Here is a 56,534-nt window from a genome sequence, read left to right as displayed (position 1 = left end):
GGTCATCAAGCTCGGCCAGAAGCTCACCGACGATGCAGTGTCGATGTTTATCAAGCTGATGGGTCGGCTGTTCTCGCAAGCCAATAACCGCAAGAAGCAGCGACACATGGACTGCAGGCCGGATACCGCAAAGGCACTGTTCCTCGACACGATCACAGCCCTGCAGTCCGCGGACGACCATGGAAGGAATGCGTTGGAGGTTCTCGACCAGAGAGTCGGCTGGCACAGGCTGCTGCGCATGAAGCCTGAACTCGAATCGATGGTCGAGGGCAACGAGGCATCGCCATTGACGGTGGGCAGCCGAGCAATATGCGACCGTCAACAAATATGCCGGTGCGTTCCTGCAGGCGTTCTCGTTCCAATCCGCGCGGCGTCACGATCCGCTTCTTGCGGCAATTTCGCTGCTGAAACGGCTCTGTGCCGAGAGCCGTCGGGCACTCCCCGAGCGCGTCCCGGTCACCCACCTCAGCCAGGCTGATCGTCGGCTCATCTTCGAACAGGGGCCTGATCGCCGTACCTACGAGATTGCGACGCTCGCGGCTTTGCGAGACCGGCTTCGCTCTGCCGACATTTGGGTCGACGGCAGCCGATCGTTCCGGCCGCTCGACGAGCATCTGATGCCGCGGTCGACATTCACCACAATGAAGGAGGAGGACCGCCTTGGACTGGGCGTTCAAGGTGACGGCGCGCAGTGGCTTGCTGAAGCGCGTCAGATGCTCGACTTCAACCTGAAGCGCCTCGCGCACAGAGCACGGTCCGTAAAACTCGAAGGCGTTCGTCTGGAAGCGGGCACGTTGATCGTGACGCCAACGGCTGGCGAGGTTCCGGCGGCGGCCGAGGAACTGAATGCTGAGATCAGCGATATGTATCCAATGGTTGAGGTGCCAGACCTATTAAGGGAAGTGCACGATTGGACTGGCTTCGCCGATCGCTTCACGCATGTTCGCACCGGAGACGTCCCAAGAAATGTCTCGGCCATGCTGGCCGGCGTGCTGGCCGATGCGACCAATCTCGGTCCGAAGCGAATGGCGAGCGCGTCGAAAGGCATCAGCGCTCACCAGATCGGGTGGATGCGGACATTCCACGCCCGATCAGAGACCTATCGCGCCGCGCAAGCATGTATCACCGATGCGCACACTCGGCATCCGCATTCGCGCCTCTGGGGCAACGGAACCACCTCTTCATCGGATGGCCAATTCTTCCGCGCAAGCGACCGAGCCGCTAAGCGCGGCGACGTCAATCTGCACTACGGCAGCGAGCCGGGTTCGAAGTTCTACAGCCATCTGTCGGATCAGTACGGCTACTTCAGCATTCTGCCCATCAGTCCGACCGAAAGCGAGGCGGCCTACGTGCTCGATGGGCTGTTCGATCAGGACACAATCCTCGACATCCAGGAACACTTCACCGATACGGGCGGTGCGAGTGATCACGTCTTCGGGCTGTTCGCCTTGATCGGCAAACGCTTTGCACCTCGGCTGCGCAACCTCAAGGACCGGAAGTTCCACACGTTCGAGAAAGGCGATGCATATCCGGCATTATCCAACCACATTGGCGCCCCGATCAACACTACCCTGATCCTCGAGCACTGGGATGATCTGCTCCATCTGGCAGCGTCCATCACGACGCGATCTGTGGTGCCGTCCACGATCCTGAAGAAGCTGTCCGCATCACCGAAGGAAAGCCAGCTCGCAAGGGCGCTGCGCGAACTCGGCCGGATCGAGCGATCGTTGTTCATGATCGAATGGTATTCAAGTTCGGCGCTGCGCCGGCGATGCCAGGCCGGCCTCAACAAGGGTGAGGCAGCGCATAAGCTGAAGCGCGCCGTCTTCTTCCACGAGCGCGGAGAGATCCGGGACCGATCGTTCGAAAGCCAGGCCTTCCGCGCCTCCGGCCTCAACCTCGTCGTCAGCGCGATCGTACACTGGAACACGGTCTACATCGAACGGGCCGCCACCCACTTGCGCAACATGCGTCGCGAGATTCCGGATCATCTGCTCAGGCACATCTCGCCGCTGAGCTGGGAGCACGTCAATCTGACCGGCATCTATACCTGGGACAGCGAGCAGCATCTGCCGGAAGGTTTCCGGTCGCTTCGCCTTCCAGTTGGGCTGCGACGGGCCGCATGAGTTCTTGATCCGTTCGACCTTAGCGTGTCGCTGGGAACAGTTCTTGTTCTGCCCCCGATAGGAGCGAAACGACCTGATCCTGCGCATGTAGACCAGCGCCGCGCCAGGGCTCAGGCTGCGGTCGGCGCGCCAGACGCGGTAGATATCCTCGATGGTGGGCGTGGGTTCGGTCTGCATGGGGATCCTATCACCTTGGCCGAACCAGCGTAGCTGGCCGCGATAATGCGGTCAGGCCCCACTTCGTGTTGGCGACAGCCACCTCGTGATGCCGCCCGAGAATCCGCGTCCCACATCACTCCGGGCACCCGGCGCATGGACCAGGCGTCACCGAGCGGTACCCGACCAAAACCCAGGGGAGCGGGAATACAGTTCAGCGCCGATAATGGCAGGGCGCGGCGCAGCTTGGGCAGGATCGGTGTGTCATCTCCGATCGCGGCAGCGCGCTCCAGTACGTCCGGCGCTAACGATGGTGTCACCCATTTGACGGCCGTCATCGACCGGCGCACCGCTATGACCCGCCGCCGAAGCCAGCGCATCGCTCCCGGCAGGTCGACCTCCGGTCCGCGGAGCACATCCGCGGCTACTTCCATGCTTCTTGTCGATGCCGTCACCGCGACGGCGCGCTCGATCGTTGCAAGCAGCCCAGGGAGGCGGGCAGCGAGGAAATCCGGCAATAGGCTGAACGTCATCCGCCCTTGCGGGCAATACCAGCGAGCGACGCGCACGCCGGGGCTGGTCAGCCGCGTATAGCTGCCGTGACGTCGAAGCGAACAGCCGCCGTGCGGGTGAAGCGGGCAGCACGGCAGACACGCGCGGCGCCACTCCTTGGCGGCGATATAATCCTCCATCGTCGACGATGTACGTAGCGGTATCTGCAAGCCCATCCCCTCGCTCGCCAGCAACGATCTTGCAGCTTTTATCCGGATACTGGCACCCCTGAACCTCTTTCAAATGCAGCATGCACCGCCAAAAACTCCAGATAAAACTTCGCCCTGGATAATGGCTCCAGCAGAGCGCCTCCGTCACCGGTCCGGGCTTCCGGCCCGGGAGGTAAAGCCGGTTGTAGCCGGCATAGGCATCGGCCTGCAGGATGCCGGCGAACTGCTTCAGGTGCCGCTCAGGATGATCGCCTGACCGGTCGCGGGATGCGTAGAACAGGGCTGCCGGTGGTGATGTCCCGCCGAAGGGCCGGTCGTCGCGGACATAGACCCAGGCTCGGCCGATGTCGGTCTTGCCTTTTGCCAGGATCGGCACCGTGGTGTCGTCGCCGTGAAGCCGCTCTGCTTTCAGCACATGGTCCTCGATCAGTGCATGCAGCGGCCGCAGCACCGCCGCGCACGCACCGACCTGATCGGCCAGCGTCGACAGGCTCAGCTCGACGCCTTCGCGGGCATAACGCTCACTCTGTCGGTTCAGCGGCTGGTGCTGGCCGAACTTCTCGAACAGCACCATGGCAAGCAGGTTCGGGCCGGCAAAGCCGCGCGGCGTGACGTGGAACGGCGCCGGTGGCTGCGTGATCGCCTCGCACTGCCGGCACGAGAACTTCTCTCGCACTGTCTGGATCACCTTCCACTGGCGCGGGATCACCTCCAGCGTCTCGATGACGTCCTCGCCCAGCTTCCACAGCCTCATCGAACCGCAGCAGGGACAGCTCTCGGGCACGACGATCACGACGCGCTCACGCGGCAGATGCTCAGGAAAGGGCTTGCGCGACGGGCGCCGGCGCTCGAACGAGCGAACCGTCTGTGTCTGGGAGCCCGCCTTATCGGCAGCGATCTCGTCCTCCGATGCGTCCGCCTCCAGATCCTCGAGCTGAAGCTCCATCTGCTCGAGCAGTCTGGCCTTGCGCTCCGATCGGCTACCGTAGAGCTCCGCCTGAGCTTCTCGATCTCCAGCTTTAGTCGTGCAATCAACGCCTCCGTCCCGGAACTGACCGCCGCCGCGCGGGCGGCAAGCGCTTCGGCCTCGACGCGCGCGGCTCGCTCCGCGAGGATCATCGCGTGGGCGGCGGCAAGATCGGAAGGGAGCGATTCAGCAGCAGACACCAAGCAATGGAATCATATCCACCACCATGTGCAAGGCCAAAATCGTCAGCCGGTCGCCGTCGGCCGCCAGGTCCTCTGCGGCATGCGCCAATCAATGCCTTCGAGCAGATAGCCGAGTTGGGCCGGCGTGATCGTTACTACGCCGTCGGCCGGCGATGGCCAGATGAAGCGGCCGCGCTCGAGCTTCTTCGAGAACAGGCAGGCGCCCTGGCCATCGTGCCACAGAACCTTGATCAGATCGCCGCGACGCCCGCGGAAGACGAACAGATGACCATTGTGCGGATCACGCTTTAGCGTCTCCTGCACCACCAGCGCCAGGCCCGGAAAGCCCTTCCTCATGTCAGTGTGGCCGGTCGCCAGCCACACCCGCACGCCGCTCGGAACCGGGATCATCGGGACCTAAGCGCGTCCAGAACGCGCCGCAGCGCCTCGGCATCTACGTCGCGATCGACGCGGACGCGGCGCCCGCCGCCAAGCTCGATCTCGATGATACCGCTCTTGCCGCGACGTCGGCCGGGAGATGCTGATGGCGCCTCAACGGCGGGCGGCATGGCAACCGCAGGAACAATCTCGACCGGGACCAATTGCGATGAACCCGCATCCACCCGATCACACAGGTCCTTGCGCCATCGAAAGAGCTGGCTGACGTGAATGCCCGCCGATCGCGCCACTTCCGACACTGACACGCCAGGCTCAAGCGAGGCCGCGACCAGGCGCTCCTTCTCCTCACGCGACCACCGCCGGCGTCTCTCCACCGACGTGATCACCTCCACCCGCGGCATCGTCATAGGGCTACTCCTAGGATTATCCCTAGGACTTCCGACGTTCGCCCTTAGCCCGCAAGGCGGCCGCCACCGGAGGGATACGAAGAAGATTACCACAGTCGGGCTCGATCTTGCCAAATCCGGTTTTCAGGTTCATGGCATAGCCGAAGAGGGAGACGTGATCGTACGTCGCGCACTGCGTCGATCGCAGGTGCTGGACTTCTTTCGCACACTGCAGCCTTGCCTCGTAGGGATGCAAGCCTGTGGCAGCGCGCATTATTGGGCTCGGGAAATTCAGGCTCTGGGGCATACGGTTCGGATGACGCCACCCGCATACGTGAAGGCCTACGTGAAGCGCAACAAAACTGACGCCGCAGACGCCGAAGCTATTTGCGAGGCAGTCACCCGGCCGACCATGCGCTACGTGCCGGCAAAAACGCAGGATGAGCAGGCTGCCGGAATGGTGCTCAAAACACGAGATTTGCTCATCCGTCAGCGCACTCAAGCAATCAATGCCCTGAGAGCTCACCTCACCGCCGCGTGAGGCTCGGTCGTTCCCCGAATTCTATTGCCAGACGACAATTTTGCTACGGAACCCTTTGACGAGAACGGTCACCAGAGCCTATAGGCTTTTAAGCCGCCCTGCCTGATCCAGTACCGACTGTTCGGATTGTTCACGTCATTGCGCTCGATGGCGGTGTGAGCAAACATGCCTGCGTCGATGTCACGCTTTGCGGCTCTATGTTTGATGACGTCCTGCGTGCCCGGATCGGTCACGTCATTGCGCTGGATGGCGGTAGGGGCAACCATTCCTGCGTCGACGTCGCGCTTAGCGGCAAGCTCTTTAATCTGGTTCTGCTTGTGCGGATTGGTCAAGCTATTGCGCTCGATAACAGTATGAGCAACCATGCCTGCGTCGATGTCGCGCTTAGCGGCAAGCTCTTTGATCTGGTTCTGCTTGTGCGGATTGGTCACGCTATTGCGCTCGATGGCGGTATGAGCAACCATGCCTGCGCCGATGTCGCGCTCCGCAGCTCGCAATTTGATATAGTCCTGCAAGTCCAGATCGTCCACGTTGTTTCGCTCGATGACGGTAAGAGCAACCATGTCGGGATTAGCCTTAAGGTCGCGCTCCGCAATCAACTGTTTGATCTTGTTCCGCAGCCCCGGATTGTCGACGTCATTGCGCTCGATGGCGGTACGAGCAACCATGCCTGCGTTGATGTCGCGATTAGCGGCCAGCTGTTTGATCTGGTTCTGCGTGCCCGGGTCGGTCACGCCATTGCGCTCGATGGCGGTACGGGCAACCATGTCGGGATTGGCCCTGATGTCGCGCTTCGCGGCTTGCCCTTTGATGATGTCCTGCGTGTACGGATTGGTCAGGCCATGATAGGTGATGATGTCATTTGCTGTTCTAGTCGCAGCTCGATTACCCGCGTCGGTCTTGGCATTTGCGAAACGAGCGGGTAGTGTTTCCCGCTCAAGCTTTGTGAATTCAGACTGAATTGCCGGATCGCTCTCAATAACTGCTCGGAACCCTAGATTGGTGCTGAGCAACGCGTTGATTTCATAAAAAGCTGCGGCCCGGTCGGCATAATCGGCTACCCGCGTGAATGCCTCTGTCAGCTTGATGATGTCCTGGGTGACCGGATTGGTCAGGCCATGAAAGATGATGATGTCATCTGCAGTTCTAGTCGCAGCTGGATTACCCGCCTCGATCCTGGCATTTTCGGCACGAGCGACTCGTGTTTCCTGCTCAAGCGCTCTGAATTCAGACCGAATTGTCGGATCGCTCTCGATAACTGCTCGGAACGTCCGATTGGTGCTGCGCACTGCATTGATGTCATAGAAACCTGCGACCGGGTCGTCATGATTGGCAACCCGCCTGAATACCTCTGTCAGCATGGCATTTGGCAGATTGTCGATCATCGAAGTCTCCTTATGTGGCTCGATCAGCGGTCATCTGTTTAAAGAAGTTAATGCACTAGCCGATAGAATAAACATCTGGTGGCCTGTCGCAAAACTATGTTCATTCGGCATTATCATATCTCGACTTGTGACTGCCCCCACAGCACAATGAATACTCGTACAGAAGCTTACATTCTTGCAGTTTCTGGTTGACTTAGTGACCCACTGCTGCGCTGCGCAGGCAGCCCACGTCGAAAAGGATTTCGCCGACCGACTTGGCACGCAGTGAACCATCGTGTTCTCACTGCCAATGTTGTTCAATAGAGTTTCGAGCGCAAATACAAAAGTGATATGCGTCCATACTTTCTGAATATGCGCACTGAACGTGAGTGCATATTCGCCCTCCGCATCTCAGATGATCCAATCCCATCATGCAGGCCGATGTATATCATCCAAATAATATTGGTCGTTCTGTTCCATTTTGGTATTGGGTCAGCGGCGCGGACGGTGCGGTCATATGTCCGGCCTGTTTTCTGGCCTTTCAGCCATGGCCACGATGAGATCCGCGGAGCAAATCGCCTAATCAGCTTCTCGCGCTGTAACGCGCTTGCGATTTTGCGGTCTGATTTGCTTCGGGATGTCGTCCCGTTGGGTCATCACAAGCGTCGCTCCAGCGACAAGCAGCGTTCGCAGTTGCTGGTTTCCGCGCTTTGAGATCGAACCTATCCGTTCTTTTCCTCCGCTGGAATGCGCGCGTGGAGTCAACCCAATCCAGGCAGCGAAATCTCGACCGGTTCGGAAGCCAGCGGGATCCGGTACAACTGCTCGAACGGTCGCGGCAATGATCGGCCCCACGCCGGGAATCGCCGTCAGGCGTCGAGCGCTGTCGTCTTTTCTCACCGCTTCAAGGATTATTCGATCGAGCCTTTCAATGCGTGCCCACGGTCTCGATTTGCTCGACGAGCTCTTCCAAAGCCATTCGTGCTGCACCCGGCAATCTCAGGTCACTGTCGTCGCGCACTATGGCGGCAAGACTGACGATTCCGACCAGACCGGTCGCCCTGACAATGCCCAGTTCGGCAATGATCTCGAATTGCTCGGCGATGGGCGGATTTGGATTGGAGGCGTACTCGCCTGTCGTTTCGCATCATGTGGATCGATCTCGCCCAGCGTGGCGATAGCGCTTGATTAGAAACCGAGTACAGGCCGCACACGACACTTGACGCGCCGGTGATACTCCTCGCTGCGGTTGTTGAGATACTGGCTCTTCGGATGCGGATCGGCTTGATCTGCCGCCGCGACCGATCCCGCAGCGGCTTTCCGCGTCACAGGAAAGGATCGCCTCGGATTTGTCTGGCTACTGTCGATGACGATGCGCTCGGGACGGCGGTGACGCTGCAATGCCTTGCACTGGAAGCGTTTGGCCGGCCGATGACGATGCTCGCTAAGCCAGAACTCGATGGTGTCGCCGACGCTGTCGATGGCCGCGATAGAGATACATACAGCGACCGCGAACTTTGCTATAGGTTTCCTCGATATGCCCATCTCGCCGACGGCACGCTTGCGCCGATAAAGCGTACAGCAGCAAGGGCGAGAAGTGAAGGACCTAGCGGTGGAGCGTCGAATGATCGATACTGATGCCGCGCTCGGCCATCATTTTTCTTCAAATCTCGAAGGCTCAAGCCATAGGCCAGATACCAGCGAACGCAAAGCAGAATGTCGAAATGGCGGCCCTTGAACATCTGAACTCTCCGGCGAAACACCAGAGGCCATGCCATGCGCCTGGTAACCGAAGACTTTGTAACACACCCGGCAATTACGGTCCGGCAGCGGAAACAACGAAACAACGCAACTGTGATCATCCGTGAGCGCGATACCCAGAATTCTGGCCCTGGGTTGGGCGACCGTTTCGATTTCGTTCGCATGCCCGCCCATAGCGATAGCGTCGCGAACAGCAGATGAACCACACAAATTGAGGAAGCGCTAAATTAAGTGCCAAATGACACACGGTCCGCACCGCTCGTCGGCGGCAGGACCCAATTTCTATCCATTGCGCGCTTCCTCGCGGCGTTCAACTCGGCTGTGCGCTTCTTCGCGGCGTCCAACTCGGCTGTGCTGTTCAGCGCGGGGTCCAACTCGTCGGCGGTTGGGTACCGGGGCATTTGCGCCTCGTTGATCCAGCCGAAGCCGAGATATCGGAAGTGGTCCGCCGGCATCGTGACTCGGCTTTTGTCCAATTCCCGAACGAAGTCCGCCGACCAATCATGGATCGTATATGCTTCAATTTTATCCATCATTGGCCGCCAGCGTTGGATGCGCTCTTCGCGCGACATGTTGGCCGCTCTTGAAATCGCGGTCGCGATCTCATCGGGGCGGTTCGGATCCACCAGCAGCGCTTCGTTGTGATTGAAGTCTTCGGCCGCACCCGCAAACTTCGACAGCACCAAAACGCCGGGATTTCCCGGATCTTGCGCAGCGACATATTCTTTCGCTACCAGATTCATGCCGTCACGCAGGGGCGTTACCACGCAAATATGCGCGGCGCGATAGAGACCTGCCAACTGAGCCTGGCTGAAAGCATCATTCTCGTAGAGGATCGGCCGCCACTCGTCCGTGCCATGCTCGTCATTGACGCGTTTGACCAGGCTCTCAACGTTGTGCTTATAACTTTTATACGCTTCGATTTCCGTGCGGGAGGGGTTGGCGATCTGCAGGAGCACGATGCTGCGCGGCTCGGTTGCCAAGACCTGATCGAAGGCTTCGACCCGGGCTTCGATACCCTTCGTGTAGTCGAGCCGGTCGACCCCGATTGCAAGCTTCGCGCCGTTGAGTTTCTTCTGCAAGGACGAGATATAGGGGTCCTGTTTCGTAAGTGACTCGGAAGCATGCTGTGCGAACTGCTTCGGATCGATACCGATCGGAAATTTTTGACATCGCGTTCGGCCGCGCTCTGAGGTCACAACGCCATCCTTGCTTTCCAGCCCCAGATGGGAACGCAGATACGCAAGGAAATTATCCAAGTCCCAGTTGGTCTGAAACCCGAGTAGATCGTACCCGAGCATCGATTTCACGAGTTCGCGATGATTAGGCACCCGCTCCATAATGTCAGGCGTCGGCCATGGCGTATGTAGGAAGAAGCCGATCGGCCAGTCGATGCCGAGCTTATGCACATCAACGCCGAGCAGGAGGAAATGATAATCATGAACCCAGACCGCGTCCGAATCCCTCAAGTCGAATAGCGCGCGCGCGTCGAATAGCGCGCGCGCCATGAAGGCGTTGATCTCGCGATAGCTTTCAAAATGCTCTTCCGAGCCCTGGATCCGGTCGGGCTGCGAGTGCAACGCCGGCCACAGCGTCGAGTTCGCAAAACCCTGGTAGTAACCAGGATAGTGCGCGGCCGGCAGATCGAGCTTCGCCACATGGCCTTCGCCATGCTGCGCGAGGTCCAAGGAGCGCTCATTATTATCGCCTAAGTTGCCCGAGGACCCCATCCAGACGGCGCCGGAACGTTCCACGAGGGGCTCGAGAGCCGCGGCTAGCCCGCCCGTCTTGGGTTGATCGGGGTCAAAAGTCGAAACGCGGTTCGAAATGACGACAAGCTTTGGTCGCTGGGTTGCCTCACCGATATGGTTCTCTTGCTGGGCAGAGCCAGGGCTATGGAAAGGATCTGCATGGGATTCTCGCGCACAATGCTGTGCTGCCTCGCGCAGATGCTGGTCAAAGGCTGCGTGTTGCGTGGCTGAGGCTGCCGCGTGAACAGTGTTATTTATTCTAAGCATCTTCCATGTCCGTCGTAAGCGCCTTGCCGATCTCTTGTGCGTCTTGGCTCTTGACCCCGCCCGCCCTGCATAGTTCAGCGCAATCCGCGCCGGTCTGGAAGGGCCTCAACAAAAGTACTGCTTGCAAGCGCCAGGCGAGAGAAGTTGGGAAGCGTCAAGATCCTCCGATCTAGCCGGATGTTTAGTTGATTTTCTGGGAAACTCCCTTCAGGGCATCGTAAAGTAATTTGATGATATCCGATTCTAAACTTACACGCAGGTTCCATTGCTGTGCGAGGGATTGAAGTCGAACAAGATCGGCCGGGTTGTCCGCATCCATGGATGCCATGAAACTGTTCAGACTTCGTTCTGCTTCAGCGGTTTCATTACCGAGGGCAAAATTGATGCTTTTAACGGAAAGGTTATTGGCAGAAATAGGCGACATGATTATCTCCAAGATAGTGGTATCTCTTTATCGTGATACATCATCCATATTGCATTGATCACTTCTGTAGCTGCGCCTATCGCATCAGTTATGGCAGCCAAAACTTCGAATTCCTGCCTCGAAACGCCAGCATCCATTTCACGTTTGACCGATTGCCGGCAGGTGTCGAATTCCCTTTCCAGGGCGGATTTCTTCGCACCGTCAAAATCCCTTAGCAGCTGTCTCTGTAACTCAAACATGGCTATGACTTCGCTCACCCTCTTTCCTCCTCCACCATCCAACTCGGCCTGCTCTTATAAGGAACATGCATCTCATCTCCGCCGATGCGCACTGAAATTCCGCCTCGGTCTATAGCAACGATCTGGCCCAAGCTCTCGAGCTTGTCGCCTATCTTCAGGCGCGTTCCATTCTCAACGACGATGAACGGCGTTCGGCCTAGGTGTACACCTCTAAGCGCCGGCAATATGATCGGCGTGAACTGCGTCTCGAGCCGGATGTAGGGTGCGAACTTCTCCCGAAAGCGAGAAGCGACCTTCTGCCACTCTTCAAAAGCAAGCGGAGTCAGAGCCCCCGAAACGAGCACACCGTCTGCCTTCGTCAAGATGTCGATGGAGCGCCGCAGTTGGGCCGTCATCGCGGTCTCTAAAAAAACGCGAGCGCCGTCGAGTGTCACGATCGCGTTTTCAACTTCCGTTAGCCCCGGGATGTCCTGCCGCAGCCGATGAAGCGCTGCTTCGACCTTCGCATCGCTTGGTCCATATCCTGTTATCGCTATCTCCCCGCCGCCGATTAAGCGGACGCTACCCTCGATCCCGAAGCCGCCTATGACTGTCGATACGAGATCGATGAGCTGCGAATCCGATGGAGTGGTCGGTGGTTTGGATATCGCTTCCGCCTCAAGGCCGGCGTTGTTCAGGGCGACGTGTAGTTCAGCATCGTCTCCAGGTCGGAAATTTCCTTCGATGACCAGCTTGTCATCAACCCGGGCAATCTTGACGTTTTGAGCGACATTTAATTCGCGAATGATTTGTCGCACGATCCTCATAGGGTCAATGGCTGGAGACACTTGTGAGGCGGACGGGGAAACTCGCCATATGGCGGCCCAAAACACGGCGACGGGCATGATCAGGAGAGTGCAAGCTAGTGCCCCGAGCCGTAGTCGACGAGGCGTCGAGCCTACTATGACATGTATCAGTCGGCCGATCATGGCCGCCGCCGGTTCGGGAGGGGCTAGCGGCCCGAAAGTGTCCGACTCCCGGTCTATGGAGTCCGCCTCGGGGAAGCTGCTCCCGGCCGGCCCGATCTCGAAGATCGTCCGCCCCACCTTTACCGGTGTTAGCGGATCGAGCACCGTCAAGCTACCTACCGGGAGGTCTTTGGTCCCGATGCGAACCCCCGGTGCGAGGGCAATGATATGGATGTGTCCCGCCTCGACGGTAATGCGAAGATGTGTGGCAGCCAGTTCCGGATCAGCGAAGGTGAGGTCGTCGGTATCGCTAGCACCGATCAGCCACATTCCTTCTTCGAGCGGGGTCTCTGCACCCCGGTTGGGACCGGACAGCACGCGCAGGCTCAGCTTGGCATCATCGCTAGCCAGACCAACATATTCCATGTAGGCACCTCTCACGACAGCGATATCCTTGCCAGTGGCTGTACGGAGATATCCGGGGTAAGTTCCTGATAGGAGAGCACGGGTAGCCCGTAGAAATCGACTTCGATGATCTTGCGCAAGTATCGGCGGACGTCGATAGAGGTGAGTAGCACAGGCTTGTGCGTTTGCTGGCCGACATTGCCGATCGTATCGCGCACCTTATTGATGATTTGCCGCGTGATGCCAGGGTCGAGGGCTAGATAACTGCCGGCGGAAGTCTGCCGAATGGCATTACGCAGCGTGTCTTCCACTTCCGGCGTAAGAATGTAGGCAGGCAACAGGGTCCTGCCGACAGAATGCCGGAAACAGATTTGCCTTTTCAATGCACAGCGCACATGCTCAGTGAGTAGAACTGTGTCTTTCTCCTTGGGTCCCCATTCGACCAGCGCGGTGAGGATAGCGCGCATGTTGCGCAGCGAGACCTCCTCGGAAACCAATCGCTTCAAGATCTCAGAAATCGTCTGCAGAGGAACGGTCCGCAACACCTCTTTTACGAGTTCGGGAAAAGATCCTTCCACTTGATTCAGCAGATTTTTTGTTTCCTGGATTCCAATAAACTCAGCTGCTTGCCGGCGCAGGACATGACCAATGTGGTAGCTGAGGATCTGAACCGGTTCAAAAAATGGGATATTGGCGGCTTGCAACGACTCGCGATAAGTGATGCCCACCCAGGTGGTCTCGATCTGAGGCAGGAATGGCTTGTCGAGAATATACGGAATGCCCACAAGCTCGAGGTTCTCGGGGATATCACGAGCCAGAAGGTGCTGCGCCCGTAATGATCCTTCCCCACATGGAACTTCATTTACCATGATTGTGTACGCGCCATCCGTATTGCTGTCGCTGACACGCAGATTAATGCCTGGAAAGGGAACGCCGAGATCGAGAAGGAGCGCCTGCCGCACAGCGTCCAACTCCTTGTTCAGCCAGTCTGGCCGGACGATGCTCTGAAAGTCTCGACCAATGTCGAGCATCAGAGGAACCGTGAGCGTGAGGGCATGGCCGACTTCGCCGCTCCTTTCAGCCGGCCCGTCCGAAGCCCTCACGGGCGCCATGACGCCCGAGACGGAGTAAGGACTCGACTGGACTGAAAGCGGCCGCCTGCGCTGCAACAACCAGCCACCGCCTCCAGCGAATGCTGCCAAGATCACGAAAATCGCCGAAGGAAAGCCAGGCACCAAAGAGAACAGAATTAGGATGAAGGATCCTGCGATCAGGGCACGTGGCTGGGCTGTGACTTCGTCTCCAATCTCACTGCCGAGATCTGAGCCCTTATCCTTATCGCTTATCCTCGTGACGATGAAGCCTGCCGTGATTGAGGTGAAGAGAGCCGGGATCTGACCGACGAGCCCGTCGCCGATGGTCAGGATGGTGTAAATCTCGAGCGCTTTGTACAAGTCCATGCCCTTTTGGAGGGCACCAATCGCAATGCCGCCTGTGATGTTGACGAAAATGCTGATCAAGCCTGCGATTGCGTCACCTTTGATGAACTTCATTGCGCCGTCCATCGCGGCATACAATTGGCTCTCACGCTCGATGGCCATGCGGCGCCGACGGGCTTCCTGAATATCGATGCCGCCGGCACGCAGGTCGCCGTCAATACTGATTTGCTTGCCCGGCATCGCATCCAGCGAGAAGCGTGCGGCGACTTCAGCCACGCGCTCGGACCCCTTCGTGATGACCACGAACTGCACGATTGTGATAATCAAGAAAGTAACCGCGCCCACAACGAGATTCCCAGCTACCACGAAATCGCCGAAAGTTTTTATGATCTGGCCGGCGTCTGCGTGCAGTAAGATCATGCGTGTCGCGGCGATGCCGAGGGACAACCGAAAGAGCGTCATCAGCAAAAGCACAGACGGAAAGGAGACGAACGCGAGGGGTGACTTAATATAGACTGCCACCATCAGCAGGAGCGCGGAAATCCCAAGATTGATGGCCTGCAGAACATCCATAAGGACCGCCGGCAGCGGAAGGATCATCATAAAGATGATCGCAACCAATAGACCCGCCAAAATAATGTCGTTCCGGCCGGTCGCGATTGCCAGGACCTTGTTGAGAAAATTCACGCTGTACTTCCCCGCGGTGCACCCGGCACGGCCGCCTGTGTCAGAAGTATTGTGACCATTCGCTGACAGGCTCTCGCCTCGGAACTGAGACCGAGTTTCCAATAAGCCTTGACCCGCACCTGCAATATCCGGAATCGCTCCTCATCATTCAGCGCGTGCAGAAGAAGCCGACCAGCCTCGGCAGCGGCCTCTTCGCAGTCGCCCGCTCGCAGCAATGCCAGGCAGCGTGCATGTCGTGCCCAACCCCATGCGGAGTCGAGATGCTCGAGGGCGAGCAGGAGCTTGGCTGCATCGTGAAGAAAGCCAAACTTAAGGTAGAGATAGGCTAGCACCGATAGCGCATCGCGCTTGTCGGGACTGATAAACGGTTTCGTCATCAGGTTTATCCTCGCATCAAAGCACGGCAGGCGTTTTCAAAAAAGAAACGGTCGCATTGCGCCCGATCGAGCACCGAGAGCGCGTCGCACAGCACCGCACGATCTGGGTCTCCCGTTTGGGCAGCCAGATGGGCCAGCGATGTGTGTGCGGCCTTAAGCGTCGCGGCGTACGTCGGAGCCTTGAGGACTGCAGGATTTGCGATCGGAGGCGCGAAGGCGGCCATCATAAGGTCATCGACGGTGGGAGCGTCGTATAGCACATCGAATTGCAAAGCCGACCGAGCATGGGCAACGAGGCGTGTTCGCCGCAGTTCCGTCGATCCAGAGACGGTTGGAGCAGAACAATTCAAGCTGCCGGAATCGATGCGAATCATAGGTCACCGCGCTGCGGCATCAATTTCGCCGATGAGGCGTACGAGAACCTGCGCCGCGGTTTCTAGCGTTGGAAGATCAACGCTGTTTTCGGCTATGCTGATAAGCAGGACCAGCAGCGCCTCGCCGTAAAAGGCGACGTTCACCATGTGCGGCAGCGTACGATCCGGGTGTACCGCTTTGAGAGCTGCCGCGGCGATTCCCTTGCGGTAAAGCGGCATGGCGCGCGTTAAGTACATTGCGACAGAGCCATCGCGGCACTCCATGTGGAGATCACCCGATCGTTCAAAACGCAGCGTCAATGGGGGCGCCTGCGGTGGAAGTCCCATCGCCGAACAAAAAGCCCGAATAGAAGCATGGGCGCTCATGCACTCTCTTCCTGTTCAATGCGGATGTCCATCGCTTCCTCTATCGCCCGCAACGTCGATGCTCTTGCCTCCAAGTCGCGGTAGACTCCGACCGGAATCATCGCGAGAAGATCTCGAGAGTCACGCAGTACGGCAATCTGCATATCAAGGTGAATGAGAGGGATTCCTAGCCGTTCGGGAATGGGAATGATCTTCGACGGACCAGGAACGGTATCCTCCACCAGCGGCAATAATTGCCGCATCACGCCGGTAGCGGTGATGTCGATGATATTTCGCCGCCGTATCCGTTCGACCATTTTTTGGCAGCACTCATGCACGGTGTCCAGCACTCGCAGCGCCGATAATCCGCTGAGGATCTCCCATAGCCGAGCCGGCTCGACCGACGGGCCAGCCGAGGCGATGTCCGCGCCGAGCGCGCGCGTAAGAAACGCGACATGGCGAGCAAAGCCCTCGACTCCAAACTTGCTCAGAATCTCCCTATAAAGCCGGAGCGGTCCTGGATCGCTTGAGACCGTGGCCCGATAGAAATCACGCAGCTCTGCAGCGAGCCTCTGATCACCCCCCGCTACTTCAGACGCTACCACCGAAATATTGAGGCCGGCACGAACAGCCACCCCCTGCCTGGCCATGAGTTGGGCCTTGGCACCATCCGTCCGTACGGCAAGCTGGTCGAGGCCCTCGCGTCGCAACTCTCGCGCCGCCAGATCGAGTGCCGCATAGGCATAAGAGGGGTCAGCGAACCGCCGGCGAACCTTTCGGAGTATGTCCTGCAAGGCAGAATCGTCGCTGCGGATATCGCGCAACAGCCCCGGCAACTCGGTACGGTCGAAATACGGGAGACGTTCGAAATAAGCGTCAATCTCATGGACCGCGCTGAGCGACGGCGCTAAGCTCTCCTCCGAGATTTTGCGCTCAGCTATCGCCTTTGACTCGATCGCCTCGGAAAAACCGAAAGTGCGCTCTTCTCTTGCCTGTTCCAAGAGGGTCGCGTGTGTAGGCCCCGCCAGGCGAACAACTTCGCCGCGCCATGAGCCCACCTCCACCGGGATTGGCTCGATCGCCATCCGATCACAGCAAAGGCGCAAAGGGGCCATTTCGAATACTGTCCCATCAGGCATTGCTTCGGCCCCGTGCGGTCTTACAGCGGTCGCCTGGGGCGTCCCGCCAACGTCTATGGGCAGTGCACTGCAGATTGCGGCGCACCGGCTTCCTTGCGGGCGACTTGTTCCGCGGCTTGGTGGATCCGTATTTTTCCCACCATTTAACGCTTCGTGCTTGCTCCTTTCGAAGCGACTTCTGGGCAGCGCCCATCGAGACGAACTGTGTCATTGGGCTATGCCCTTTCGGGGACCCAAATGGAATATCGGTCCATGTCTATTATAACATCGTGTCATGCCTAACAAATATCAAACCGATATGAGTACCTACAAAAACCAGATGGGTCCCAGCAGACAAATCAGCCCGCAAGAAATCTTGGACCGGAGGCCAGCTGACACATCGAATAGCGCGACCGAAGTCGGTGATCCTTATTGCCCGCCACCACTGGCAGCTCGGATCAAGACGCCGAAAATGAGCCAGAGAACGAGCTTTCCGCCGAAGGGCATTGGAAATGATCTTTAGCCTGCGCCGCTCCTCCATGAACAGACGTTCCAGAAGCTTCGTGGTCCTGATGGCGCGGCGGTGAATGATCGGCAGTCTCAGATCCAAGATGCTTCGAGGTCGTCCGTGAAGCATGGCGACCGCGCTCAGACCGGCGGCGAGTATCGCGGGCGATGGCGCGCTAAGTGTGAGCTTTCGGGAGGTTGTCCATTCGGACCGGACCGAGGAGACTGGAGTTACCAGGCTTCAGCATCCAAGTCCGAATGAACATCCACAAGAATGCCCGTCTCACGCCGCTGCGTCGAGAGGAGATGGCGCTGTCGGTGATAGAAGGCACCTTTTCCAAAGCCCATGCGGCGCGCGTCTATCGCGTGTCGGCGAAGATCGTGGCGCGCTGGGTCGAGCGCTATAAGGCCGAAGGGCGGGCCGGCATGGTCGACCGCTCGTCTCGGCCCATCGTCATGCCGAGCCTGACCGAACAGGCCGTGGCCGAGCGCATCGTCGCCTTGCGCCGCCAGCGGCTGACCGGCAAGCATATCGCCATGGAGGTCGGCGTCTCGCCCGCCACCGTCAGCCGGGTCCTCAATCGTGCCGGGCTGTCGCGGCTCAGGGATATTGAGCCGGCCGAACCGGTCCGGCGCTACGAACGAGAGCATCCCGGCGAAATGATCCATATCGACATCAAGAAGCTCGGACGCTTCAGCCAAGTCGGCCATCGCATCACCGGCGATCCGCAAAAGGGCAAGTCGCGCGGCGCTGGCTGGGAGTTCGTCCATGTCTGCATCGACGATGCTTCCCGCATCGCCTTCTCGCAAATCCTGCCCGTCGAGAAAAAGGAGAGCGCCATCGCCTTCCTCAAGGCGGCGGTGGCCTACTATGCCAGCCTCGGCGTCGCGATAGCGCGCGTCATGAGCGACAACGGTTCCTGTTACAGATCGAAGGCTTTCGCCAAGGCCTGCCGCGATCTCGGCCTCAAGCACGTCACGACAAGGCCCTATACGCCCAAGACCAACGGCAAGGCTGAGCGCTTCATCCAGACGGCGCTGCGCGAATGGGCCTACGCCATTGCCTATCCGACATCCGATCATCGTGCCGCAGAACTGCCGGTCTGGCTGCACCGATACAATTGGCATCGCCCACACGGCAGCCTAAAGTCAAAACCACCTATCAGCCGCCTCGCCCTGATCGAGGACAACCTATTGAGGCTCCACAGCTGGGGCGCTGATAGGCGGCGCTGGCGCGGGCCTTGAACTCGCGCCAGCGGTCTTCCAGCACCTTGCCGGCGAAATTGCGCATCACGCACCATGGGCGGGCTCGGCGCGCCCGACCGCATTCCGGCTTTCCTCTCCAGTGCTTCCTCCACGATTAAGCGGGCCGCAAGCTTCATCAGATCCGAGCGACCCGCCGGTGTGGAAGGGCGCCCTTCAATGACGTCGGAAAGGGATTGGCGCATGCGCATCGATGCCGGTGTTCTCGTCCTTAGCGCGTGCGGAGCGGATTCTTTCGCCTCAATGGCATAGTGTAGCCAACACCGCCGATCATGCTGCGCCGGATCGGTACCGATGGTACGATCGCGGGGGAAGGGCGTCCGCTTCCGATCGTAATAGTCGCCACGCAACATACATCGGGTTGGTGATCACGACGGCCCCCTATGCGACCGATTGGTCATGCCTTTGGCGAGCAACTCCATATGTAGTTCTTTGCGTTTTGCCTTGACTAGGGGGGCACCATAGCTCTCCTTGTATTCTCGCATTGCCTCATCCTTCGACGTCATGTTCTTCTTCATGAATTGCCGACGCTGCAACGCAAAGTCCGCAATCGCCACCGTGAGAAAACTCAATCCGGCACAGATGGCGATACCGAGCAGCAGGTTACCTGTCACGCCCCTTAGGCAGGTCATCCCGCAACTCGGCATCCAGACGAGCGCATACATCCCTTGGCGCAGCACGAGCAGCAGAACCGAGACGAGCACCAAAATCTTACCGATCGATTTGCCCCATTCAATGAAATTCGTCAGCGAAACGATTATCTTGGCGTTCTCACTGGGACTGAGGTTTCTCAGCGCTGGCGAGACCGCCTCGGGCGTGAACATCGGGCCATTCTGTAAAATGTTGGCGCCGACGCCGATTACCAGAACGATTCCGATGAAAGGCGCTAGCATGCGTTGCAGTTCGGCAACATAGGACTGCAGGAGCTTTTGAGCGACGCACAGGAGATCACCTTGGAGAAGAGGTACAGGTAGCAGGATCATCGCCTCGAGCCGCTCTATCATGCCGGATAAGGAGACGTAGAACAGAGAGAAGAATGCGATGGTCAATGCCGCGGAAACGACTTCACTGCTATGCGCCACCTGCCCCTTCCTGCGCAGATCGCGCAGCCTTTTGGGTGTGGGCTTTTCAGTCTTTGCGGCGCTCATGACAACCATGTGGCGATGAGGTTGAATATCGCGACCGGTGATGGCACGCGTTTATCGGCCTCGGCCAGAATGATCGCGAGCGAGAGGACTAAAACCAGGAGGGCCACCGCGCTCTTGACAGGCATGGCTATAAAAAAGACCTGCAGTTGCGGTGCAATGCGGGCGATCAGCGCCAGACCGATTTCGCTAAGGAACATAACAACGATAGCTGGACCGGCGAGGAGCAAAGTCATTAGCATGACGACATCTGCGAGATGCAGAACCCCCGTGGCGAATGCCGGGCCGAATGCAGGATGCAAGCTCCACAAAGGCCAGACCTCATGCGAGCGATAGAGCGCTTCGAGCAGTGCGGAAAAGCCCCCGGTGGCAAATAGCCATGTGACGAAGAGTTGGGCGAACAGCGTTCCAAGCGGCGAGACCTGATTGCCGCTCGCCGGATTCAAGAGGCTCGCCATCGCGGCGCCCCTCTGGTTGTCAATGAAGGTGCCCGCCGCCTCAACACCCCAGATGGTCGCGGCAATTGGCATGCCGAGTACGAGGCCGAGTAAGAGTTCCTTCAGCCCCAGGCCTAAGATCAGCTTCAGATCCCAAGCATCGAGGTTCGCAGGCCTGGTTGCCCAAGCGTGCGCCATCACCGGGAAGCTCAATGCCGTGATTGCACCGTTCCGCGCCAGTCCGGTCACAATGCCGCGCCCCAGAATGGGTATGATCAGCATCATGCCCGTCGTACGCGTCGTCGCGAGCGCAAAGACGACAAGGGCAGTATGCAAAAGAGACAAATCAAGTAGCGGCATGAGGCGGATGTTACATTACTCCGATATTGTTGAAGACGTTCAGCGTATACTGGTACAGCTCCCGACCAATCCAGCTCCCAGTTGTCATCAAAGCCAGGCTCACGCATATCAGTTTCACCGCGAATGGAAGTGTCTGCTCTTGAATATGGGTCAGAGCTTGCACCAAGCTAACAACCAGCCCGACCCCCGTCGCGATGACGACCGTGGGCATCGACAGAACCAGAGTTAGTTTCAGGGCTTCGATGGCGATGTTGGCCAGAGTGGCGGTGCTCATCATGATGTTCCCGCATAGGACAAGACCAGACCGTGGATCAGGCGCTGCCATCCGTTCACTGCGACGAACAAGAACAGCTTGAAGGGCAGGGAGATCGTCACCGGCGAAACCATCATCATACCCATCGCCAGAAGGATGTTCGAAATGACGAGGTCGATAACGAGGAAAGGCAGGAACAGCAGAAAGCCTATCTTGAACGCGTCCGCCAACTCGGATGTTATGAATGCCGGGACCAAGATCATAAAATCGCTGTCGGTTACCGCATCGGCGTCCCGTTCGTTCCATAGTTCACGGGTCGCATTGGCGAAGAATTGTCGTTCCTGTTGCGACGTGTTCTTTAGGAGAAAATCGCGAAAGGGCTCTATAACTACCGGCATCGTTTCAACGAGCCCACGGAGAGCTTCGAACGAGATCTCCTTGTGGCGCACGGCTTCATATGCCTTGTTGGTCGCTGGCTGCATGATGTACACGGAGAGCAGGATGGCGATCGCATTTATTGCCATGTTTGGCGGAATGTTCTGAACGCCGAGGGCATTTCGGACAAGCCCGAACACGACCACGAGCTTGACGTACGACGTGGCTGTGATCGCAAGGAAAGGGATAACCGCGATCGCGCCGATCAAGGCGATCATCGTAGCGGGATCGGGGAACCCGGTGTTCATGACTCGGCGCGTGGTAGGCGCATATTTAGGACACGCACACCTGTCCGATCGGCGATACGCACCAACTCGCCCGCAGCGACCACTTGGCCATTGACTCGCAAGGTGATATTGGTCGTTGCGTCGAAACCAAGATCCAATACCTGGCCCACAGCGAGTTCACGAAGCTGCTTGAGCGACATGGTCAGGTGTCCGACCTCCACATCGACCGGTAGGTCGATGCTGTCGAAGGTTTCCGGGGGGGGAGAGTCTGATTTATCCATAAGGTAGTCCACTGCTGAAAGAACTGCAAGGCGGGCATCCATTATCGAGGCGCGGAATCGTGTATTGCCACAGAGGCACATCAGAACGGTCATCGCTCCGTCACGAGCGACCGGTGAGGCGTCGAGCAAAATGACGTCGCCCGGTGCGATTGACCGTAGTTCCGCCCAGGTAAGGTTCAAACGAGCGACTCTCAGATCGAGAGAGAGGGCCAGATCGTCGAGAATTGTGGACACGACCGGCAGCGCATCGCAGCAGCACCGCGTGATCCATTCGAGTCCGCCGGCATCGAATTCTACTAGGCCAAGGAATTTTTCTGGACCGTCCAAGCGAACAAGCCCAATGGCGTAGGGCGGCGGCACTTCGGTGATCTCGGAAGAAGACCAGATGGGCCGCTGACCGCACCATCGTTCCACCTGAATCGCTACATCGCGAAGCACCATGTCGAACAGAATTTCCCGCAAACCGTGGTCCAATGGCAGCGCCGTGATGTCCGGCCAGTGTGTCACCGCCATGGACGGCAGGAGAATCGGGTCGATCGCGATGCGTAGATCGTCGCCGTGTAGGCGTACCATCAACCGGCGCCAATTCGCCGGCACACGCGATGGTGTCGAATCGGGAATGACGGCTGCGACGTCGATGCCAGCGAGGCTGAATGGAGCCGGCAAGCGGGCGGCAAGACGCGACATGATGGCGGCCTCTCGTGAACTATAGCAAGGCAGATCGATCACGTGCCTCTCCATAGGGAAGAACTCGCTCGAGCCCGCGAGACGGTCAGTTGTGCCGCCCAGGAAATGGAGCTTTGTTGACGGGTTTGACGCCTGGCTGCTGCGTCCGTGCGATTCAAGCTCGTGACTGCCGAGACCCTCGCGGGGTGCGCCGTCGAGTGACTCACACTCTTTGAAATTCCGATGGTTGAACGCTTGCGAGAACCGCTCATCGTCCCCAAGGTGAGGACCCGCGGCGCGGTAGCGCGCCCCCCGGGTGGGGTGGAACAGACACTGTTTGTGACGGCCGCCAACGCAGAATTCCTACTGGCGAGTACCCGCGCATCGGATCGGCGAACAGCGATGCGGACGATAGTCGCAATGGAACAGCTCAGCCCAAAGGACATGCGTCAAATATCTCTGAAATCGGCAAGCTGCCTCGTGACTCGAGCTTTTCGGACAAGCTGTTGATGCAAGCCTTTCGGGTTCCCCATGAAATTGATCCTGTCATGGCGACGGATATCCCGAAATCACTCCACTCGCCGGGAAGGGCTCCGCTCAATGGTCGAATTGTCTGTTACATCCAATCTACTCAACGTGGGTCAGTAGCAAATATTATGTCGATATTGGATCATCTCCAATTCTTATGAATGAGGTCTGACTTACATCCACCCTAAATGGCCTTTGATAGGCAGTAGCGCCCCAGGAGTCGTGCTGAGGTGTTCAAGGCGACGCCAGAAGCGTTGGCCAGCATGGACCGGCGCCGTGTCTTCGCGACCGCGTCGCCCAGGAGACCTCCAGATGCGCGCCTATTAGCTTCATTTGGTCGGACCTCTGGGGCGTGGTGAACCAGACCGATTCCGCCTTGCGTTTCTTGAGGTGACCGCTGGGCGATCTGATCTGCCTGAGCGGATCGATACGCCCGGCGCCAGTGCAAGTTGCTGGTCGCCCCGAGCAGCTAATCTAAGAGGTGGTCGGCTTTTTCAAGGCAGTGAACGCGACGAGGAACCGGGTCGCTCTGATGCCACTTACGCGGTGGGCATACGTGTCGCGGGGGCCGAGAGAAATCGATAGCAGCCAGATATTGATCTGCATTGAGCCGCGCAAGGTGGCAAGGACCGCCATGAGTGGCGTCGCCGCAGTTGCTGGGCCGCCTCTCTTGGCGCTTGACCGAGGCGGGGCAATGGCTCTTTGCCCGGCGCAACGCGCCCGACATGAAGACGCATACGTCGACAAAGGGCAGAAGCTTGCATGACGGGCGGTGACCTTGCCCCTCTGACCTAATCCGGTTTGAAGTTCGTTCTGGCCCATCGAGAGGACCAGGACATGAAACGTAGCCGCTTCTCTGAAGAGCAGATTATCGGAATTTTCAAGGAACACGAGGCCGGGGTATCGGTTGCCGATCTGTGCCGCAAGCACGGGGTCAGCGACGCCTCGATCTACAACTGGAAGGCCCGCTTCGGCGGGATGGATGTCTCCGAGGCTCGGCGACTGAAGGCGCTGGAGGACGAGAACACGCGGCTGAAGCGGCTTCTGGCCGACGCCATGCTCGACAATGCCGCGTTGAAGGATCTTGTGGGAAAGAAATGGTGACGCCCGCGGCCAAGCGGAAAGCTGTCGCTCGCCTGAAGGAAGGCTTCGGGATGAGCGAACGGCGGGCGTGTAAAGCCATCGGCTGTTGCCGCATGACGGTTCGCTACGAGACCAGCAGGTCGGACGACCGCGAGGTTCGCGAGCGGATGAAGGCGATCGCGCAGGAGCGTCGCCGGTTCGGCTACCGGCGTCTTCTCGTGATGCTGAGGCGGGAGGGCCTGGTCGTGAACCACAAGAAGCTGTTCCGGCTCTATCGGGAGGAGAAGCTCGCCGTTCGCCGCCGTGGCGGCCGCAAGCGGGCGATCGGGACCAGGGCGCCGATGCTGGTGCCGCTGAGGCCCGACGAGCGCTGGTCGCTCGACTTCGTATCGGACCAGCTCACCGACGGGCACCGCTTCCGCATCCTGGCCGTCGTCGACGACTGCGCGAGAGAGTGCCTGGCACTCATCGTTGATACGTCTCTCTCGGGAATGCGGGTTGCCCGCGAATTGGACCGGCTCATCACCGAGCGGGGCCGGCCCAGGATGATCGTCAGCGACAACGTCCTAAGAGCGGAAGAAAATGGAGGAGACAGTCAAAGTCTCTCTGTTCGTCAGCATGCTCTCGCCGCATGACGCTCGTCAAGTTGGGTGGTCGAACCAGGCGACTTCCACCGGCAAGGGAAAAGGTCTCGTCCATAGCAAACACAGGGTACGCTGATAGCGGCCCTCACCGTCCTCAACACGAGCTTCTGATCCAGGTGGAAGACCCAAACATTATCTACAGGGTCATCGCAACGATGCCCTCACGGCCCTAGCTGACAGAGGTTCTTCCTCCTGGCACCCGCCCCTCAACGAAGGGCCGGTAATCGGAACCGCCTTTGACGACGGCGTGTACGACGCGCGCCATCTTGGCGGTAATAGCGGTCATCGCCTTGCGGCGCAGATCTGGATTGTCGCGATCTCTTGCGATGTAGCGTTCGAACTTGTGTCGAAAGCCGTTCTCACGCTGACGGATGGCGACTTGCCCGGCGATCCACAGAGTGCGGCGCAGCCGCGCATTGCCGAACTTGGAAAGGCGGGTCTGGCCGCGATATTGACCGGACTGCTGTGTCGAGAGATCCAGTCCGCAGAACTTGAGAAACTGGCGATGAAGTGGAAGCGGCGAAGATCTCCGGCTTCAGCGATGATCGTCAGTGCATTGATCGGTCCGATGCCTGGGATTTGTCGCAAGAGCTGATAATCCTGGCTGTGCCGCAGCAGTTCGTCGGCCTGTGCTTCGATCTCGCTGCGTTGACGGATCAGGCTGCGTGCTTCGGCAATGACCATACGAAACATGCGAATGGCAGGAGCATCAAGCGGCAGCGGCAGTCCGATCGACGTGCGCGCCGTCTCGTAAATATCGATGAGAATCTGTGTCTTGCTGACCTTGCGGCCGACGATATCCCAGGCTGCTGCCACAAACTCCTCCTTCGTCAGCGCCGTGATGCTTGCCGGCGTCGGAAAAGCATCGAGGAAGGCGAAGAACCAATCACTGCGGCTGTTTCCCCGGAAGCGATCAATCTCGGGGAAATACAGCGGCAGGTAATGCGTCAGGATGCGGTGCTGGATCTCGGTCTTGGCTCTGGCGATCGCCTCATGCGTCTTCGACAGTTCCTGTACGTCGTTTATTCCGGCGCGCAGCGGATCGTGATAGCGCTGCGTCGCCTGGATCCTGAGCATGTGCAGGATCACCTGCGCATCCTTGGGATCGTTCTTGTCCCAACTGTTGTGCAAGGCCTCCCGGGTTCGGGCGAGCGCCAGTGACGACACCAGCCGCACCTCGAAGCCTGCCTCAGCCAAACGCCATGCGATAGGGCGATGATAATTGCCCGTCGCTTCGAAGCCGCAGACCACCGGTTGGCCATACGCCTGCAGAATCTCGATCAGCCGGTCATGCTCTGCGCGGGTGTTGAGAACCGGCAGCCGGCGGCGGCGCTTGTGGCCGGAGGCTTCAATCAAGACTTCATTGCGGACCTTGGCGATATCGATCGCTACCAACACCGCATCGGCGGGTATAACATTTGGGCTGGTCATGGTCAGTCTCTCCGGAATGGGTTGTGAACATTCACATTCTAGAGATCCTTCGACTGGCCATGGCCACCTCGATCGGTGCGCGCCTGCAGCGAAAAAGCTGCGCGCACCGATGTCTCGGTTGCCTCTCATCATTCCTTCCGTAGGTGCTATGGCAGCGAGTTCACCTCGAACGCCATCCTCTCGTGGGCGGATCAGAGCCGCGTCGAATGGCATTACATTGCGCCCGGCAAGCCGATGCAGAATGGCTTGATCGAGAGCTTCAACGGCCGACTGCGCGATGAACTGCTCAACGAGACGTTGTTTACCTCGCTGGCTCAGGCGCGCGTAGCCATCGCCCTGTGGCGCGTCGACTACAACACCGCGCGGCCGCACTCCCAAATCGCCTGGCAGACACCGGCCGAGTTCGGCAGCACCTTCAATCCGCGACGGTCGCTCGCGCTGCGCTATGCCAAAGGCTCCGCGCCAGCGCCCGTCGCTTCACCCGCCCAGCAGGGCACAACCCACGCCGGAAACGAACTCAAAACTGGATAGAAACTGGGGGCGACGTCAGCGGCAACCACGTAAGGCTCCACAATAGAACAACGCTCGCGGCCATAGCTGTAACCAGCTCCGTGGGGTGTGCGAAATCGCTCGGTCGCTTTAAAAACGTCGCCCAAAGACATACCGCTTGGATTACTCGCCTCTCGACAACTTCTAAATCGGGACGCGCTCCCATTCGGTGGGCAGCGCTTCACTAAAGCGCTTTTCTATCTGCGCGGTGAGCAGGGCACTTGCCGCCTCAGCGGCGGAGGTGAGCGGCACGTGGGCGGATGACGTGAGGCATGCCGTCAGATAAATTGGCGGATCGATGACGACAGGCCGCAGACCTTCGTAGCCTGGAATGTCCGAGAAATCCCTCTTGGGAACGATCCCGCTTGCTACGCCGGCTTTGACCAAGGAGAGCACGCTGCAGAACGTGTCGACCTCTGCCACGCAGTTCGGTATCACTCCGGCCGCTCTAAATGCCCGGTCCAGTGCGTCGCGCATCGTATGCGGCTGCCCTGGCAGCACAAGGGGAATTGCCGCTAGCGTCTTGAGGGACACGGATGTTGCGGCATTTTCTGCCTTGGCAGGCCGGATCAGATAGAGGCGCTGGCGGAACAGCGGTTTGCGCGAAACACCAAGGGTGGGTGTGTCCTCGAAGACCATGCAAACATCAAGCGCGTGAGATTCCATGAGCGGCCTGATGCGGAGAAAATCACCAGTAACCAAGCTCAGGATTACTTTGGGGAGTGCCGTCCTGCAGGCGGCCATCAAGGGGGCGGCGAGGGAGACGGCGAGCGTCGAAGACATGCCGAGCCCGACTGGACCTTCTGGCTCTCCCTCCGTGGAGCGAACGATGCCGGGCAGTCGCTCTAGCCGCTGCAAGATGAAGACAGCCTCCCGATAGAAGGCCTTTCCCACTTGAGTGGGACAAACACCGCGTGCGCTGCGGTGCAACAGGGTGGCGCCAAGCCTGGCTTCGAGGCCAGCGATCTGTTGGCTGAGGGCTGGCTGGGCCACATGGATGGTGGCCGCTGCCCGGCAGAAGCTCCCAGCATCGACGATGCTCACGAAATAGCGGAGGTGGCGTAGTTGCATGGACAGCCTTGACAAATTTGAAGAGACGTAGTTTGCGCCTGATGGCGCTTGTGGCAGCGGGGGGCATCATCTGTGTTTTGAAAGAGGCCGAAAGTGACGCCATTTTGCCTCGGCTAATCCCCGTCGGGCTTCTTTGCGATCCGCGGCAACGTACTTCGCGACAAGATTTTATAGGCGCGCTCCAGGCGCGCGAAAAATAAGTGACATTCAATGCACTTGGACATCATGTTGCCAGATTGTGTACTGGGACACTAAAACCACTCGTTTCGTGCAAAGCACGCCGCAAGATCCGGGCCAAGTTGCGCAGCCGAAAATAGGTGCTCGTTTTGGGCGAGCGTTGGTTGCCTTCCCAACAGATTGGCGGACTATTGACATTCGGCATGTCTGCTTTGGAGCAAACGAATAGACCAGCAGTCGCCTAGACTAGCGCCCGCCACTTACAGTGAGCACGCCACGATGCCGGCCTTGACTTTGCGCCGTACACGTCGAGAAGGCAAAATGGCCAAGATCGCGGTGGGTCCAGGATCGGAAATTTTCCATTCACGCAAGAGGCTTTGACGCCTGTTCGTCGCGACGTTCCGCGGATCGATCACCGCTGCGATCTGGAGCGGCCTAGCGGCGATAGAAAGTTTTGCCGCAGGCTTGCCGCGCATACCGGATCGAGCGGGCATGGAGCGATAGGACAGGTCTTCCCCGGGGAAATCGTAAGCCAGAGCCGACATCACGCACCGCGGACGAGCAGGCAAATTCCATCTCCCTCGGCACGGAAGGACTTAGATCAATATCGGTCGTTCAGACGGCACGTCGTTTGCTGGGAATCATCTTGATGACGAAGGAGCCGACAAATCAGGCTGATGCAAAATGCAGGTTGTTTCCAGCGGTCTGAATTTCGCCACAATATTGCACAGCCAACAGATCGCCGCTGCGCGACAATTACGGATGGCTTGTCGCCAAGGGAGCTGAATTGAGGAGCATTGACGAACTTGGCAAGGCGCCCATCTCGATGGTTAGGCCCATCGAACGTAATATCACGGACGATTCTACTGACGGACCGGCTGTTGGGGTCGAAGGATCCGGACAATCGTCCTGTTCTATGGTGAAGCAGGCGCGCTCTGATCCTCAAGCGTCAAGCGTTTCCTCCTCTCTCAGCATGCAGCACACCAGTATCCTTCATCTGCAGCCGGAGCTGCTCGGTGATATTGCTGAGCGGCTGAGCCCGATCGATCTGCTAAGTATGTCGCAGACAAATCACCAACTGCGTAACGCCGCCCACCTATTGCCCGCGTCTCGAGAAAGGCGTCAGAGGGCTATCCGGGTTCAGGCCATCTGGGCGAGGTTAACCCGTCACGAGCCCGGCGCGGATCGCTTCGCCGCGCTCATGCAGCCCAGCGTGATCCAATCACTCGCGCCCCACTTTAATTGTCTCACCAAGGCGCAGCAGGAGGGCCTCGTCGTGCTGGTCCAGAGGCTTGATGACCCCGATGAGCGCAACTCGGTCCTGATGGATATCGGACCGGGCTTGGCAGGACTCGAGCCCGATCTCCAGGAGGCTCTCGTCCACCTCGCCGAGAGACTTGACCCGCCTTGGGAGCGCACTTCCGCCGTGCGAGCCCTCGGAAAAGGCGTAGGAGGGCTTGCGCTCCCCCTGCAGCGGCGTCTCGTCGACCTCGCCGACCTGCTCGACCAGTCCGCACATCGCGCCTCGGCCCTGGAGGGCCTCGGAGCGGGTGTGGCAGGGCTTGACCGCGTTCTCCAAGCGCGTCTCGTCACCCTTGCCGAGGAGCTCGACGAGCCCGCAGATTGCGCCTTGGCACTATGGGGCTTCGGAGAGGGCCTGGCTGGGCTTGATGGCGTTCTCCAGGAGCGTCTCGTCGACCTCGCCGCAGGGCTTGGGGACCAAGAGCATTGCGCCGCGGCCGTGCAGGGTTTGGCAACAGGCGTGGCGGGGCTTGATCGCTATCTCCAGGAGCGTCTTGTCAAGCTTGCCGCAGGGCTTGGGGACCACGAGCATCGCGCCGCGGCCGTGCAGGGTCTAGCAGCAGGCGTGGCGGGGCTTGATGGCGATCTCCACGAGCGTCTCGTCGACCTCGCCGCAGGGCTCGGGGACCAAGAGAATTGCGCCGCGGCCGTGCAGGGGCTGGCAAAAGGCGTGGCGTGGCTTGATCGCTATCTCCAGGAGCGCCTTGTCAAGCTTGCCGAAGGGCTTGACCAAGTGCATGGCGCATTCGCCCTCCAAGGCTTCGGCACAGGACTGGGAGGGCTAGATCGCGGTCTCCAGGTGCGTCTTGTCAAGCTCGCCGTGGGGCTTGACCAAGTGCATGGCGCCTTCGCCCTCCGAGGCCTCGGCACAGGCGTGGGAGGGCTTGATCGCGGTCTCCAGGAGCGTCTTGTCGAGCTCGCCGTGGGGCTTGAGGACCAAGAGAATCGCGCCGCGGCTTTAGTTGGCCTTGGAGCCGGCGTGGCGGGGCTTGCCTGGGATCTCCAGCGCCGTCTCGTCCGCCTCGCGGGGGAACTCGACCAGCCCGCAGATCGCGTTGCGGCGCTACAGGGCTTCGGAGAGGGGCTGGCAGGGCTTTATAGCGATCTCCAGGCACTTCTCGTCGACCTCGCCGCGGGGCTTGGGGACCAAGAGCATCGCGCCGCGGCCGTGGAAGGCCTGGGAGCAGGCGTGGCAGAGCTTACGCGCGAGCAACAAGGGCGCATCGCTGCCCTTGCCGACGGCCTCGCCCACCCGGACCATCGGGCTCGCGCCTTGGCAGCATTGTTGCCTAGGCGATAAGCAAGATTACGGCTTACTGACCGCTTTCAACGGTGTTGGAATGAGTTGGAGCCGATCTACGCAGCTGGATCAGACCTACGGGCGAGCTTTGCGAGCGATGCCGACGCCAGGACAGCGCAACCGAGACCGACCACAGAATCGCTGTCCGGGATTTCGCGGAATCGCGATCCGCCAGTTCCTGATAACGAATGGCCGCTGCACATACGAAGCAGGTTCACCCAGAGATTATCGTTTTGCTTCCCACCCAAACTGTTCCGTCTCTGGGTGAAATCATCCAATTCCAAATCCGCTGCGTGATTCTCCTCCAGTGTGGCGTTGGTACGCAGAGCCCGAAGGAGATCCTCGATTTTGCTGACCTCGCGCCAGGCCTTATGGCCCGCGCTGTATGTCTCCTCAAGTGCCTGCCGGGCCAGGCCGGCTTTTGCGCTAGCCTCTTCTAGCACCTTTTGAAGCAGCTGCTCGTGTTCGCGCAGCGAGATCATCTTGGCCTTCACTTCTTCGAGATCGATCAAAGCGGCGGCTTCCCCGATTAACGGATCGTATAGCGCGGCTTCGCGACGGGTGAGGTCTTCGCGCCATCCGTGAAGATCGGTCAAGGCGGTTCCGACGGCCGCGACAGCACTGTCGAGAGCCGCGTGGCGCAGGCGCAGCGCATCCTCAGCGTTGCGGCGCCGCATTTCTTTCAATGCGAAAAGGCGATCTACAGCTTTGGGTATCATGCCAGACACGCGGCAAGCCCATCGAGCATTGCGTCGAAGCCGATCTGCTCCTTTGTCGACTGCCGCAAGAAGGTTCGTATGCGGTCTATCCTTGCAATCGCTTCATCGGTGAGCGGATCGGCTCCTGCCCGGTACTCGCCGACGCGTACCAACAGTTCCACCTCCTGATATTCAGCCATCAGCTGCCGCAGCTTGCCGGCCAACCGCGCATGGTCCGAGGACACGATAGCGCTCATGACGCGGCTGATACTAGCCAGAATGTCGATGGCGGGATAGTGGTTCGACATCGCCAGGGCGCGTGAGAGCACGATATGACCATCAAGGATGGACCGGGTTTCATCGGCCACCGGTTCGGCCATATCATCGCCCTCCACGAGCACGGTGTAGAAGGCCGTTATGGATCCCCGATCGTTGTTCCCGGCGCGTTCCATAAGCCGCGGCAGTGAAGCGAAAACCGATGGCGGGAAACCACGCCGCGTCGGCGGCTCGCCGGCCGCGAGACCAATCTCCCTCAGCGCACGCGCGAAACGGGTCACTGAATCCATGAGCAGCAGCACACGCTGTCCTTGGTCGCGGTACCATTCGGCGATCGCCGTGGCGACATAGGCCGCCTTGGCCCGCTCCGTTGCGGAGCGGTCGGAACTGGCAACGACCAAAACCACTCGCGATCGCGCCTTTGCACTGACACCGTGTTGGATCAATTCTTGCACCTCCCGGCCACGCTCGCCGATCAAAGCTATCACGATCACGTCGACCGCCGCGCCTCGCAACAGCATCGAGATCAGGGTACTCTTGCCCCCGCCTGCTGCGGCAAAAATGCCGATGCGCTGTCCCTCGCCGCACGTGAGAAGACCATCGATCGCCCGTATGCCGACAGCAAGAACCTTGTCGATGATCGGACGGGTCAAGGGATCCGGTGCGTCCCTATAGACAGGCACGCGGACTTCCGGAAGCAAGGGTCCCTTGGTGGATGCGTCCAAAGGTCGGCCGAAACCGTCGAGTACGCGCCCGAGCAGGTTCCAGCCGGACGGTACCATGAGGGGCTTTCCCGTTGGGATCACTTCCGTCAGCGTGGAGAGGCCCTGCATTTCGCCGAGCGGTGTCAGAATGGCGACATCGCACTTCACGCCGACGACTTCAGCCGACAATTCGAAGTCGCTCTCCGGACTGCGGAGAGTGCAAAGGTCGCCAATGCGGGCACCCGGCGCCATGGCATGGATTACAGTTCCAACGATGTAGAGCACACGGCCGCGGACGCGCATCGTCGACGCCTGTGCAACGGTCCTTTTTGCGCGCTGGAAGAAACGATCGATGTTTTCCTGCTCGGGGGGAAAACCACGTTCGTTGGCTCGGCCGGCTCGGACATCACTCATGCTTTTGGAACTTGACAATTGTTTGGCTTTGCAGCGACTGATAGGCCGTTTCGCAGGCCACTTTCGATCGCGGCAAGCTGGCTCTCGATCGTGGCGTCTACCAGCCCGGCATCGGTCTCAAGAATGCATCCGGCATCAGTGACGCGCGCGTCGCCAATCAGGTCGACGACGGCGCGCGATGTCGCCGTCGGGAGGATATCGTCTAACCGGTTGCGGACTGCTTCGAGCAGCGACGGTGCCACGCGTAGCCGGACGAGCGAGCTGTGGCCCGCGAATTTCATACCGCGCAAAGCGATCTGCACCGCCGCCTCCACCGGCTCGACAGTGTCGATGATCCGGCGCGCGATCTGTAGACCCACATCGATGATCTGCTCCTCATTTTGCGCCATAATCCGTAGAGACTCCGTAGCGATCGCGGTCAAACGGGCTTCGATTGCCGGTTGTGCTGCAGCCAGGCCAGCTTCTTTGGCCCTCACCTCGATCGCTCGGGCGGATGCGCGCGCGGCGTCGATGAGCGCACAGGCTTCGCGCCGTGCCTGAATAAGCACTTGCTCGGCGTCCACCAGTGCCTGTGCGGTCCCAGCCGGCAAGATTCGCCCAGGGCCGAGGATATCGGCCGATGCAGGGGTCAGCTGAACCAGTGCGACCATATCGGCATCCTCTTACGGACCAGGCGCCGCATCGCATGAAATGCGTCCTCGCCAGCATTGTCGTCACGACAGTTCTCAACCGCCGTCGCCCAGATTGGCGCGGGGCGGCGCAAGCCTAGCCGAGTTCGCAGCATTTGCGGAATGCCACCAATTGCCAGACCGAACATCGCTGCGCCGCATTGAAGCAAAGCGCTGGGCGCGGACGGAATGTCGGAAGCACCAAGCGCCGACATCAGTTTGGGAGTCGGTCGCGGTAAAAGTGTGGCTTGCGAAGCGAATGCGACGGCTTCTTCGCCGAGAGCCGCGCGAACCGCTGTGATATCGGTCGTCCGAAGAAGTCCTGTAAGGCCGGGTGCACCCACCCAGGCGCCGGCCAGGCTCATAAGGCGCACGGCGTCCGGGGCGGGGAGGAACGAGAGCCGGTTTCGTGGCACGGCAGCGGCGGAAATGATGGCGGACGGTTCATCAGTTTGGCCACGAAGGAGCCAGCGTCCAAGCTTAAGACGCGTGAACGGGTCTATCAGAACGTTATCCAGCGGCATCCATTCGGGCCAACCATGCGCCATTGTAAAATCGAGATCAGCGGCAGGATCGGCAATGCAGCACATCACGGCTCTCGCCCACGGTGCTTCAAGCCATACATCCGACACTGCTGCTGTCCCGGCGATCACTGCTGATTCGTTCAATTCGGCTAGTCTCATTGAGCCGCTAAGGCGGATATCTGACGGAGGCGACGCCATAGCAGGAACCCGAGGACGCCATTGCCGAACAGCGACACCGCTATTACGCATACAAGCCCGATCACCAGATGGGCTGCGCCACCCTCCGTCGTGACGACGGCTGTTCTATCGACGGAACGCAATAAAGGCTTATCCTGACTTGCTTCTACGAGCACGACGGAGACCCTTTCATAGGATAGGGCTTCCAGGCTGTTTGCGACGAGCTCCTTGATTTTCGGTACCATCTGATTGACGGTAGTGCCGGATGCGTAACGGACAAGCACGGCAGCGCTCGACGGGACGGCGGGGTGTCGATCGTCACTCGTCTCGTCGGGTGACAACACCACATGGACCCGGGCATTGAGCACACCATCGAAGATAGACAGTGTCCGCGACAGCTCCTGTGTGATGCCATAAATGTAGCGCACGCGTTCTTCTGTTGGCGATGAGATCATACCTTCTTTCTTGAAAAGACTGCCCATATCGGCGTAGAGGTCGTGTGGCAGTCCGGCGCCGTTCAACAGTTGCATGGCTGTGGGAACATCCTTAATATCTACTGACAACGTGGCAGTGCCGCTGTTGTCCGTCGTTTTTTCGGCATAGATGCCTTGACTCATGAGCAGTGCGAGCATTTCGTTCGCTTCCTGCGCTGGAAGGTTGCGGTACAGCTCGAGCTTCGATTCGCAGCTCCCCAGCGTCAACAACAAGAGAATTGCCGACAGCCACTTCGATACGAAGGTCACACCCGTCCACCAGCTCAGATCATTCAGTTTTTCAGGAAAGTATCCAGGCTTTGTGTGGCTTTGCCGACCACCTTGGCTGTTAAGTCGCACTGTATGGACAAAACTGAAATCTCAAGCTGTGCGTTCAGCCAATCGCCTGAGTGGATTTCTTCCATACCCGCTGTGCTACGAGTGGCTTCGATGGCGTGGGTAAAGCGGGCGCTTAGCTTCTCCATGCTGCTGAGGATGACGTCTCCCGGCGTGCGGGCGACGCCAGATCCACGCGCCACTTGGGTCGACTGGTCGATCGCAGACCTTTCATGTTTTGGCGGCAATTCGGGCCGATTGAATTCGGCGCGAAATGGGTCCAGGGGTTCAGTCGATATTTCCGATACGAATGCAGTGTCCGTTGGCAAAACGGATGTCAACGCCGCTGGGCTGATGCTGTTCACGGTCACCAGAAGTCCCTCTTCACATGTCCAATCGAATTCTTGCCAATAGCGGCGACGAGTCCATCCACATCGGGTTCTCCACCCGGAACCAGCCTGAGTACGGCATCGCGCTCGCTGAGCCGTCTGGCCAGATGGAGAGCCAGCGCGCTGAACGCCAACCCATATGCGTCGTTGGTTTCCGAAAGCGGACGGAGTTGCTCCAGCGCTGCCTCGATATCTCCTACCGTCAGATCCGCAACGGCGTAAGCGATAACGGACTCCCTGCTGCCCGGCGCAAGAGCGTCAAGTCCTTTCGCAATTCGCCTGGCCCGCACTACGTCGTTCGAAATGCAAGCCAAGAATGCCGCTTCGGCAAGATTGCGCCGTAAGCCGCCCCCCATTTCAGTGCGACTCTCGGAGGGCACAGATGTACACGAACGAGACATCGTATATCGAATTTCCCTTCTCTGGCTGAGACGCGCGTCATCTTCCGATGACCATGCCATCTGCTACGGACCGATTTGAACGCGACCACAGCTTCTTCAAATCGCTCCCGCAATGACCGGCATTCCGCTTTCATCCTCAATTTGCACCCGGGCGCTATCCAGACGCGACAGCCCACGTCAACAAAGGATTTTGCCGACCGACTTGGCACGCTGGAAGACATGGTGTTTCTCATGCCAATGTTGTTCAATAGAGTCTCAAGCGCAAATAGAAAGGCGATATGTGTCCATACCTTTTGGATATACGAGAGCGTGTTCGTCCTATTCATATCAGTTGATGCTCCAATGCCATCATGCCTGCTGATATATACATATCCAAATAATATTGGTCGTTCTATTTTATTTTGGGTATTTGGTCAGAGATACCGGTGGCCTCTGGCGTTTCAAGGGCTTTGGGAACCGGGGACGCAGACGCCATCAAGCCGTATGGGCAAGGCTCCCGGCTTGAGGAAGAAGGGAAAGCGAGGGTGGCACCAGCATTGGCAGACGATGTCCTGGCAGTGGCTTTGGGGTCTCTGTTGATGAATTCAGATCTTCCTTGCGCCTTGTCCGTGGCTGTGAAGCGCATTGAGCTCACGGTCGACGGTGTCGGGATCGTCATGGAGGCGACAGGCGAAAGATCAGTGCGATTAACCAGCAGGATTGCAAAGACAGTGCCGGATAATGAACTGGAGATCCGTGACTTGCTCGGAGAGAACCTGCTCTACTGTGTTTCTGTCCCGGTGGCGCTCTGTGCCGATCGAGGCGGTGCTCTGCTGCTTTGGGCTGACATTGATCACGTCGATTGCGATCGGGCGGTTGTAAGCAAACAAATGGCGTCATTTTGCGACGCAGCGATTTATTGGAATGGAATTTGCCACCGCCATCGCAAAATCAACGAGTCGCTGCTCTCCAAGGATCAAAACTGCGCGCGCGGACCCGATGTCAGTTGCCACAACGCTTGCGAGTCCACGCGTGGACGTATGGATGGCAAAGATCTGGACGGGACGATGATGAGTGCGCGGCAAACGATCGCGCAGGTGGAGAGCTTCTTGAGAAAAGGGCGGGAACAACTCGACCGCCAAGCTGAGCTCTTGGGCGACTATGCCATGACCGGCGATGCCCTTTCCGCATTTGTTAAGGCTCAAGACGAGAGTTTTCAGCAAGCGTACACATGTGAGCGGCAGGCGGTTCTGAGCCATAGCATGACTCTCACGTCCAATCTGCAGCCAGTACGTGCGCCGCGCGTCAAACCAGTACGGCAGTGGGTCTAAGGCGGCGATGCAGAAGGTAGAGAGGCTAGTAAGGGGCAGTGGCGAAGTGGACATTACTGAGGCCGGCCGGCTAGCGCGGCTTACCGAAGAAATCATCGCAGGGCGTACCGATTTGGCCGCTGTCATTGGGATGACGGATGACGAACTCGAGGCAGTCTACGCGCTCGGCCATCGGTTCTATTCCTCTGGTAGATATGGCGATGCCCTGATCTTCTTTCGTTTTCTCTGTATGCACCGGTACATGGACTCGAGATTTTGGTTCGGATTGGGTGCTGCCAGTCAAATGTCCGGCGAAGCGGCAAATGCCGTGCGTGCATATGGGCTGGCTGCGCTGCTGAATGGGGAGGATCCGCAGATTCCGCTTCGCGCTGCGAAATGCCTCATCAAGCTCGGCCAGCGGGCGGCCGCTGTGAGCGCGCTTGAGAGTGTATTGGAGCTTAGCGGTGGAAAGCCGCAGCATAAGGCTTTGGCTCAGCGCGCGTCGCTGATGCTGCGCCAGCTCAGGTCCGAAGCAGCGTGTAAAGGAGCCTGCGATGCATAAGGTGAGCATAACGGAACCGATCGCTGGAATGCGACTTAAACCCACGGTGTCAACTAAGATCGACGCACCCAACCGCAATTTTTCGGTCGGTTCCAGCAAATCGGGCGCAGAACATGCGCTGCCGCCAGTGTATGTCGGTGCTCCGGTGATGGATGCGGCGCCAATGTTGCCCCCACCACGGGCCTTTGACGCGATGGAACTGGCCACGAAGTTTCTAGCCCTCAAGATAAAGATGGCCGACGCCCAGGCTGCCGCGGGTATGGAGGATGTGCGGCTCCGGGGTGAACTGCAGAAGCAGGAGAACGAGAAAATCGCCCGAAAAATTGTCGATGCGGCGGAGAAGTTGAGGGAAGCGAAGAAGAGTTCGGCCGCCATGAGGATATTTGGATGGATTGCGGTCGCGCTGTCGGTGGTAGCGGCAGCGTTCACCGGCGGGGGTTTCGCCTTTGCGGCCGCAGCAGTGGCAGTGACCGTGGGGATCCTGACCGAGACAGGGGTCGTCGAAAAGATGACGCAGGCCATTGCGAAGAGCCTGATCGAAGACCTGGGGATGGCGCAGGGTCAGGCCGAGTCTTGGGCCACTGTCATTACGGCTTTCATCTTCCTTGCTTCTGCGCTGGCAAGCTTGGGTGCCGGTGCCGTGTCTGGTGGGTGGAATGCGGTGACCAGCATTGCCACGAAGATCACAAGCCAGGGCGATAAGGTGGCGAAGATCGCTATGGCAAGTCAGCGCGTTGCGACAGCGGCTTGGGCGGGCGAAGGTACTGCTTCAGTAGCCGAGTTCTTAGCAGGGGCTGCAAGCGGAATAATCAAGAAGCAGGCGACGGACGTCAAGGCGGAGACGCTGGATATGAGGAAATTCCTCGCTAAGCTGGCCCGGCTTCAAGAGGACGAAATGGCCCACATCCAGGAATTGGTCCTCGGCGTCAAGACCATGACGCAAAGAGTTGTCGAAGTCATCGAGGAGCAGAGTCGATCCGCGTCAACCGTCATACGGCACATCGGCTGACGAGCGATAATAGCTGTCCAAATCTACCAAAGCGCTAGGAGAGTATGCATGCTACACACCGCCGTACAAGCAACCGACAGTCGCGGCCCTCGTCTGCCGGACGGCGATTTGGATGAACATCGGCCCATTTTGCCTATGCCCGTGACGTCTAGTGGCATGGGAGTTAGCTACGGCGAACTGACAACAACACCAGCCGATCTTTCCAAGCTGACATTGAGCGGTTCGCCAATGCTGGCAGACAGCGTCGCCCAAAACATTGGTGCCGAAACCGCTCTGGGAGCACGGCTCGCCTCGGTCGATACATATCTAGTTTTTCAGTTGCTGCACAGCCTCAATTTGAAGTTCCGGGAATCTGCAAGACTGGACCGGCAGGCCGCGCGTGACTGCGATATTGCCGCACAGGAAGCTGCTGCCAAGGCGCTCCGCGCTGCTGGAGAATTTGATCTGCTCAGCACGCTCACAATCTCTGCCTTCGGGATAGTCGGTGCGAGCCTGGGTATTATGGGCGCGAGCAAAGCACAGACTCGCTTCGATGAGCTCAGCCACGAAACGGGTTTTCGGGCTGATACTAAGCTGGCCGTAGAACAATCTCCGGAGGTTAGCCAGCCGCCCTCCTTTGACCTGACTGGGATCCACATAGCCCAGCAGGTCGCCCAACAGACCACCATGACCTGGAGCGGCCTCGCCACGGGCATGACCGAGTTCGGTAAGATCCCAGGTGCCATCTTCAAAATGGGGGCAACCAGTGAGCAGGAGAAAAAGGCAAATCTGGAAGCGGAGGGTACCAAGATGCGCTCTCGCGCCGAGGACGAAACTGAATTCAAATTGGTATATGGAAAGATGATCCAGGATATTCAGGAAAAGTTTTCCGACATGAGACGCGCGGACGCTGAAACGAGGAGCAGGATCGCCAATATGGGATGAGAGCAGGACAAGTTAGATCTACAAAGGAAAAGGTCAGTGACAATCTCATACGTGAGCCTCTCAACTCAGCTTTATCGCGACGTGTCCGATAATTTCGGGAGTGGGGGCAGCTTGGACGGGTTGGCACTGCTACTCCAGATCGAGCGATATTATTGTCTCGAGAATCAAGTTAGAGACGAATTCGACGAGATGCGGAAGCGAACCGATTGGCTGACAACTGCTAACTCCGCTCTCGCCGCGCTACGCGCCAACCGGCCGCCTGACGACAAGGCACTCACAAATTATGGCACATTTGTCGACGGGCAGGGCAAGACCCAAGAGGTCCATCAGTGGATGCTCGAAAACGGCATCCCAATCGAGCAGTTCGGAAACGATGCCGCCGGCATTCAGTCGGAGTTCGATGCTGCCGTCTCGAATCTCAAAGCGCGCATCGATTCGGTAAATAGCGAGTCGCAGCTGGATTTGATCCGCCTGCAGTCCTTGATGGACAAGGTAAAGCATTGTCTTGAGTTGGCGACCAATTTGTTGGGCAAGTCTGGCAAAGCCAAAGAGAACATAATCGCCAATATCAGGTAAAGAGCGGATGCAAGGCTGAGGCTCCTGGCCTGGGAATCTAGCGGCATTGTAGTTTGTCACCTAAAAGGATGAGCATCTGGCTATTGCAGGCAGAACTACTGTATTTCTTTGCCTCTTCTGGTTGCTGTCACCTTTAGGGGGGTGCAACGGCAGTGGTGCGACTGCCGAGCGCGGGGTTTTGCTGAATAGGCCGCTTTTCGTCCCGCCTGACTTCGCCTCTTTGCGAAAACGTCGGGAACCGCAGACTAACGGCTTTGAAGTGCTTGGGCAGAGGCAAGCCCAGCCAGTGGCAATCACAGGGGAGCGGAAGCTGCCGGTGGTGTCGGATAGCAGGCGGGTGAGCCTTGACTATGCGAATGCCGACATTCGCCAGGTGGTGCAGGATATCGTAGGTGATATCATGAGCATGGCCGTTGTGATCGATCCTGGCGTTGGAGGGAGAATGACCCTTCATACAGCTCGCCAGGTGCCCGCGAGTGAGGTGCCGCGGCTTCTGGACAAAGCCCTTGCACCGCACGGCTATGGACTGGCTGCGGATGATCAAGGAGTGCGGGTGGGGCGCTTGGCTGACCTCGCGGGCGGCATCCAGAGCAGCGTACAAGTTATTCCGGTGCGGTATGTTGACCCGGCTGAGGTCATCGGGGTAGTCCGACCGAACTTGCAGGAGGGTGTGCGTCTCACGCTAGCGCCCGGAGGGAGAGGCATTGTTGTCAGTGGCCCTCCCGGATCGCTGAGTTCTGTGCGGGAACTGGTCGACCTCTTTGATACCGACGCCATGCTTCACAAGTCATTCGCGCTGTATACGCTGTTTCAAGCGAGCCCGGCCGAAATTGAGCGAGAACTCAGTCTGTTGTTTACGCAAAATGGCCAAGAGAGAGAGCTTATCCAATTTGCGGCGCTAGAGCGACTGAATGGTATCCTCGTTGTGGCAGAAAATCCTGCAGCTCTCAAGCAAGTCCGCCAGGCGATCGCTAAACTGGATAGTGCGTCGGAGGCGACTGCAAACATTCACGTGCGTCCACTGCTCTACCGGCGGGCTACGGAAACGGCGCATGTGCTGGCGCAAACTTTCGTCGCTGAGGCGCCCAGTGCTGTCCCGCCTGCACAGCCCGCGGGAATGTTCGGCAACTTATCGCTGGGAAGTGGCGTATCCAATCAAGCCAGCCTGCCGGTCAATGCGCCAGGTCTGCCGGCCGAAATGCCAGATGCGACCCCCTCGAGAACGCATTCAGTGGAGGAACCGGTGATGTCAGCGAACCGTCTTGGCCTCTCGGCGCCGGTGCAGATCCAGGCGGACCCCGGACGGAACGCACTCGTAGTACTCGCAGCACCGCACGACTACAAGATCGTTGAGGCCGCGATCCGTCAACTCGACGTGAGGCCTCGGCAGGTTCTCATCCAAGCCATCATCGCCGAGGTGCGGCTGAATGACAGTCTGCGCTACGGCGTGGACTATCTTCTCTCCACTAGGGGCCTGGGCGCAGTTCCAAGCGGTCTATCCTATGTGTTTCCCGGGACGGACCTCAACATTGTGTTACATGGGCTAAGCGCGCTTGGAGAGGTCAAGGTTGTCTCCGCGCCGCGCATTCTTGCGGTCGACAATCAAACCGCCACGATCCAGGTGGGCGATCAGGTCCCGATCCTCGTCCGATCATCGCAATCCACCGTAAGCGAGAACTCACCGATCGTGAGCGACGTCGAGATGCGCGACACAGGGGTGATCTTGGCTGTTACGCCCAGAATCGGTGCCGGTGGTAGTATAACACTCGACACGTTTCAGGAGGTCAGCACCGGCAACAGGAACACGCTTACCAATGTTCAATCCCCAGTAATCTCGGTGCGCCGCCTCCAGAGTACCGTATTGACCCGAAACGGCGACACGATCGCAATCGGCGGATTGATGCAAGATAGCACTAACCAAGCCAATTCTGGGGTTCCTGTGCTGAAGGACATTCCGCTTTTGGGCGGACTGTTCGGCAGCACCGAATTCGCCAAGGAACGAACTGAGCTTTTGATATTGCTTAACCCGCGGGTGGTTGACAGTGACGCAGAAGCAAGGGCGCTGACGGAGGAGCTGCGCGAAAAGTTCGAGTCGCTAGCCCCCGATATGGGCCGCCGGCTAACGCCGTCAGCTCAGCCGCAACCGTCGGGCAGACAGCGAAATGGGAGCGGCTGACGTGGGCCGGCGGTGGTTTTTTCATTGGCTCGGGTGCTGGATTGTGGGGCGAAGCCGTGTTGCCGCAGCTGATTTAGAAACTGTGTAGTCGTCCGTGAAGAAAGCCGTTTTCGCGTCAACCGTGAAAGTGATCTGCGTTGAAGCGCTTTGTCCCCACTGAGGGAGGGAATTCAGGCTGATAGCGGCCAGAGTGGTGGCGTTAGGAGGGTTGTGAGCATTCCCAGGAACCAGGCGCACAATAGCCTCAGCCAATTGAGCAGGAGGCTGAAGTTGTAGTCGACGGCGGCAAGCACCGGCGTTGTTGGCATCGCCCTGTGACAAGGCCCAAAAGTTGCGGCCCAAGCAGTGGTCGTTCTTGAGATGACGGGTTCGACGGCGGCCTGGCGTTGTAGCGCCCGTTTAACGGCCTTGGTGAGGCCGCGCTTGTAGCCGGCGACATCGACCTTATCCTTCGGGGCGTTGTGGCCGCGATCGCCGCATCGGCGGCCATTTTGGCGAGGTTGGCGCCGATCGAGTTCTCGATGCGGGAAAGAATGGTGGCCAGCGAGTGGCCGTCACAGGGAGTGCCCGCAGCACCGTGATATGGGCGACGAACTGGCCGTCGCGGCTGCGATACAGCGGCGGGGCGACCGAGACCTTGACGTCGAATTCATAGGGCTTGTGGGCCTCGCCACCTGCCGATGCAGTCGACCTCGGGAGCATGCAGGGAGTAGACCTTCCTGCCGCGTTCACGCTGGCGCTGGTCCCTAACGCGGCGGGCCAGCGACAGCGGCAGAGAGATGATCGCCTTCTCCTGCACGCCGGTGTCGGACGATCACCGCGCGGAAGTCGGCCGGCTTGGCCAGCCGAGTCGGCGGATTATCTGGAAATACGAAAGCTAAGCGCTCCCGTCTGTTTCACTCTCCTCATCGATTTTCGCGCACCGGTAGTTTCCGGCGCTGCAGGCGCTTAGCAGCGTTGAGGAAAGCCCCGCGCGACACACCCAATGGCTTGCTCAGCTTCCTCGATCGAAAACGCTGCACGCCCCCGGCAGAAAGGAGGCTGGCCAAATATATTGATAGGGCGTAGCGTTAATCGTGAACCATGTGCGATTCTGCTTTTCGTGCAGAATATTCGACATGATTTATGGAGCCGCGATAAACGTTGCTACAAATCCGTTGGCATTCGGCTGTCCGCTTTCGGACGGAGAAAAGATGCCACCGACATTCCGCGAGGTAACCGGATGTCTTCGGCACAGGTTCATCAGCAGCGGCCTTGCACACAATAAAGTCGTTCAAGTGGCGCATTATTTGCACATCAGGATGTGAGCACAAATCATGCACCCGCTGGCCGTGGTTCCCGCTGGGCATAATAGTCGTTGATCCGTTGGAGGTGAATCATGAGGAACATTGACGTCCGTGGCAAGGCCCCCATGCGGTTGTTTAGTGCCATCGACCTTGATACAACGGACGATCCTCCCACCGGGCCGCTTGTTCGGTTTGAAGAAGCCGGCGGAGCATCCAGTTCTGTGGTGCCGCAGACGCGCTCTGAGTTTCAAGGCCCACGCACCAGGGAGGGGCAACCCAGCAGTATCCTTTCTCTACTGTTTGAACAAGGTGACACAGCTGAGAGGCTTGATCCGATCGATCTGCTGAGCTTGGCGCAATTAGGTCCTGAGCTGCGTGATGTCGTCCAGCCACTTCCGGCATATCAAGAAAGTCGTCAACGGGCTGCCCGAGTCCAGGGCATCTGGGGAAGGTTACAGCAACCGGCAGCAAGTCCCTTGGCTGGGGTGATGTATTCCGGCGTGATCCAACCACTGGCGCGCAATTTCAATTGCCTCCTAAATAAGCAGAAGGATGCTCTCGTCGAACTAGTCGAGAAGCATGACGACCCTAATATGCGCAACTCGGCCCTGGAGGAGATCGGAGCGGACTTGGTTAGCCTCCCGCCTGAGCTGCAGAAGCGTCTCGTCATTGTCGCCGAGAAATTTGACGCGCCAGAGGATCGCGGCTCGGCACTATGGGGCCTTGGCGCCGGAATAGCAGAGCTTTCGCCCGAGCTGCGGCAGCGTCTTGTGGTGGTCGCCGAGAAACTTGAAAATGCAAATCGCGCTACAGCCGTATGGGGCCTCGCAGCCGGCGTGGCAAGGCTTGCGCCTGAGTTGAAGGAGCGTCTCGTCGTCTTCGCCGAGGAACATGAAGATCCCGAAGATTGCGTCCTAATCCTACGCGGCTTCGGAACAGGCGTGGCAAGGCTTGCGCCAGAGCAACAGCAGCGTCTCCTGGCCGTCGCCCACCGCATTGACGAACCAGAGTATCGCGCCTTGGCCCTCAGCGCGCTCGGAACAGGTATCACTGGTTTTGAGCCCGAGTTGCAGCAGGTCCTCGTCGGTCACGTCGAGAGGTTCGACGACCCGCATCGCGCCGGGTTCATCGAGGGCCTTGGAGCCGGCGTGGCAAGGCTTTCGGGCGATTTGCCGGATGCTGTCATTGACCTTGCCGAGAGACTTGACCCCTTAAATCGCTCCCGAGCTCTAGAAGCCCTTGCAGTGGGTGTCGCAGAGCTTCCGTTCGCTCTCCAGAAGCGCCTCGTCGGCCTCGCTGAGAGTCTCGAGCACCCGGAGCATTGCGCCTCGGCCCTACGCGGCTTCGGAACAGGCGTGGCAAGGCTTGCGCGAGAGCTACAGCAGCGTCTCCTGAACGTCGCCAACCGCATTGACGAACCATACCATCGCGCCTTGGCCCTCAGCGCGCTCGTAACGGGTATCACTGATTTTGCGCGCGAGTTGCAGCAGAGTCTCGTCAGCCAGGTCGAGAGGCTCGATCCGGAGGATTGCGCCTCGGTCCTCGAGGTCTTTGGAGCCGGCGTGGCGAGGCTTTCGCCCGATCTGCAGAAGCGACTAATCTTCCGTGCCGAGCGACTTGACGACGCCAATCGCGCCTCGGCCTTACGGGGCCTCGGAGCCGGCCTACCAAGGCTTGCGCCCGAAGTGCAGCATGGCATCGTTACATTGGCCAAGAGCATCGCCCCCGAGTATCTCGCAAGAGGTCTTGAAGGCCTTCGGCAAAGCTTGGCAGAGGTTACCCCCGATCTACAACGGCGCTTCGCTGCCCTTGCCGACCGAATTGACGAGCCGGAGTATCGGGCTCGCGCCCTGGCAGCATTATTGCCCTAGTTGGTTAGGGCTCACGGATGACCTTCAAGGCTTATTGAACGGCGTGGTGAAGGGGCGTCCAGATCTGCCCGTCGCGTGTTCGCCCCGCCACCTTGCCCCAGGTGATGCGCAGCGAGCCATTCGCGTCAGGTACATCGCCCGGCCGATTGCCGGCAGGCACCCTGGCGCGAGCCGCCGGGTCGCCTTCCTAAATTCCACCACGGCGGATAGCCTGCGCGTCGATCCTCGACATGATCTGCGCGATGGATCTTTGGTCAGGCATGAGTCCCGTTCCATTTTATGGGGCGGGCCATTCTGGCAGTACACTATTCCCCTCAAGATGAACGTCCGCCATTCTCTTTTTTGACGCCAGAGGCTGTCATTCCGCTATACGGCCTCGACTGTCGTTGCCGCGCGAGCAACTATAGCGCCGCAAGTCAATACAGGAACGACACAAGCGGCCTACCCCCGCAACCATCGGATCGGAGGTGCCGATCACTCCGTGGCAACCGCCGGGGCTGCGCAGCGTCAATCGATGGCCAGGCTCCCCGCACAGACGACCCGTACGACAGCCTTTTGACTATTCCACCGATAGCCGGTCGACGCCTGCACGTCATGCGAAGCAACGTGTCTCCGTAAGATGGCACAAAACAGCGCGAACAACGCTCCCGAGGGCTACTTATGCAACGACAATGATCGGTGCGGGATCAATCAGGTTTGGTGCTTATTCGCTCCGTCTGCCGCCCGGTCGAGCGCAACCATTTTCTTGACCAGGGCCAGCAGGTCGCGCTTGGTGCCGTGCGGCAGAGACACGACCTGCTCCGCGAGCCTCCACGGTGTCGCGCGCTTCCTCCGCGGTGCTACTGCGGTCGCGCGACAGCTCGCCGACGGGCTGAGAAAGAACTCGTCGAAGGTATCCCGCCCGATCGGCTTACATTATTGAACAGGCTATTGGAGGTTGACCCGGTTATCGGCTTGCGAGAACAGCCCACCCATCGGCTTGATATACATCGACACTGCATCGTCGGTGAGCTTCTGGCCGAGCTAATGACCTGCGCCACGATCAAAGCGTGCCGACGGCTGGCACTGAAATCGATGGCCAGCCAGGCCGGCGTGGCGTTCCCTCCACGGATCATCTGGTCCCACCGACCCGAGGAAACCGCATCTGCTATTTCGGATCGATCTCCAGCGTGCGCAGGAAAGCGATCCGTTCTGTCAGCCAACCAGGTTTGACGCACCTGGCGCGTCTGGCGCTGATCGCAGTTAATGGAAGCGGGTCTGGCCGATCACCGGATCAACCTCCAATAGCCTGTTCAATAATGTAAGCCGATCCAGCGAGATACCCGAAACGATCGCGTTCTCTGCCCGTCGTCGAGCCCAGAGACAGTCTATAACTCAGGACCAAGACGACTGGTCGTGCGGCAGGCGGTATTGGAGGTTGTGTACCGCGACCTGATCGCCGTCGACAATATTCGCCGGAAGATCGCCAGATTGGGGTCGGTTCCGGGACGAGGCGAAATGACACTCCAAGCATACACAGGGACTTTGACCTCAGTCGGATGGGCCTTCGCCGTCGGGAAGCGAATGTGTTCCCACTCGCTCTTTGGGATTTCCGCGCCCAGCGAGTAATCGAAGGCAACCACTTTTTCTAAGTCCGGGGTCACCTCGCATTTGAACTTGGTGTCGTACCAATGCCCTTTGCTTCGAAGCGCCGCGCCGTCCGCCTGGAGTGTAAAACCGGAAAGCTTTGTGTCGGCCATAGCGACGACGAAATCCGGCTGGAAGTCGAACTCCCATACATGGACCTGTTCCATAGCCTCGATGTTGCAGAGTTGCATGATACGATCATTCGGGTCCAGTTGTCGCAGCGCAACCAAAGCTTCCTTGCGTCGCGGATCTGCCAGCACTTTTGCTGAAAACAGCTCTTTGGCCGAACCATGCCGTCTCCTTGAGGGGACGGCTCGTTGGTTATTGCTGGTTTTTTATCTTGCTCAGGTGCTTGGGCAATTGGTGCGACCAATGCGATGGGCTTGCTTTCGTTTTGAGCAACAGTGGGCTGTGCAGATACTGCAGCCTGGGGGTTCATTTTAGGATTCCCTAGTCGGAAAGATCCAACGGCTAAGATGGCGATCAGGTACAGCGTCACCGAAATCGCAAGGCTCGGTGCTATTGCGTTAGGAACATGCTGACCATTTTTCCCCTGCATCGGCAAAGCTATCGATTTTCAAGTCGCGGCAGGCTCTTCGGAAGGCGGTTTCGGCTGATCTCCCGTTGTCGAGGCGTTGTAAGGGAAGACATACCCTTGCACCTCAGTCGCCGGACGCTGCTCCTCCGGAATCGAGCGTGCGTCGTAGCCGCTGATGCTGAGCATCGGGATACGCATGTGATTCCTCTTTTTTGTGGCGGATCTTTGCGGCCTCGGAGGAACCCGCCTGACCGTAGCGACATGTAGAGCGAGATTATTCATGGGCCACCGTCTAGCCGCGGGCCAACGCCCATAATGGCGGGCTCGGCAGAAAGCAGCTTCTTCGCCGCTGCCCTGACCTGGTCGAGCGTTACCTGCTCGATGAGGGCCGGGCGGCGCTGGATGTAGTCTATGCCGAGCTTGTCGAGCTGCAACCCGACAAGCGTCGCTGAAATCGACCTGGAGGAACCCAGATTGTCGGTAGCATAGGCGCCGATCAGATACTTCTTGCTCGCTTCGAGCTCGGCCGCTGTTGGCCCGGTGTCCACCAGTTCCTTGATTACTCGTCTTATAAGGTCGAGCGTCTCTGCCGCCCTGTCGGCGCGCGTCGAGGTGGTCACCACAAGCGAGTTGGAATGCTCGTACGTGTCCAAGCTAGAGGAGACATGGTAGGCCAGGCCACGCTTTTCCCGCACTTCCTGGAACAGACGTGAGGTGAATGGCGAGCCTCCGAGTATATCGTTTATCAGTTGCGCGGCATAGAATTCCGGGTCGCTGCGTCCGACGCCGAGAAAAGCCAGCTGGAGCGAAGTCTGGGGCAGGGCGTATGCGACCAACGTCCGCTGGCCGAGCTTCGGGGTGACATCAGGTACCTGGGCGAGCGCCTGCTTCTGAGGCAAATCGCCGAACAACTGGTCGAGCCTTGCACTCAGGGCTTTGGCATCGATGTCGCCGACAACCGCCACGTGCAGCCCCTCGCGGGCGAAAGCGGCCTTGTGGAAGGCGCTTAGATCGGCGGGCGTTATGCGGGCCAGGCTTTTCTTGGTGCCCTCGGGTGGCCTCGAATACGGGTGCGTGCCGTAGAGTTGGCGCCGCCATGCAAGCTCGGCTATCGCGTGAGGTTCGCGCTCGTTGGAGATGATGCCGGAGAGAAGCTGGGCGCGGATGCGGTCGACCGGCTCCTGATCGAAGCGAGGCCTGTTCACTGCTAGCCCGACCAGATCGAAAGCGGCGTCCTGGCGCTTGGAAAGCAGGCGTATCGAGCCATGGATGCCGTCGCGCCACGCGTCCAAGCTCATTTCGGCGCCGGCGTCGTCCAGCTTTATCTGGAAGTTCTCGCTGTCGAGATTGCCGGCGCCCTCGTCGAACAAGCCGGTCATCAACTTGGCAAGCCCCTCTTTACCGGCCGGGTCCTGGCTGGTGCCGCCGTCGAAGACAAAGTGGAGCGTGACGATCGGCAGCGTGTGGTCTTCCACCAGCCAGGCAGTGATCCCCTTTTCAGATTCCACCTCCTGGATGTTCACCTCAGCACGGGCGGTGAGCGCCGGCAGGATGAGGAAGAAAATAGCAAGGACGGCCAGCAAGGTGACGAGGCGCGCGGCCCTTTCTTCTCCAACGGGAGAAGGCAATGCTTGTGCAAAGGCGCTGCGGAGTTGGTTTGTCATCGGTCAATTGTCCTTGGGCAAGAGATAGCCAGTGGTCGAATGGTCGGACACGAGATAGCGGGCGGCAACGGACTTAACCTGACCGGCGGTGACCTTGCGGATGCGGTCCGGCCATTCCTCGACGTCCCTGACGCTGCCGCCGGTGGCGAGCGTCTTGCCGTAGATGTAGGCCATCGAACGCTGCTCGTCGCGGGCGAAGATCATCGAGCGGACGAAACGATCCTTGGCCTTCTCCAGCTCGCCTGATGTGACGCCGTCCTTGGCGATGCGGGCGACCTCGGCCTCGACCGCCGCCTGGACAACGGCCAGCTTGGCGTCGCCGCGCGGCGCGCCATAGACGGTGAAGTTGGTGGCATCGAGCATGGTGCCCCGGAAATAGGCGCCGACCGCGGCGGCGATGCCCTGCTTGACGACAAGCTGCTGGTGGAGCCGGCTGCGGCTACCGCCGCCGAGGATCTCCGCCAGGAGGTCCAGCGCTTCCGCTTCGCCCGGCTTCGCAGTGCGATAGGAGGGAACCACCCATTGCGTCGAAAAGTTCGGCACGCTGACACGCGCGTCAGTGAGCGTCACCGTGCGCCTGGTGTTCTGCTCCGGCTCGACCGGACGGATGCGCGGCGGCAGATCTGGACCACGTGCGATCTTGCCATAGGTCTTTTCGGCCAGCGCCTTGACCACCTCCGGCTCGACATCGCCGGCCACCACCAGCACGGCGTTGTTGGGTATGTAATATTTGTCGTAGAAAGCCTTGGCGTCGGCGCGGTTCAGCTTCTCCATCTCCTGCATCCAGCCAATCACCGGAATGCGATAGGGCTGATTCTGCCACAGCGTGGCGTCGAGCTCCTCGCCGAGCACTGCCTGCGGATTGTTGTCGATGCGCGAGCGGCGTTCCTCGAGGATGACGTCGCGCTCGGTGGCGATGACGTCGTCGTTGAGGATGAGGTTGCGCATGCGATCGGCCTCGAAATCCATCATCTGCTCGAGCGCCTGCGGCACCACCGTCTCGTAAAAGGCGGTGTAGTCATAGGAGGTGAAAGCGTTGTTCGAACCGCCGATGGCGGAGACGGCGCGGTCGAACGCGCCGGCCGCATGATTGGTCGTCGCCTTGAACATCAGATGCTCGAAGAAATGCGCGATGCCGGACTTGCCCGGCGGCTCATCGGCGCTGCCGATCTTGTGCCACACCATATGAGTGATGATCGGCGCGCGGTGATCGGGGATGACAACAACCTCCATGCCGTTATCGAGCAGGAAATTCGTCACCTTGATGTCATTGGTGGCCGCCAGAACTGGAGCGGCGGTGGTCACAAACGACAGCGCGGTCGCAAAAAGTGTCCCGCGCAGCCAGCCAGACCGAAGATTTATCGATGGCTTCGGTTGTGGTGACCGGGCAATGGGCAAGGTTCGAGGCGAAGTGAGTTGTCCTTCATTTTGAAGGTGCTGCGTTCTCGTCGCCCTCACTGGGAGAAAGTGGATAGGTGGGCAGCGCCGGGCCAGATGAGCCCTCAGCATGCTGCCAGGCCCGACTCGAGCATTATCTTTGAATGCGTCGTGGAAAGGTGGGGCGGCATTTTTTGGTGGGGGATCATGCAACGACTCTCCTGGCTTCGTATGTGTTTGCGATGACCACGCACGCACCGTGCCAAATGAGAAAACCGTTTCGGCAATGTGATTAATCGGACTCTGTGTGTTGCGTATCCGACATTGTCGGACATCTGACACTGAACCGCTCCGGGTTTGCCGGAGGCCGTTTCGTTTGAGTCACGCTGCCATGGCCGGCTCTTCGAGCATGGCGTAGTAGCGTTCCTCGGCTTCGGCCGGCGGGATGTTGCCGATGGGCTCCAGTACCCGGCGATTGTTGAACCAGTTGACCCATTCCAGCGTCGCGAACTCGACGGCCTCGAACGAGCGCCATGGTCCGCGTCGATGGATCACCTCGGCCTCGTAAAGGCGTTGATCGTCTCGGCGAGAGCATTGTCGTAGCTGTCGCCGACACTGCCCACCGAAGGTTCGACGCCAGCCTCCGCCAAGCGCTCGGTGTATCTGATAGAGACGTATTGAGCGGATTCAATCGGTCGTCGCAACAGTCTCGATCTTACCATTTGCCAGGACTTGGTCGAACGCTTCTGCGGGAGTTTTCCATCCGAGCGTCTTGCGGGGTCTGGTGTTGAGCGCATGCGCGACCGCATCGAGTTCGTCGGCACCGTGCTGGCTGAGATCGGTGCCCTTAGGGAAGTACTGTCGCAGCAAGCCGTTCGTGTTCTCATTCGTGCCGCGCTGCCAAGGGCTTTGAGGATTATAAAAATAAATCTGCAGGCCCGTTTCGATCTTTAGCCGGGCATGCTGGGCCATTTCCGCGCCCTGATCCCATGTGAGCGACTGGCGTAGATAGTCGGGAAGACGTGGTAATCGATCGTGTGATGGCGTCCCGCACCGCTTCTGCTCCGTGTCCTGCCAAGGCCGGTCCGTTCCTTATGGTCTTACCCTGTCCATGGCCTTCCATTCGCGGCAGGTACAGCAACAGAGTGAAGCGCGTCGTACGTTCGACAAGCGTGCCGATCGCGGAACTGCCGAGGCGAGGATTAGATCGCCCTCCCAGTGCCCGGGCACGGCGCGGTCGCTTGGCCGCCCGATCGGCATGCCACTGCGCGGTGCTGGCACGGTAGTCCAGGTTGCCGCTCCGCGTCGCCGCGTTACGTCGCAGTTCACGGGAGATGATCGACGCGGATCGGCCAAGTCGGCGTCCGATCTCGCGTCTCGAAAGACCCTGAACGCGAAGAAGTGCGATCTCCTCGCGTTCGGCAAATGAGAGGTACCGCTCTGATGGCGGCTTGGTTGAAGATCTGAACATCACTGGTGCCATGCCGCCCGCCCGTCGGAACAATCTGGTTCCGACAGGCTGCGACATACCAGCCGCCAATGCAGCATCCTCGCTGGTCATTCCCTCCGCGATCCCCAACCAGAACCGGTGGAGCTCAGATCGCCCCGCTAGGCGGCCGCCCCGGTGACGGCAACGGTGCTCGTCCAGATAGGTGTGATCGTCCAGATAGGTGTGATCGTCGCTTTTGGATGCCATCGCAACCTCCTTTGTACAGGTGTTGCGACGACCGATTGAATCCGCCTTGGCTGCCTCTACCGCTGTGATGGATGAGCCCGCCTCCCTGCAAGGGCCGCCGATCATGGAGAGCCTTTTCAGAGCGTCCAGAACGAAGCTGGCATGCGCCGTCCGGCTCACCCGCCAGCCGACGATCCTTCGCGCATAGGTGTCGATGACGAAGGCCACGTAGACGAAGCCGGTCCAGGTCGCGACATACGTGAAGTCGGAGACCCACAGCATGTTCGGCGCTGGAGAATGGAACTGGCGCTTGACGTGCTCGAGAGGGCAAGGTGCAGCCTTGTCGCTCACCGTGGTGCGGATCCGCTTGCCGCGGATGATGCCCTCAAGACCCATCACCCGCATCAGCCGCGCCACCGTGCATCTAGCGACATCGAAGCCCTCGCGCTGTAGCTGCCGCCAGACCTTGCGAACGCCGTAGACGCGGAAGTTAGCCTCGAACACGCGTCGGACCTCGTCCTTCAAGGCGGCGTCGGATTTCGCGCGAGCCGATAGTTTGGTGGGATCAGCCCGCTTCGCGACATGGTCGTGGTAGGTCGACGGGGCGATCGGCACCTTGCAAATCGGCTCGACCCCGTGCGTCTGGCGGTGATCGTCGATGAACGCGATCATGGCCTGAACCGGCGGTCGAGCTCCGCCTGGGCAAAATACGCGCTCGCCTTGCGCAGGATCTCATTGGCCTGTCGAAGCTCACGGTTCTCGCGTTCCAGTGCCTTCAGCTTCGTCGCAACATCCGTAGGCACCCGACTCGCACGCCACTGTCGCGCTGGGCCTTCTTCACCACTCATGCAGCGTCTGCGCCGTGCAGCCGATCTTGGCGGCGATCGACGAGACCGCAGCCCACCGCGACGTATGCTCGCCTTCGTGATCCAAAACCAGCCGAACCGCGCGAGTCCGGACCTCGGGAGAGAACTTGTTGGTCGTCTTGCTTGTCATGGCTCCACCTTCTCAGGAGTTGGAGCCTCCGATCAACCCGGGGCGGTTCACTCAATTGGACCAGGCTACCCTAACAAAAAGACTCGGCACAATCTGGGTGCCGGGTCTTTAAGGTCACATGTGATTGGGTAGGTGATGTGACGCTTCTTGGCTACGCCCCGCATGATTAACGAGCCGTTAACTGCGCGGCATTCCTCAGCTTCTATTCGGCGAGGAGAGCGACCACATAGGTCTCTTGGCGCCGGGACTAACCCATATGTCCCGGACAATGTGCCGGCGTTATTGCGTTCATGGGTCACTGGATGACGATTTCGCTGTTTAGGGTGTCAGTCACGAGGGCGCGCTGCATTTGCGTTCGCAAGCTGTGCCATCAGCGAGATGTAATGGCGGAATTTCCTATCTAGGAATCAATGCCCGACCGCACAAACGGCAGTCTGCTTCCGATTTGCTGCCGCATTCGCCGCGATCTTCGCCATCCGGCTGATTGCCGCCGCAAGCCTGCGCGTGCCATGGCTCGACAGGTCAGAAACTCGGGACGGCTTATGGATGATGCTGGGGACACATTGGCAAGGCTTGTGGTAACCCTATTGCAGAGTCAACCGGGCCAGGGTGACGCAATCAGGGGCTCTCGCATACAACCGGTGTTTGGCTACTCCATGGATCATCTGCGATTTAAATCAAATACGTCCAAGGAAATTGACGATTGCGCGACCCTCACCTCGTAGACGGCTAACGCGGGCGGCAACTGAGAGGGTAAAATGACAAGCGATTTTTCCGCCGCGCGAGTGCATCTAGAGCAGTCCGGTTTAATCCGGTTCATAGCCTGCGGCCTTGAAGTAGTTTTCGCATTCTGTTGGCGTAAAAAGGTCGACGAGCGCGCCGACGGTGTCCCATAGGGCTGCGATTGTTCGCTCGGCCCTCGCCCGCAGGAGTGCCTTGAGCTTTGCGAAGGCGTTTTCGATGGGGTTGAAGTCGGGGCTGTAGGGCGGGAGGAACATCAGCTTTGCACCGGCGGCTTCGATCGCCTCGCGCACGCCCCCGGACTTGTGCGCCGGCAAATTGTCCATGACGACGACGTCGCCTGGCGTCAGCGTTGGCGCCAGCACCTGCTCGACATAGGCGAGGAACACGACCCGTTCATGGCGCCGTCGTAGACGAAGGGCGCGGTCATTCCGGTCAGCCTGAGCGCGCCGGTGAAGGTCGTGGTCTTCCAGTGACCGTGCGGCACGCCGGCCCGGCAGCGTTCGCCGCGCAGCGCTCTTCCGCGCAGGCGAGCCATCTTGGTCGACAGCCCGGTCTCATCGATGAAGACGAGCCTTGCCGGATCGAGGTCGAGCTGGCCGTCGAACCAGGCACGCCGGCGCTTCAGGATGTCGGGGCGATCTTGCTCCAGTGCGTGTGCGGACTTTTTTTGAAGTCCAGCCGTGCCCCCGCAGCCAGTCGCTCAACGTGCTGCGGCCGATGCGCATGGACCGCTCGGCCAAGAGCCGCTCCACCATCTCGTTCAGCGTGATGTCCTTGCGCTCCTCGATCATCCCGATGATGAAGTCGGCATGGGCGTCGAGACGCGAGCCGCGCCGTCGTCCCTGCGGTCGTGGTGTCGTCTCGCCCATCCGGGCTCTGCCGATCCAGCGGATCGCACTCGATATCCCGACACCGAACCGAGCCGCTGCTTGCCGGGCCGATGCTCCTTCACCCGCAGCCTTCACGACACGTGACCGCAGATCCTCACCAAGTGCTCTCGCCATCGTCCACCTCCATAAAAGTGGACGTTGAATCAGCCAAACCGATTCGCGTCACATCACAATCGATTCATCGATCGCCGGACGTGCTCTAGGTCGAGCGTATCATTATCTGCGAGGTGATGACCCGATGAGCCGGAGGGGTCGCGAAGCCTTGGATTTGCTAATTGGAGGCAGTTGCCGGCGAGGAGTTCAAGCAGCCGAGCCAAAACGCGGACGTGCTAATGTTTCCGCTTGGGCGTCGCTTCTGAGGCGATCTCCAAGGTGGCAATCATGAACGCCCGTCAAGGCATAAGCCGAGTCTGCAATCGAATGGGAGTCCGAGGCCTATCGCTCACAAACTTCGGAATTTCGCTGCGCCTATTGTCATCGGCGGCAGCTATTCCGGAATGGCCGCCGCCCAGCAGTTCCGCCGCGCCCGCGCCAAGTTCCTGGTGATCGACGCCGGGTTGCGGCCGAACGCTTTTTCCAGCCATTTGCCTGCCTTCCTGTCCCATGGCGGCGTCGATCCGGCCGAGATCAGGAACGGTCGCCTGAGCAGCTTTCGCGCTACGCGACCCCCTTGTACGACGGAACGGCCGAACGGGTGAGGAGCCGCGACGGTTTCGGCTCTACTGCCCGACGGCCTCCGCGGAGAGCCGTCGAGTTGTCGCTGCCGGCGTTTCAGATGCGCTGCCAAGGGTCAATGGGCTGGCTGAGATATGGGGAAACAGCGTTCCACGGACCCTGATGTATGACTGTGAACTCTATCGGGACGGTTCGGCGTGGGTTGCTGCCGATCCTGCTCGGTCCACCAGGCACTTCGTCTGTCCGAATGAGACCGCTGCTTGGCGCTGCGGGGCGAATGCCCATTTTTCCATAATCATTGCATATATCAGTGCTGCGCCCCCGCCAATCCGAATTGCCGCGATCAATGGAGTTGCCGCATTCGCGCTGGCGAAACGGAGTGGTCGCTCAACCCTTCTTCGGGATGAAAGAAGGCCGGATGCTATTCCGATGGTGGTTCTGGCCACCGCCGCGACCGCTATCGTTCGGGATGGCAGTCAGGTCGATGCCGGATGAGTGGCCGCTTCACGAGCCCACGCTTCTGTTTGATCTCGACGGCAAGCGCCGCTGCTGCCTCATGCTCTAGGCGACTTGGGGAGGTGCGAATATTATCTAGGCCGAGCACGTTTTCGCCACCGCTCCCTCATGCTCATGAGAGGGTTCGAATCGTTGATTGTCTTCGAAGCCACGAGGCCAGCGGCTTCTCCGCCGCATCCGTGCCCGCGCTCGCTTCTAGTCCTGCTTTCACGACCAGCGCTACTACGGCTATACGGTCGGTATACGTGCCGAACATTTTCGGCCGGATCGACTTCAAGGAAAAGGGCGGCATCGCTGCCGCCCTTTCCGTATCTGGAGGCTGATAGAGGCCGGATTAGAAATCCATGCCGCCCATGCCGCCCATGCCGCCGCCGCCCATGCCGCCAGGCATGCCGCCGCCGCCAGCCGACTCCTTCTTCGGAGCCTCCGCGATCATGGCTTCGG

Annotated in this window: 43 protein-coding genes, 13 pseudogenes and 1 other annotated feature; of the genes and pseudogenes, 17 read left to right on the top strand and 39 right to left on the bottom strand. The window is 59.3% G+C overall.

The features are described from left to right. Window positions 1-2,126: pseudogene (locus tag AC0L2U_RS30710) on the top strand (Tn3 family transposase); the annotation flags it as partial. A 999-nt stretch (window positions 2,127-3,125) separates the two neighbouring features. Here the strand turns inward: AC0L2U_RS30710 and tnpC are convergent. From tnpC to tnpA, 3 genes and pseudogenes are all read right to left on the bottom strand, one after another. Then, window positions 3,126-4,123 (bottom strand): annotated as a pseudogene (gene tnpC / locus AC0L2U_RS30705) (IS66 family transposase); the annotation flags it as partial. Between the two features lie 93 nt (window positions 4,124-4,216). Further along, window positions 4,217-4,564: an IS66 family insertion sequence element accessory protein TnpB gene (gene tnpB, locus AC0L2U_RS30700; RefSeq protein ID WP_140662292.1), complete on the bottom strand. Its 348-nt coding sequence runs from the start codon at window positions 4,562-4,564 to the stop codon at window positions 4,217-4,219. Next, on the bottom strand, window positions 4,561-4,959 hold the full coding sequence (gene tnpA / locus AC0L2U_RS30695) for an IS66-like element accessory protein TnpA (protein ID WP_473603158.1): 399 nt from the start codon (window positions 4,957-4,959) through the stop codon (window positions 4,561-4,563). Before tnpA ends, tnpB begins: the two co-directional genes overlap by 4 nt. Window positions 4,960-5,044: 85 nt before the next feature. Between tnpA and AC0L2U_RS30690 the strand changes: the two are divergent. After that, window positions 5,045-5,467, top strand: a pseudogene (locus AC0L2U_RS30690) (IS110 family RNA-guided transposase); the annotation flags it as partial. Between the two features lie 80 nt (window positions 5,468-5,547). Here the strand turns inward: AC0L2U_RS30690 and AC0L2U_RS30685 are convergent. Together AC0L2U_RS30685 and AC0L2U_RS30680 are read right to left on the bottom strand one after the other, a co-directional pair. Further along, a complete protein-coding gene (locus AC0L2U_RS30685) occupies window positions 5,548-6,864 on the bottom strand; it encodes a hypothetical protein (protein WP_473603157.1) in 1,317 nt (438 codons plus the stop codon). 558 nt (window positions 6,865-7,422) lie between these two features. Next, window positions 7,423-7,698 (bottom strand): transposase, encoded by a 276-nt coding sequence (locus AC0L2U_RS30680; protein ID WP_473603159.1) that lies wholly within the window; start codon window positions 7,696-7,698, stop codon window positions 7,423-7,425. Between AC0L2U_RS30680 and AC0L2U_RS30675 the strand changes: the two genes are divergently transcribed. Continuing rightward, the gene (locus AC0L2U_RS30675) at window positions 7,685-8,035 is read left to right on the top strand and encodes a hypothetical protein (RefSeq protein WP_473603161.1); all 351 of its coding nucleotides are present in this window, start codon (window positions 7,685-7,687) and stop codon (window positions 8,033-8,035) included. The genes AC0L2U_RS30680 and AC0L2U_RS30675 overlap by 14 nt on opposite strands. Here the strand turns inward: AC0L2U_RS30675 and AC0L2U_RS30670 are convergent. The 11 genes and pseudogenes from AC0L2U_RS30670 to AC0L2U_RS30620 form a co-directional block, all read right to left on the bottom strand. Further along, window positions 8,032-8,388 carry a DDE-type integrase/transposase/recombinase gene (locus AC0L2U_RS30670; RefSeq protein ID WP_473603156.1) on the bottom strand — a complete coding sequence of 119 codons (357 nt, stop codon included), beginning with the start codon at window positions 8,386-8,388 and terminating at the stop codon, window positions 8,032-8,034. The genes AC0L2U_RS30675 and AC0L2U_RS30670 overlap by 4 nt on opposite strands. Before the next feature lie 443 nt (window positions 8,389-8,831). Next, complete coding sequence (locus tag AC0L2U_RS30665) at window positions 8,832-10,622, bottom strand: alpha,alpha-trehalose-phosphate synthase (UDP-forming) (RefSeq protein WP_473603155.1); 1,791 nt, start codon at window positions 10,620-10,622, stop codon at window positions 8,832-8,834. Between the two features lie 181 nt (window positions 10,623-10,803). Continuing rightward, window positions 10,804-11,046: an EscF/YscF/HrpA family type III secretion system needle major subunit gene (locus AC0L2U_RS30660; protein ID WP_473603154.1), complete on the bottom strand. Its 243-nt coding sequence runs from the start codon at window positions 11,044-11,046 to the stop codon at window positions 10,804-10,806. A 2-nt stretch (window positions 11,047-11,048) separates the two neighbouring features. Further along, window positions 11,049-11,303: an EscE/YscE/SsaE family type III secretion system needle protein co-chaperone gene (locus tag AC0L2U_RS30655; RefSeq protein ID WP_473564540.1), complete on the bottom strand. Its 255-nt coding sequence runs from the start codon at window positions 11,301-11,303 to the stop codon at window positions 11,049-11,051. Continuing rightward, complete coding sequence (gene sctD / locus AC0L2U_RS30650; protein ID WP_473603153.1) at window positions 11,300-12,658, bottom strand: type III secretion system inner membrane ring subunit SctD; 1,359 nt, start codon at window positions 12,656-12,658, stop codon at window positions 11,300-11,302. The genes AC0L2U_RS30655 and sctD overlap by 4 nt, the downstream gene beginning before the upstream one ends. A gap of 11 nt (window positions 12,659-12,669) precedes the next feature. Then, the gene (gene sctV / locus AC0L2U_RS30645; protein ID WP_473603152.1) at window positions 12,670-14,763 is read right to left on the bottom strand and encodes a type III secretion system export apparatus subunit SctV; all 2,094 of its coding nucleotides are present in this window, start codon (window positions 14,761-14,763) and stop codon (window positions 12,670-12,672) included. Then, window positions 14,760-15,140 carry a hypothetical protein gene (locus AC0L2U_RS30640; protein ID WP_473603151.1) on the bottom strand — a complete coding sequence of 127 codons (381 nt, stop codon included), beginning with the start codon at window positions 15,138-15,140 and terminating at the stop codon, window positions 14,760-14,762. Before AC0L2U_RS30640 ends, sctV begins: the two co-directional genes overlap by 4 nt. A gap of 5 nt (window positions 15,141-15,145) precedes the next feature. After that, on the bottom strand, window positions 15,146-15,514 hold the full coding sequence (sctX, locus tag AC0L2U_RS30635; protein WP_473603150.1) for a type III secretion apparatus assembly protein SctX: 369 nt from the start codon (window positions 15,512-15,514) through the stop codon (window positions 15,146-15,148). Between the two features lie 3 nt (window positions 15,515-15,517). Then, window positions 15,518-15,880, bottom strand: coding sequence for a hypothetical protein (locus AC0L2U_RS30630; protein ID WP_473603149.1), 363 nt, complete (start codon window positions 15,878-15,880; stop codon window positions 15,518-15,520). Next, the gene (gene sctW, locus AC0L2U_RS30625; RefSeq protein ID WP_473603148.1) at window positions 15,877-16,998 is read right to left on the bottom strand and encodes a type III secretion system gatekeeper subunit SctW; all 1,122 of its coding nucleotides are present in this window, start codon (window positions 16,996-16,998) and stop codon (window positions 15,877-15,879) included. The genes AC0L2U_RS30630 and sctW overlap by 4 nt, the downstream gene beginning before the upstream one ends. Before the next feature lie 388 nt (window positions 16,999-17,386). After that, window positions 17,387-17,659: pseudogene (locus AC0L2U_RS30620) on the bottom strand (IS256 family transposase); the annotation flags it as partial. Window positions 17,660-17,742: 83 nt separating this feature from the next. Between AC0L2U_RS30620 and AC0L2U_RS30615 the strand changes: the two are divergent. Continuing rightward, entirely contained in the window at window positions 17,743-18,729 is a 987-nt protein-coding gene (locus tag AC0L2U_RS30615) for an IS481 family transposase (protein ID WP_473603147.1), read from the top strand. A 48-nt stretch (window positions 18,730-18,777) separates the two neighbouring features. Here AC0L2U_RS30615 and AC0L2U_RS30610 read toward each other — a convergent pair. From AC0L2U_RS30610 to sctQ, 6 genes and pseudogenes are all read right to left on the bottom strand, one after another. Beyond that, a pseudogene (locus AC0L2U_RS30610) lies at window positions 18,778-18,938 on the bottom strand (IS256 family transposase); the annotation flags it as partial. Between the two features lie 177 nt (window positions 18,939-19,115). Next, a complete protein-coding gene (locus tag AC0L2U_RS30605; RefSeq protein ID WP_473603146.1) occupies window positions 19,116-19,895 on the bottom strand; it encodes an EscU/YscU/HrcU family type III secretion system export apparatus switch protein in 780 nt (259 codons plus the stop codon). Beyond that, the gene (sctT, locus tag AC0L2U_RS30600) at window positions 19,892-20,689 is read right to left on the bottom strand and encodes a type III secretion system export apparatus subunit SctT (protein WP_473564548.1); all 798 of its coding nucleotides are present in this window, start codon (window positions 20,687-20,689) and stop codon (window positions 19,892-19,894) included. The genes AC0L2U_RS30605 and sctT overlap by 4 nt, the downstream gene beginning before the upstream one ends. A 10-nt stretch (window positions 20,690-20,699) precedes the next feature. Then, window positions 20,700-20,963 (bottom strand): type III secretion system export apparatus subunit SctS, encoded by a 264-nt coding sequence (gene sctS, locus AC0L2U_RS30595; RefSeq protein WP_473564549.1) that lies wholly within the window; start codon window positions 20,961-20,963, stop codon window positions 20,700-20,702. Continuing rightward, window positions 20,963-21,625 carry a type III secretion system export apparatus subunit SctR gene (gene sctR, locus AC0L2U_RS30590; RefSeq protein WP_473564550.1) on the bottom strand — a complete coding sequence of 221 codons (663 nt, stop codon included), beginning with the start codon at window positions 21,623-21,625 and terminating at the stop codon, window positions 20,963-20,965. Before sctR ends, sctS begins: the two co-directional genes overlap by 1 nt. Then, window positions 21,622-22,614 carry a type III secretion system cytoplasmic ring protein SctQ gene (gene sctQ, locus AC0L2U_RS30585; protein ID WP_473564551.1) on the bottom strand — a complete coding sequence of 331 codons (993 nt, stop codon included), beginning with the start codon at window positions 22,612-22,614 and terminating at the stop codon, window positions 21,622-21,624. Before sctQ ends, sctR begins: the two co-directional genes overlap by 4 nt. Before the next feature lie 1,302 nt (window positions 22,615-23,916). Between sctQ and AC0L2U_RS30580 the strand changes: the two are divergent. Next, window positions 23,917-24,725: pseudogene (locus AC0L2U_RS30580) on the top strand (IS3 family transposase); the annotation flags it as partial. Between the two features lie 225 nt (window positions 24,726-24,950). Here AC0L2U_RS30580 and AC0L2U_RS30575 read toward each other — a convergent pair. After that, a pseudogene (locus tag AC0L2U_RS30575) lies at window positions 24,951-26,237 on the bottom strand (IS110 family RNA-guided transposase). A 150-nt stretch (window positions 26,238-26,387) separates the two neighbouring features. Here AC0L2U_RS30575 and AC0L2U_RS30570 point away from each other — a divergent pair. Further along, window positions 26,388-26,768, top strand: a pseudogene (locus AC0L2U_RS30570) (integrase core domain-containing protein); the annotation flags it as partial. A gap of 162 nt (window positions 26,769-26,930) precedes the next feature. On the opposite strand, the gene AC0L2U_RS30565 reads toward AC0L2U_RS30570, so the two are convergent. Continuing rightward, complete coding sequence (locus tag AC0L2U_RS30565) at window positions 26,931-27,857, bottom strand: LysR substrate-binding domain-containing protein (RefSeq protein ID WP_473603145.1); 927 nt, start codon at window positions 27,855-27,857, stop codon at window positions 26,931-26,933. 964 nt (window positions 27,858-28,821) lie between these two features. Here AC0L2U_RS30565 and AC0L2U_RS30560 point away from each other — a divergent pair. Then, window positions 28,822-30,636, top strand: a complete 1,815-nt coding sequence (locus tag AC0L2U_RS30560) for a hypothetical protein (protein WP_473603144.1) — start codon at window positions 28,822-28,824, stop codon at window positions 30,634-30,636. Between the two features lie 56 nt (window positions 30,637-30,692). Here the strand turns inward: AC0L2U_RS30560 and sctO are convergent, their stop codons facing one another. Both sctO and sctN read right to left on the bottom strand, forming a co-directional pair. Then, a complete protein-coding gene (gene sctO, locus AC0L2U_RS30555) occupies window positions 30,693-31,355 on the bottom strand; it encodes a type III secretion system stalk subunit SctO (RefSeq protein WP_473603143.1) in 663 nt (220 codons plus the stop codon). After that, window positions 31,352-32,617, bottom strand: coding sequence for a type III secretion system ATPase SctN (gene sctN, locus AC0L2U_RS30550; protein ID WP_473603142.1), 1,266 nt, complete (start codon window positions 32,615-32,617; stop codon window positions 31,352-31,354). The genes sctO and sctN overlap by 4 nt, the downstream gene beginning before the upstream one ends. Between sctN and AC0L2U_RS30545 the strand changes: the two genes are divergently transcribed. Continuing rightward, window positions 32,570-32,743, top strand: a complete 174-nt coding sequence (locus tag AC0L2U_RS30545) for a hypothetical protein (RefSeq protein ID WP_473603160.1) — start codon at window positions 32,570-32,572, stop codon at window positions 32,741-32,743. The genes sctN and AC0L2U_RS30545 overlap by 48 nt on opposite strands. Here AC0L2U_RS30545 and AC0L2U_RS30540 read toward each other — a convergent pair. Genes AC0L2U_RS30540 through sctI form a run of 4 tightly spaced genes read right to left on the bottom strand, consistent with a single transcriptional unit; the run spans window position 32,725 to window position 35,277 of the window. Then, the gene (locus tag AC0L2U_RS30540) at window positions 32,725-33,378 is read right to left on the bottom strand and encodes a FliH/SctL family protein (protein ID WP_473603141.1); all 654 of its coding nucleotides are present in this window, start codon (window positions 33,376-33,378) and stop codon (window positions 32,725-32,727) included. The genes AC0L2U_RS30545 and AC0L2U_RS30540 overlap by 19 nt on opposite strands. Further along, window positions 33,357-34,064, bottom strand: a complete 708-nt coding sequence (locus tag AC0L2U_RS30535; RefSeq protein WP_473603140.1) for a hypothetical protein — start codon at window positions 34,062-34,064, stop codon at window positions 33,357-33,359. Before AC0L2U_RS30535 ends, AC0L2U_RS30540 begins: the two co-directional genes overlap by 22 nt. Before the next feature lie 11 nt (window positions 34,065-34,075). Then, window positions 34,076-34,840, bottom strand: a complete 765-nt coding sequence (gene sctJ / locus AC0L2U_RS30530; protein WP_473603139.1) for a type III secretion system inner membrane ring lipoprotein SctJ — start codon at window positions 34,838-34,840, stop codon at window positions 34,076-34,078. A 23-nt stretch (window positions 34,841-34,863) separates the two neighbouring features. Continuing rightward, window positions 34,864-35,277, bottom strand: a complete 414-nt coding sequence (sctI, locus tag AC0L2U_RS30525) for a type III secretion system inner rod subunit SctI (protein WP_473603138.1) — start codon at window positions 35,275-35,277, stop codon at window positions 34,864-34,866. A gap of 17 nt (window positions 35,278-35,294) precedes the next feature. On the opposite strand from sctI, the gene AC0L2U_RS30520 reads away from it, so the two are divergent. From AC0L2U_RS30520 to AC0L2U_RS30485, 8 genes are all read left to right on the top strand, one after another. Continuing rightward, window positions 35,295-35,639 (top strand): hypothetical protein, encoded by a 345-nt coding sequence (locus AC0L2U_RS30520; protein ID WP_473564560.1) that lies wholly within the window; start codon window positions 35,295-35,297, stop codon window positions 35,637-35,639. Window positions 35,640-36,220: 581 nt separating this feature from the next. After that, window positions 36,221-37,006, top strand: coding sequence for a type III secretion system chaperone (locus AC0L2U_RS30515; protein ID WP_473603137.1), 786 nt, complete (start codon window positions 36,221-36,223; stop codon window positions 37,004-37,006). Window positions 37,007-37,052: 46 nt separating this feature from the next. Next, window positions 37,053-37,547, top strand: a complete 495-nt coding sequence (locus tag AC0L2U_RS30510; RefSeq protein ID WP_473603136.1) for a SycD/LcrH family type III secretion system chaperone — start codon at window positions 37,053-37,055, stop codon at window positions 37,545-37,547. Next, a complete protein-coding gene (gene sctE, locus AC0L2U_RS30505; protein ID WP_473603135.1) occupies window positions 37,540-38,556 on the top strand; it encodes a type III secretion system translocon subunit SseC family protein in 1,017 nt (338 codons plus the stop codon). The genes AC0L2U_RS30510 and sctE overlap by 8 nt, the downstream gene beginning before the upstream one ends. 48 nt (window positions 38,557-38,604) lie before the next feature. Continuing rightward, a complete protein-coding gene (locus AC0L2U_RS30500; RefSeq protein ID WP_473603134.1) occupies window positions 38,605-39,480 on the top strand; it encodes a hypothetical protein in 876 nt (291 codons plus the stop codon). A gap of 36 nt (window positions 39,481-39,516) precedes the next feature. Then, the gene (locus AC0L2U_RS30495) at window positions 39,517-40,056 is read left to right on the top strand and encodes a hypothetical protein (protein WP_473603133.1); all 540 of its coding nucleotides are present in this window, start codon (window positions 39,517-39,519) and stop codon (window positions 40,054-40,056) included. Window positions 40,057-40,393: 337 nt separating this feature from the next. Continuing rightward, a complete protein-coding gene (locus AC0L2U_RS30490; protein ID WP_473603132.1) occupies window positions 40,394-42,232 on the top strand; it encodes a secretin N-terminal domain-containing protein in 1,839 nt (612 codons plus the stop codon). Window positions 42,233-43,610: 1,378 nt separating this feature from the next. Continuing rightward, window positions 43,611-45,389, top strand: coding sequence for a hypothetical protein (locus AC0L2U_RS30485; RefSeq protein WP_473603131.1), 1,779 nt, complete (start codon window positions 43,611-43,613; stop codon window positions 45,387-45,389). A gap of 942 nt (window positions 45,390-46,331) precedes the next feature. On the opposite strand, the pseudogene AC0L2U_RS30480 reads toward AC0L2U_RS30485, so the two are convergent. The 9 genes and pseudogenes from AC0L2U_RS30480 to AC0L2U_RS30440 all read right to left on the bottom strand — a co-directional run. Continuing rightward, window positions 46,332-46,745 (bottom strand): annotated as a pseudogene (locus tag AC0L2U_RS30480) (Tn3 family transposase); the annotation flags it as partial. 11 nt (window positions 46,746-46,756) lie between these two features. Continuing rightward, window positions 46,757-47,275 (bottom strand): DUF930 domain-containing protein, encoded by a 519-nt coding sequence (locus tag AC0L2U_RS30475; RefSeq protein WP_473603130.1) that lies wholly within the window; start codon window positions 47,273-47,275, stop codon window positions 46,757-46,759. A gap of 317 nt (window positions 47,276-47,592) precedes the next feature. Continuing rightward, window positions 47,593-47,751, bottom strand: coding sequence for a hypothetical protein (locus AC0L2U_RS30470; RefSeq protein WP_473603129.1), 159 nt, complete (start codon window positions 47,749-47,751; stop codon window positions 47,593-47,595). A gap of 80 nt (window positions 47,752-47,831) precedes the next feature. Continuing rightward, window positions 47,832-49,217: a M16 family metallopeptidase gene (locus tag AC0L2U_RS30465; RefSeq protein ID WP_473603128.1), complete on the bottom strand. Its 1,386-nt coding sequence runs from the start codon at window positions 49,215-49,217 to the stop codon at window positions 47,832-47,834. A 3-nt stretch (window positions 49,218-49,220) separates the two neighbouring features. Next, the gene (locus AC0L2U_RS30460) at window positions 49,221-50,522 is read right to left on the bottom strand and encodes a M16 family metallopeptidase (RefSeq protein ID WP_473603127.1); all 1,302 of its coding nucleotides are present in this window, start codon (window positions 50,520-50,522) and stop codon (window positions 49,221-49,223) included. A 453-nt stretch (window positions 50,523-50,975) separates the two neighbouring features. Beyond that, window positions 50,976-51,277 (bottom strand): annotated as a pseudogene (locus AC0L2U_RS30455) (integrase core domain-containing protein); the annotation flags it as partial. Between the two features lie 4 nt (window positions 51,278-51,281). Next, window positions 51,282-52,285 (bottom strand): annotated as a pseudogene (locus tag AC0L2U_RS30450) (IS30 family transposase). A 3-nt stretch (window positions 52,286-52,288) separates the two neighbouring features. Beyond that, window positions 52,289-53,265 (bottom strand): annotated as a pseudogene (locus AC0L2U_RS30445) (IS3 family transposase); the annotation flags it as partial. Then, window positions 52,870-52,983, bottom strand: a sequence feature (AL1L pseudoknot). It overlaps the preceding pseudogene by 114 nt. A gap of 806 nt (window positions 53,266-54,071) precedes the next feature. Beyond that, window positions 54,072-55,013 (bottom strand): annotated as a pseudogene (locus AC0L2U_RS30440) (IS630 family transposase). 383 nt (window positions 55,014-55,396) lie between these two features. Between AC0L2U_RS30440 and AC0L2U_RS30435 the strand changes: the two are divergent. Next, window positions 55,397-55,597, top strand: a complete 201-nt coding sequence (locus AC0L2U_RS30435) for a hypothetical protein (protein ID WP_473603126.1) — start codon at window positions 55,397-55,399, stop codon at window positions 55,595-55,597. The last annotated feature ends 937 nt before the right edge of the window (window positions 55,598-56,534 follow it).

It is taken from the genome of Mesorhizobium sp. WSM4808 (assembly GCF_055811675.1).
This window is presented reverse-complemented; position numbering and strand designations above follow the sequence as displayed.

Coding starts and splice junctions, on each gene's coding strand:
- tnpB (WP_140662292.1), bottom strand. CDS start 4,564: ATGATCCCGGTTCCGAGCGGCGTGCGGGTGTGGCTGGCGACCGGCCAC.
- tnpA (WP_473603158.1), bottom strand. CDS start 4,959: ATGACGATGCCGCGGGTGGAGGTGATCACGTCGGTGGAGAGACGCCGG.
- AC0L2U_RS30685 (WP_473603157.1), bottom strand. CDS start 6,864: ATGATCGACAATCTGCCAAATGCCATGCTGACAGAGGTATTCAGGCGG.
- AC0L2U_RS30675 (WP_473603161.1), top strand. CDS start 7,685: ATGATCGGCCCCACGCCGGGAATCGCCGTCAGGCGTCGAGCGCTGTCG.
- AC0L2U_RS30670 (WP_473603156.1), bottom strand. CDS start 8,388: ATGGGCATATCGAGGAAACCTATAGCAAAGTTCGCGGTCGCTGTATGT.
- AC0L2U_RS30665 (WP_473603155.1), bottom strand. CDS start 10,622: ATGCTTAGAATAAATAACACTGTTCACGCGGCAGCCTCAGCCACGCAA.
- AC0L2U_RS30660 (WP_473603154.1), bottom strand. CDS start 11,046: ATGTCGCCTATTTCTGCCAATAACCTTTCCGTTAAAAGCATCAATTTT.
- sctD (WP_473603153.1), bottom strand. CDS start 12,658: ATGGAATATGTTGGTCTGGCTAGCGATGATGCCAAGCTGAGCCTGCGC.
- AC0L2U_RS30640 (WP_473603151.1), bottom strand. CDS start 15,140: ATGACGAAACCGTTTATCAGTCCCGACAAGCGCGATGCGCTATCGGTG.
- sctX (WP_473603150.1), bottom strand. CDS start 15,514: ATGATTCGCATCGATTCCGGCAGCTTGAATTGTTCTGCTCCAACCGTC.
- AC0L2U_RS30630 (WP_473603149.1), bottom strand. CDS start 15,880: ATGAGCGCCCATGCTTCTATTCGGGCTTTTTGTTCGGCGATGGGACTT.
- sctW (WP_473603148.1), bottom strand. CDS start 16,998: ATGCCTGATGGGACAGTATTCGAAATGGCCCCTTTGCGCCTTTGCTGT.
- AC0L2U_RS30615 (WP_473603147.1), top strand. CDS start 17,743: ATGAACATCCACAAGAATGCCCGTCTCACGCCGCTGCGTCGAGAGGAG.
- AC0L2U_RS30605 (WP_473603146.1), bottom strand. CDS start 19,895: ATGAGCGCCGCAAAGACTGAAAAGCCCACACCCAAAAGGCTGCGCGAT.
- sctT (WP_473564548.1), bottom strand. CDS start 20,689: ATGCCGCTACTTGATTTGTCTCTTTTGCATACTGCCCTTGTCGTCTTT.
- sctS (WP_473564549.1), bottom strand. CDS start 20,963: ATGAGCACCGCCACTCTGGCCAACATCGCCATCGAAGCCCTGAAACTA.
- sctR (WP_473564550.1), bottom strand. CDS start 21,625: ATGAACACCGGGTTCCCCGATCCCGCTACGATGATCGCCTTGATCGGC.
- AC0L2U_RS30565 (WP_473603145.1), bottom strand. CDS start 27,857: ATGCAACTACGCCACCTCCGCTATTTCGTGAGCATCGTCGATGCTGGG.
- sctO (WP_473603143.1), bottom strand. CDS start 31,355: ATGATACCCAAAGCTGTAGATCGCCTTTTCGCATTGAAAGAAATGCGG.
- AC0L2U_RS30545 (WP_473603160.1), top strand. CDS start 32,570: ATGGATTACAGTTCCAACGATGTAGAGCACACGGCCGCGGACGCGCAT.
- sctN (WP_473603142.1), bottom strand. CDS start 32,617: ATGCGCGTCCGCGGCCGTGTGCTCTACATCGTTGGAACTGTAATCCAT.
- AC0L2U_RS30540 (WP_473603141.1), bottom strand. CDS start 33,378: ATGGTCGCACTGGTTCAGCTGACCCCTGCATCGGCCGATATCCTCGGC.
- AC0L2U_RS30520 (WP_473564560.1), top strand. CDS start 35,295: ATGTCCAATCGAATTCTTGCCAATAGCGGCGACGAGTCCATCCACATC.
- sctE (WP_473603135.1), top strand. CDS start 37,540: ATGCATAAGGTGAGCATAACGGAACCGATCGCTGGAATGCGACTTAAA.
- AC0L2U_RS30500 (WP_473603134.1), top strand. CDS start 38,605: ATGCTACACACCGCCGTACAAGCAACCGACAGTCGCGGCCCTCGTCTG.
- AC0L2U_RS30485 (WP_473603131.1), top strand. CDS start 43,611: ATGAGGAACATTGACGTCCGTGGCAAGGCCCCCATGCGGTTGTTTAGT.
- AC0L2U_RS30470 (WP_473603129.1), bottom strand. CDS start 47,751: ATGCGTATCCCGATGCTCAGCATCAGCGGCTACGACGCACGCTCGATT.
- AC0L2U_RS30465 (WP_473603128.1), bottom strand. CDS start 49,217: ATGACAAACCAACTCCGCAGCGCCTTTGCACAAGCATTGCCTTCTCCC.
- AC0L2U_RS30435 (WP_473603126.1), top strand. CDS start 55,397: ATGGCCGCCGCCCAGCAGTTCCGCCGCGCCCGCGCCAAGTTCCTGGTG.